Source organism: Mesorhizobium sp. M0676, from assembly GCF_040320535.1.
Classification (GTDB): Bacteria; Pseudomonadota; Alphaproteobacteria; order Rhizobiales; family Rhizobiaceae; genus Mesorhizobium.
The window spans coordinates 1-51,271 of record NZ_JAMYPU010000010.1 but is presented as its reverse complement, the minus strand read 5'-3'; the positions used below and the strand labels follow the sequence as shown (position 1 = coordinate 51,271).

General features: G+C 61.8%; 65 protein-coding genes and 2 pseudogenes (1 of these 67 cut by a window edge). 37 read left to right on the top strand and 30 right to left on the bottom strand.

Annotated elements, in window-relative coordinates:
• Positions 1–327, top strand: the 3' portion of a protein-coding gene (locus NKI35_RS13230; RefSeq protein ID WP_023753164.1) for a hypothetical protein. The gene continues 45 nt to the left of window position 1, outside the view; only the last 327 of its 372 coding nucleotides appear in the window; its start codon lies beyond the left edge, outside the window; the stop codon is at positions 325–327.
• Positions 324–731 (top strand): hypothetical protein, encoded by a 408-nt coding sequence (locus tag NKI35_RS13225; protein ID WP_023753163.1) that lies wholly within the window; start codon positions 324–326, stop codon positions 729–731. The genes NKI35_RS13230 and NKI35_RS13225 overlap by 4 nt, the downstream gene beginning before the upstream one ends.
• Here the strand turns inward: NKI35_RS13225 and NKI35_RS13220 are convergent.
• Positions 728–919 carry a YegP family protein gene (locus NKI35_RS13220; RefSeq protein ID WP_352740328.1) on the bottom strand — a complete coding sequence of 64 codons (192 nt, stop codon included), beginning with the start codon at positions 917–919 and terminating at the stop codon, positions 728–730. The two genes, NKI35_RS13225 and NKI35_RS13220, sit on opposite strands and share 4 nt — an antisense overlap.
• A 189-nt stretch (positions 920–1,108) precedes the next feature.
• Positions 1,109–2,092, bottom strand: a complete 984-nt coding sequence (locus NKI35_RS13215; RefSeq protein ID WP_352740326.1) for an IS1595 family transposase — start codon at positions 2,090–2,092, stop codon at positions 1,109–1,111.
• 413 nt (positions 2,093–2,505) lie between these two features.
• Here NKI35_RS13215 and NKI35_RS13210 point away from each other — a divergent pair, with 413 nt between their 5' ends.
• The 10 genes and pseudogenes from NKI35_RS13210 (at position 2,506) to msrA (ending at position 8,507) form a co-directional block, all read left to right on the top strand.
• Positions 2,506–2,946: a hypothetical protein gene (locus tag NKI35_RS13210; RefSeq protein WP_023753161.1), complete on the top strand. Its 441-nt coding sequence runs from the start codon at positions 2,506–2,508 to the stop codon at positions 2,944–2,946.
• Positions 2,939–3,322, top strand: a complete 384-nt coding sequence (locus tag NKI35_RS13205) for a hypothetical protein (protein WP_352740324.1) — start codon at positions 2,939–2,941, stop codon at positions 3,320–3,322. Before NKI35_RS13210 ends, NKI35_RS13205 begins: the two co-directional genes overlap by 8 nt.
• Positions 3,261–3,924, top strand: a pseudogene (locus NKI35_RS13200) (terminase large subunit domain-containing protein); the annotation flags it as partial. The gene NKI35_RS13205 and the pseudogene NKI35_RS13200, both read left to right, overlap by 62 nt.
• 262 nt (positions 3,925–4,186) lie before the next feature.
• Positions 4,187–5,815 (top strand): phage terminase large subunit family protein, encoded by a 1,629-nt coding sequence (locus NKI35_RS13195; protein WP_502897140.1) that lies wholly within the window; start codon positions 4,187–4,189, stop codon positions 5,813–5,815.
• A 373-nt stretch (positions 5,816–6,188) separates the two neighbouring features.
• Complete coding sequence (locus tag NKI35_RS13190) at positions 6,189–6,881, top strand: glycoside hydrolase family 108 protein (RefSeq protein WP_352740322.1); 693 nt, start codon at positions 6,189–6,191, stop codon at positions 6,879–6,881.
• Positions 6,878–7,081: a Pam3-gp28 family putative phage holin gene (locus NKI35_RS13185; protein WP_023705678.1), complete on the top strand. Its 204-nt coding sequence runs from the start codon at positions 6,878–6,880 to the stop codon at positions 7,079–7,081. Before NKI35_RS13190 ends, NKI35_RS13185 begins: the two co-directional genes overlap by 4 nt.
• Before the next feature lie 96 nt (positions 7,082–7,177).
• On the top strand, positions 7,178–7,417 hold the full coding sequence (locus NKI35_RS13180) for a hypothetical protein (protein ID WP_023705680.1): 240 nt from the start codon (positions 7,178–7,180) through the stop codon (positions 7,415–7,417).
• Complete coding sequence (locus NKI35_RS13175) at positions 7,402–7,593, top strand: hypothetical protein (RefSeq protein WP_023671459.1); 192 nt, start codon at positions 7,402–7,404, stop codon at positions 7,591–7,593. The genes NKI35_RS13180 and NKI35_RS13175 overlap by 16 nt, the downstream gene beginning before the upstream one ends.
• A 3-nt stretch (positions 7,594–7,596) precedes the next feature.
• Entirely contained in the window at positions 7,597–7,920 is a 324-nt protein-coding gene (locus tag NKI35_RS13170; protein ID WP_352740319.1) for a hypothetical protein, read from the top strand.
• A gap of 68 nt (positions 7,921–7,988) precedes the next feature.
• Positions 7,989–8,507, top strand: a complete 519-nt coding sequence (msrA, locus tag NKI35_RS13165; RefSeq protein WP_023671461.1) for a peptide-methionine (S)-S-oxide reductase MsrA — start codon at positions 7,989–7,991, stop codon at positions 8,505–8,507.
• A 19-nt stretch (positions 8,508–8,526) separates the two neighbouring features.
• Here the strand turns inward: msrA and NKI35_RS13160 are convergent, their stop codons facing one another.
• The gene (locus NKI35_RS13160) at positions 8,527–9,372 is read right to left on the bottom strand and encodes a glycosyltransferase family 25 protein (protein WP_050587488.1); all 846 of its coding nucleotides are present in this window, start codon (positions 9,370–9,372) and stop codon (positions 8,527–8,529) included.
• A 482-nt stretch (positions 9,373–9,854) separates the two neighbouring features.
• Between NKI35_RS13160 and NKI35_RS13155 the strand changes: the two genes are divergently transcribed.
• Together NKI35_RS13155 and waaF are read left to right on the top strand one after the other, a co-directional pair.
• Positions 9,855–10,796: a glycosyltransferase gene (locus NKI35_RS13155; protein ID WP_023808296.1), complete on the top strand. Its 942-nt coding sequence runs from the start codon at positions 9,855–9,857 to the stop codon at positions 10,794–10,796.
• Positions 10,793–11,815, top strand: coding sequence for a lipopolysaccharide heptosyltransferase II (waaF, locus tag NKI35_RS13150; protein ID WP_023671465.1), 1,023 nt, complete (start codon positions 10,793–10,795; stop codon positions 11,813–11,815). Before NKI35_RS13155 ends, waaF begins: the two co-directional genes overlap by 4 nt.
• Positions 11,816–11,898: 83 nt before the next feature.
• Here the strand turns inward: waaF and NKI35_RS13145 are convergent, their stop codons facing one another.
• The 4 genes from NKI35_RS13145 to NKI35_RS13130 all read right to left on the bottom strand — a co-directional run bounded on the left by NKI35_RS13145 (position 11,899) and on the right by NKI35_RS13130 (position 13,771).
• Positions 11,899–12,093, bottom strand: coding sequence for a hypothetical protein (locus tag NKI35_RS13145; RefSeq protein WP_023705682.1), 195 nt, complete (start codon positions 12,091–12,093; stop codon positions 11,899–11,901).
• A gap of 571 nt (positions 12,094–12,664) precedes the next feature.
• Complete coding sequence (locus NKI35_RS13140) at positions 12,665–13,135, bottom strand: GFA family protein (protein WP_023705683.1); 471 nt, start codon at positions 13,133–13,135, stop codon at positions 12,665–12,667.
• 161 nt (positions 13,136–13,296) lie between these two features.
• A complete protein-coding gene (locus NKI35_RS13135) occupies positions 13,297–13,575 on the bottom strand; it encodes a hypothetical protein (protein ID WP_023705684.1) in 279 nt (92 codons plus the stop codon).
• Between the two features lie 28 nt (positions 13,576–13,603).
• The gene (locus NKI35_RS13130; RefSeq protein WP_023705685.1) at positions 13,604–13,771 is read right to left on the bottom strand and encodes a Thivi_2564 family membrane protein; all 168 of its coding nucleotides are present in this window, start codon (positions 13,769–13,771) and stop codon (positions 13,604–13,606) included.
• Between the two features lie 675 nt (positions 13,772–14,446).
• Here NKI35_RS13130 and NKI35_RS13125 point away from each other — a divergent pair.
• Positions 14,447–14,515 (top strand): annotated as a pseudogene (locus NKI35_RS13125) (hypothetical protein); the annotation flags it as partial.
• A 60-nt stretch (positions 14,516–14,575) separates the two neighbouring features.
• A complete protein-coding gene (locus tag NKI35_RS13120; RefSeq protein WP_245261169.1) occupies positions 14,576–14,953 on the top strand; it encodes a sensor histidine kinase family protein in 378 nt (125 codons plus the stop codon).
• On the opposite strand, the gene NKI35_RS13115 is transcribed toward NKI35_RS13120, so the two are convergent.
• Positions 14,950–15,276 (bottom strand): hypothetical protein, encoded by a 327-nt coding sequence (locus tag NKI35_RS13115; RefSeq protein ID WP_023705687.1) that lies wholly within the window; start codon positions 15,274–15,276, stop codon positions 14,950–14,952. The two genes, NKI35_RS13120 and NKI35_RS13115, sit on opposite strands and share 4 nt — an antisense overlap.
• Before the next feature lie 274 nt (positions 15,277–15,550).
• On the opposite strand from NKI35_RS13115, the gene NKI35_RS13110 reads away from it, so the two are divergent.
• Together NKI35_RS13110 and NKI35_RS13105 are read left to right on the top strand one after the other, a co-directional pair.
• Positions 15,551–15,787 (top strand): hypothetical protein, encoded by a 237-nt coding sequence (locus NKI35_RS13110; RefSeq protein WP_023671471.1) that lies wholly within the window; start codon positions 15,551–15,553, stop codon positions 15,785–15,787.
• A 764-nt stretch (positions 15,788–16,551) separates the two neighbouring features.
• Positions 16,552–17,778 carry an anion transporter gene (locus NKI35_RS13105; protein ID WP_023709703.1) on the top strand — a complete coding sequence of 409 codons (1,227 nt, stop codon included), beginning with the start codon at positions 16,552–16,554 and terminating at the stop codon, positions 17,776–17,778.
• Positions 17,779–17,875: 97 nt separating this feature from the next.
• Here the strand turns inward: NKI35_RS13105 and NKI35_RS13100 are convergent, their stop codons facing one another.
• Positions 17,876–18,466 carry a TetR/AcrR family transcriptional regulator gene (locus tag NKI35_RS13100; RefSeq protein ID WP_023705688.1) on the bottom strand — a complete coding sequence of 197 codons (591 nt, stop codon included), beginning with the start codon at positions 18,464–18,466 and terminating at the stop codon, positions 17,876–17,878.
• Between the two features lie 81 nt (positions 18,467–18,547).
• On the opposite strand from NKI35_RS13100, the gene NKI35_RS13095 reads away from it, so the two are divergent.
• Positions 18,548–19,432 (top strand): crotonase/enoyl-CoA hydratase family protein, encoded by an 885-nt coding sequence (locus NKI35_RS13095; protein ID WP_023705689.1) that lies wholly within the window; start codon positions 18,548–18,550, stop codon positions 19,430–19,432.
• On the opposite strand, the gene NKI35_RS13090 is transcribed toward NKI35_RS13095, so the two are convergent.
• The 5 genes from NKI35_RS13090 to NKI35_RS13070 all read right to left on the bottom strand — a co-directional run bounded on the left by NKI35_RS13090 (position 19,408) and on the right by NKI35_RS13070 (position 23,625).
• A complete protein-coding gene (locus NKI35_RS13090) occupies positions 19,408–19,719 on the bottom strand; it encodes a cupredoxin domain-containing protein (protein ID WP_023705690.1) in 312 nt (103 codons plus the stop codon). The genes NKI35_RS13095 and NKI35_RS13090 overlap by 25 nt on opposite strands.
• 10 nt (positions 19,720–19,729) lie before the next feature.
• On the bottom strand, positions 19,730–20,254 hold the full coding sequence (locus NKI35_RS13085; RefSeq protein WP_023705691.1) for a DUF4142 domain-containing protein: 525 nt from the start codon (positions 20,252–20,254) through the stop codon (positions 19,730–19,732).
• A 114-nt stretch (positions 20,255–20,368) separates the two neighbouring features.
• Entirely contained in the window at positions 20,369–21,037 is a 669-nt protein-coding gene (locus NKI35_RS13080; protein WP_023705692.1) for an RNA polymerase sigma factor, read from the bottom strand.
• Between the two features lie 103 nt (positions 21,038–21,140).
• Complete coding sequence (locus NKI35_RS13075; RefSeq protein WP_023671478.1) at positions 21,141–22,229, bottom strand: HPP family protein; 1,089 nt, start codon at positions 22,227–22,229, stop codon at positions 21,141–21,143.
• A 226-nt stretch (positions 22,230–22,455) separates the two neighbouring features.
• The gene (locus NKI35_RS13070; protein ID WP_023705693.1) at positions 22,456–23,625 is read right to left on the bottom strand and encodes a cystathionine beta-lyase; all 1,170 of its coding nucleotides are present in this window, start codon (positions 23,623–23,625) and stop codon (positions 22,456–22,458) included.
• A gap of 458 nt (positions 23,626–24,083) precedes the next feature.
• Between NKI35_RS13070 and NKI35_RS13065 the strand changes: the two genes are divergently transcribed.
• The 5 genes from NKI35_RS13065 (at position 24,084) to NKI35_RS13045 (ending at position 29,183) form a co-directional block, all read left to right on the top strand.
• Entirely contained in the window at positions 24,084–25,112 is a 1,029-nt protein-coding gene (locus NKI35_RS13065; protein WP_023671480.1) for an amino acid ABC transporter substrate-binding protein, read from the top strand.
• 62 nt (positions 25,113–25,174) lie between these two features.
• A complete protein-coding gene (locus NKI35_RS13060) occupies positions 25,175–26,362 on the top strand; it encodes an amino acid ABC transporter permease (RefSeq protein WP_023671481.1) in 1,188 nt (395 codons plus the stop codon).
• Positions 26,363–26,366: 4 nt separating this feature from the next.
• Complete coding sequence (locus NKI35_RS13055) at positions 26,367–27,524, top strand: amino acid ABC transporter permease (RefSeq protein WP_023705694.1); 1,158 nt, start codon at positions 26,367–26,369, stop codon at positions 27,522–27,524.
• Positions 27,525–27,608: 84 nt separating this feature from the next.
• Positions 27,609–28,412 carry an amino acid ABC transporter ATP-binding protein gene (locus tag NKI35_RS13050; RefSeq protein ID WP_023671483.1) on the top strand — a complete coding sequence of 268 codons (804 nt, stop codon included), beginning with the start codon at positions 27,609–27,611 and terminating at the stop codon, positions 28,410–28,412.
• A gap of 105 nt (positions 28,413–28,517) precedes the next feature.
• Positions 28,518–29,183 carry a TIGR02117 family protein gene (locus tag NKI35_RS13045; RefSeq protein ID WP_352497266.1) on the top strand — a complete coding sequence of 222 codons (666 nt, stop codon included), beginning with the start codon at positions 28,518–28,520 and terminating at the stop codon, positions 29,181–29,183.
• Positions 29,184–29,406: 223 nt separating this feature from the next.
• Here the strand turns inward: NKI35_RS13045 and NKI35_RS13040 are convergent, their stop codons facing one another.
• Both NKI35_RS13040 and NKI35_RS13035 read right to left on the bottom strand, forming a co-directional pair.
• Entirely contained in the window at positions 29,407–30,645 is a 1,239-nt protein-coding gene (locus NKI35_RS13040) for an FAD-dependent monooxygenase (protein ID WP_352740312.1), read from the bottom strand.
• A 19-nt stretch (positions 30,646–30,664) separates the two neighbouring features.
• A complete protein-coding gene (locus NKI35_RS13035; RefSeq protein ID WP_031194066.1) occupies positions 30,665–30,910 on the bottom strand; it encodes a zinc-finger domain-containing protein in 246 nt (81 codons plus the stop codon).
• 234 nt (positions 30,911–31,144) lie between these two features.
• Here NKI35_RS13035 and NKI35_RS13030 point away from each other — a divergent pair, with 234 nt between their 5' ends.
• Both NKI35_RS13030 and ppx read left to right on the top strand, forming a co-directional pair.
• Entirely contained in the window at positions 31,145–33,340 is a 2,196-nt protein-coding gene (locus tag NKI35_RS13030; RefSeq protein ID WP_352740310.1) for an RNA degradosome polyphosphate kinase, read from the top strand.
• Entirely contained in the window at positions 33,337–34,869 is a 1,533-nt protein-coding gene (gene ppx / locus NKI35_RS13025; RefSeq protein ID WP_023705699.1) for an exopolyphosphatase, read from the top strand. The genes NKI35_RS13030 and ppx overlap by 4 nt, the downstream gene beginning before the upstream one ends.
• 263 nt (positions 34,870–35,132) lie before the next feature.
• Here ppx and NKI35_RS13020 read toward each other — a convergent pair whose 3' ends face one another.
• The 6 genes from NKI35_RS13020 to NKI35_RS12995 all read right to left on the bottom strand — a co-directional run bounded on the left by NKI35_RS13020 (position 35,133) and on the right by NKI35_RS12995 (position 41,070).
• On the bottom strand, positions 35,133–35,540 hold the full coding sequence (locus tag NKI35_RS13020; RefSeq protein ID WP_352740307.1) for a DoxX family protein: 408 nt from the start codon (positions 35,538–35,540) through the stop codon (positions 35,133–35,135).
• 138 nt (positions 35,541–35,678) lie between these two features.
• Positions 35,679–36,101, bottom strand: coding sequence for a DoxX family protein (locus NKI35_RS13015; protein ID WP_023694684.1), 423 nt, complete (start codon positions 36,099–36,101; stop codon positions 35,679–35,681).
• 254 nt (positions 36,102–36,355) lie between these two features.
• Positions 36,356–37,753 carry a class II fumarate hydratase gene (gene fumC / locus NKI35_RS13010; protein WP_023697720.1) on the bottom strand — a complete coding sequence of 466 codons (1,398 nt, stop codon included), beginning with the start codon at positions 37,751–37,753 and terminating at the stop codon, positions 36,356–36,358.
• A gap of 575 nt (positions 37,754–38,328) precedes the next feature.
• The gene (locus NKI35_RS13005; RefSeq protein ID WP_352740305.1) at positions 38,329–39,315 is read right to left on the bottom strand and encodes a glycosyltransferase family 10 domain-containing protein; all 987 of its coding nucleotides are present in this window, start codon (positions 39,313–39,315) and stop codon (positions 38,329–38,331) included.
• A 103-nt stretch (positions 39,316–39,418) separates the two neighbouring features.
• Positions 39,419–40,180: an SDR family NAD(P)-dependent oxidoreductase gene (locus tag NKI35_RS13000; protein WP_023747763.1), complete on the bottom strand. Its 762-nt coding sequence runs from the start codon at positions 40,178–40,180 to the stop codon at positions 39,419–39,421.
• A 128-nt stretch (positions 40,181–40,308) separates the two neighbouring features.
• Positions 40,309–41,070 (bottom strand): NIPSNAP family protein, encoded by a 762-nt coding sequence (locus tag NKI35_RS12995; RefSeq protein ID WP_352445852.1) that lies wholly within the window; start codon positions 41,068–41,070, stop codon positions 40,309–40,311.
• 85 nt (positions 41,071–41,155) lie between these two features.
• Between NKI35_RS12995 and NKI35_RS12990 the strand changes: the two genes are divergently transcribed.
• On the top strand, positions 41,156–41,842 hold the full coding sequence (locus NKI35_RS12990; RefSeq protein ID WP_352740303.1) for a TetR/AcrR family transcriptional regulator: 687 nt from the start codon (positions 41,156–41,158) through the stop codon (positions 41,840–41,842).
• A gap of 18 nt (positions 41,843–41,860) precedes the next feature.
• Here the strand turns inward: NKI35_RS12990 and NKI35_RS12985 are convergent, their stop codons facing one another.
• Positions 41,861–42,454: a hypothetical protein gene (locus NKI35_RS12985; protein ID WP_352740301.1), complete on the bottom strand. Its 594-nt coding sequence runs from the start codon at positions 42,452–42,454 to the stop codon at positions 41,861–41,863.
• A gap of 131 nt (positions 42,455–42,585) precedes the next feature.
• On the opposite strand from NKI35_RS12985, the gene NKI35_RS12980 reads away from it, so the two are divergent.
• The gene (locus NKI35_RS12980) at positions 42,586–43,710 is read left to right on the top strand and encodes a metallophosphoesterase (RefSeq protein ID WP_352740299.1); all 1,125 of its coding nucleotides are present in this window, start codon (positions 42,586–42,588) and stop codon (positions 43,708–43,710) included.
• 50 nt (positions 43,711–43,760) lie between these two features.
• On the opposite strand, the gene NKI35_RS12975 is transcribed toward NKI35_RS12980, so the two are convergent.
• Positions 43,761–43,940 carry a CsbD family protein gene (locus NKI35_RS12975; protein ID WP_023671498.1) on the bottom strand — a complete coding sequence of 60 codons (180 nt, stop codon included), beginning with the start codon at positions 43,938–43,940 and terminating at the stop codon, positions 43,761–43,763.
• A gap of 171 nt (positions 43,941–44,111) precedes the next feature.
• Between NKI35_RS12975 and NKI35_RS12970 the strand changes: the two genes are divergently transcribed.
• The 8 genes from NKI35_RS12970 to NKI35_RS12935 all read left to right on the top strand — a co-directional run bounded on the left by NKI35_RS12970 (position 44,112) and on the right by NKI35_RS12935 (position 47,956).
• On the top strand, positions 44,112–44,765 hold the full coding sequence (locus NKI35_RS12970) for a glutathione S-transferase family protein (RefSeq protein ID WP_023689914.1): 654 nt from the start codon (positions 44,112–44,114) through the stop codon (positions 44,763–44,765).
• Positions 44,766–44,794: 29 nt separating this feature from the next.
• A complete protein-coding gene (locus NKI35_RS12965; RefSeq protein ID WP_352460572.1) occupies positions 44,795–45,124 on the top strand; it encodes a YciI family protein in 330 nt (109 codons plus the stop codon).
• A gap of 465 nt (positions 45,125–45,589) precedes the next feature.
• Positions 45,590–45,799: a cold-shock protein gene (locus NKI35_RS12960; protein ID WP_023671502.1), complete on the top strand. Its 210-nt coding sequence runs from the start codon at positions 45,590–45,592 to the stop codon at positions 45,797–45,799.
• Positions 45,800–46,092: 293 nt separating this feature from the next.
• A complete protein-coding gene (locus NKI35_RS12955) occupies positions 46,093–46,317 on the top strand; it encodes a hypothetical protein (protein ID WP_023689917.1) in 225 nt (74 codons plus the stop codon).
• A complete protein-coding gene (locus NKI35_RS12950) occupies positions 46,317–46,724 on the top strand; it encodes a hypothetical protein (RefSeq protein ID WP_023671504.1) in 408 nt (135 codons plus the stop codon). Before NKI35_RS12955 ends, NKI35_RS12950 begins: the two co-directional genes overlap by 1 nt.
• A gap of 1 nt (position 46,725) precedes the next feature.
• Positions 46,726–46,890: a hypothetical protein gene (locus NKI35_RS12945; RefSeq protein WP_023671505.1), complete on the top strand. Its 165-nt coding sequence runs from the start codon at positions 46,726–46,728 to the stop codon at positions 46,888–46,890.
• Between the two features lie 52 nt (positions 46,891–46,942).
• Positions 46,943–47,275 (top strand): YkgJ family cysteine cluster protein, encoded by a 333-nt coding sequence (locus tag NKI35_RS12940; RefSeq protein WP_050589135.1) that lies wholly within the window; start codon positions 46,943–46,945, stop codon positions 47,273–47,275.
• Positions 47,276–47,344: 69 nt separating this feature from the next.
• Positions 47,345–47,956, top strand: a complete 612-nt coding sequence (locus tag NKI35_RS12935) for a LysE family translocator (RefSeq protein ID WP_352535735.1) — start codon at positions 47,345–47,347, stop codon at positions 47,954–47,956.
• Positions 47,957–47,979: 23 nt separating this feature from the next.
• Here the strand turns inward: NKI35_RS12935 and NKI35_RS12930 are convergent, their stop codons facing one another.
• From NKI35_RS12930 to NKI35_RS12910, 5 genes are read right to left on the bottom strand one after another with little or no spacing between them, the layout of a single operon-like run.
• Positions 47,980–48,303 (bottom strand): helix-turn-helix domain-containing protein, encoded by a 324-nt coding sequence (locus NKI35_RS12930; RefSeq protein WP_352740297.1) that lies wholly within the window; start codon positions 48,301–48,303, stop codon positions 47,980–47,982.
• Positions 48,255–48,413, bottom strand: a complete 159-nt coding sequence (locus NKI35_RS12925) for a hypothetical protein (RefSeq protein WP_352652130.1) — start codon at positions 48,411–48,413, stop codon at positions 48,255–48,257. The genes NKI35_RS12930 and NKI35_RS12925 overlap by 49 nt, the downstream gene beginning before the upstream one ends.
• A 16-nt stretch (positions 48,414–48,429) precedes the next feature.
• Positions 48,430–48,816, bottom strand: a complete 387-nt coding sequence (locus NKI35_RS12920; RefSeq protein WP_352740296.1) for a nuclear transport factor 2 family protein — start codon at positions 48,814–48,816, stop codon at positions 48,430–48,432.
• Positions 48,817–48,831: 15 nt separating this feature from the next.
• On the bottom strand, positions 48,832–49,278 hold the full coding sequence (locus tag NKI35_RS12915) for an OsmC family peroxiredoxin (RefSeq protein ID WP_352740294.1): 447 nt from the start codon (positions 49,276–49,278) through the stop codon (positions 48,832–48,834).
• 41 nt (positions 49,279–49,319) lie between these two features.
• Entirely contained in the window at positions 49,320–50,330 is a 1,011-nt protein-coding gene (locus tag NKI35_RS12910; protein WP_352740292.1) for a zinc-dependent alcohol dehydrogenase family protein, read from the bottom strand.
• Between the two features lie 101 nt (positions 50,331–50,431).
• Between NKI35_RS12910 and NKI35_RS12905 the strand changes: the two genes are divergently transcribed.
• Positions 50,432–51,040 (top strand): TetR/AcrR family transcriptional regulator, encoded by a 609-nt coding sequence (locus NKI35_RS12905; RefSeq protein ID WP_352445839.1) that lies wholly within the window; start codon positions 50,432–50,434, stop codon positions 51,038–51,040.
• Here NKI35_RS12905 and NKI35_RS12900 read toward each other — a convergent pair.
• The coding region (locus NKI35_RS12900; protein WP_352740290.1) for a hypothetical protein at positions 51,041–51,271 on the bottom strand (231 nt) is incomplete at its 5' end.

The window sequence follows — 51,271 nt, the reverse complement described above, 5'->3', positions numbered from 1 at the left end:
CCGTCCTTGGCGGCAGAAACGAGTTTCAACGCGCTGTACATACCGCCAAAAGGCGGCGCGGCCCCGAAAATTCTCGACTACGACACTGGCATGATGAGTTCTGTCTTGGGGACGTTTGAAGCGCGGCCCGCCGACTGCCCCAATGAAGCCTATTGGGTGCTTCTGAAAGACAAGAGCCTCGTCAACTGTGGCGACGGAAGCGCCTACCGCTTGGTGAAGCCTCCCGTCGCTTATTCCGGCTTTGAAGATGCGTTCAAGCTAGAAAAGATAACAGGCGACGGCACTGACGATGGTGGCCCAATGGCGCCAAAGGAGCCTGCTAAGTGACGGATATCTCCGACGAGGATTACCAGAAAAATCGCGCGAAACTTATAGAGGACGGGAAGGCTGTTACGGGCCGGATTAGCGACGCCTGCCGGTTGGTCGGCTTTGGCCTGCTGGCGGTTTTCTATGGAATTAAGACGGATGAGGGCGCTTTTGCCACCAGTATCAAGAGCGGACACGGATGTCTTTTTATGACCATAGGAGCTCTGGGCGTCCTTGCCATCGTTCTGGATTATTTACAGTACATGTTCGCCAACTGGTCCATAGAGGATGCCAAGAAGCGACCTGACCAGCTCTACGGCGAGAAGACGTTTTCCCGATTGGCAAGGACTGTCTGTTTCTACGCCAAACAATTGGTCATCCTCGCTGGATCCATTTCATTGGTTTGGTTGGTTGTGGCTTCCTAGTCAGTGTAAAAGATCTTGTCGTCCTTAGAGCCCTTCACAAGCGATATACTGTGAGTGCAATCCGATCGGTTGACGTAGCTTTCACTGCTGCGCGCAATTTCCTCGCCGTTTTTCGCGTAATAAATCCAATACCAATCCCCACTTTTGTCTTTTTTCTGCCAGTAACATGGATAGGTGACATCAGCCATGGAACGCTCTCCGCTTCGGCCGTATGGCCTTTCATTTACGCACGATGGGAAAGAATATGTATCCCACATCCTTGCACAGTCAGCGGACGCCGCCGCCGACCAATTGTCAAGTATGAGGCAGGCTATTCTAGTGGGGGAGCTTATCGAAGACGTTTCTGATTCTTGCACATCAGCTTTCGTGCCTTCTGCTTAGGCGTGACTGGCTTCACCAATCCGCCGATAGGTAAGGCGCTTGTCGCGGGCCATGCGAAGCAAATCTTCGGCGCGCTCTGCATCCGAGACTTTCAACGCCGTGCGGCGATTGTAGCGGAAATCGAACTCGGCAAGGTAGCGGTGCAAGTGGGCTTCGCCGCAATGCTGATAGACGCCGACCAAGCCGCGCTTGAACACGGAAAACACGCCTTCAATCGTATTGGAGTGGATCGTCTCTTCGCCTTCGTAGCGCACGTATTCGCCGGCGGCATGATTGGTCGTCTTATGCGAAGCGTATTCCTCGCCAGTGCGCGTGTAGAGGCGCGACGAGTCGGTATAGAGCGTTGTATCGCGAGACACGTTGCGGACCAGCACATCGCGCACGGTGGAGGCCGTGGCGTCGTTCAAATGGAACATGCGGGCTTTACCGCCGCGCTCGACCAGACCGACGACAATGCGCTTATGCGCGCCGCCGCCCTTGCCCTTCTTGGTGAAGGGGCGACCCTTGCGCTGCTCTGAAACGCGCGGCGTCTCGCGCTGGCCGATATAGGTCTCGTCGGCTTCAACGGTCTTGCCTTCGCCGCCCAGCGGACCGGCGGACTTAACGTCTTCCTTCATGGCTTCGCGAATGCGGTGCGCCATAAACCAAGCGGTCTTGTAGGTGACGCCGAGCATACGGTGTAGCTGGTGAGCGGACATGCCTTTCTTGGATGAGGCATACAGATGCGAAGCCAGCACCCACTTGTGCAGGCCGATCTTGGAACGCTCGAATACAGTGCCGACCGTGACAGAGAACGGCGCGCGGCATTCGTTGCACTTGTAGACGCCGGGGCGCGTGGACTTGCCCGCCAGTTTGGTAATGCGCTCAGGATTGGCATTGCCGCAATGAGGGCAGAACGGGCCGTGGGGCCAATGGATAGCCTCCAAATGCTCGCGGGCCTTGTCGGCGTCGTGGTAAATGGCGTTGGTCAGATCGAACATTGCGGTAACTCCTTGGATTCGTTATCGCAAAATCCGCCTGGTACGTCAAGTATATAATTAGGAATTATTTCTTATTTGCCTTGACGGGTGAGGGCAGCTTTGCTATGATTTACCCATGGTGCTGATTTGCGCCAGCGACCCGCCCACAAGGCGGGTTTTGTGTTCTGATGCCCACAACGTGCGGATATCGGATGTCGGCGGGACAGCACCCCCCCTCTGGCCTGCCGGCCATCTCCCCCTCAAGGGGGGAGATCGGACTGCCGCCTTGCTTTCGCCAATCGTCAGCGCTGCAAATTGGTCGCGACCCTGGAGCTGCCAATCTCCCCCCTTGAGGGGGAGATGTCCGGCAGGACAGAGGGGGGCGTGAAGGAACGCTATCCTCGGTTCATTCTGCCTTATCCGCGAGGCCTCCCTTGTCCAACCGCTATGCCACCATCATCACCGACGATGACGGCCGCGAGGTCGTCAGCGCCATTGGCGTGTTCGAGGGCGCTGCCCCGCAGGCGCGCATCGGCCGTATCGAGCCGGTCGTGCCGGGCGTGCTGATCGGCATGGTTCGCGGCGGTCCCGTCGATGCCATCGGCGGCTTCGGCTTTCCGCGCGGCGCGCACGACGCAAGGGCGATCGCCAGGGCAAGCCTGAAAGCCCCGTCTGCCGGAAAGCGCCACGCGCCGGCCGCTGATGCAGCCCGCAAGGCCGCCCCAAAACGGTCAAGGGCAAAATCGGCACGGCGCAAGTCTGGCAAGATCAAGTCCGGCAAGATCAAGTCCGGCAAGATCAAGCGGGCAAGGTCGGCAAAGCAGGCGAAGCAGGCAGCGACCGCCGAGCCCGCCGGGATCTCGGATCATGGCTGACCGGACGGCGCCGCGTTCTCGTCCTGGCCGCAAGGCGACTGCCGCCGCTGCCAAGCCGAAGCGGACGAAGAAGACGCTTGGCGATGATTTCCTCGACGCGGTGCGCGCCGACTTCCGCGCCCATGGCGCCGGCGTCATTGCCGCGGTCCGGGCCGACAAGCCCGACCAGTATCTGAAGATCGTGCAATCGGTGCTGCCCAAGGATCTGGCCACGGATTTGCATGTTTCATCTGACCTGGAAGCCCTGAGCGATGACGAGATCCGCCGCCGCATCCGCGGCCTCGAAGCCGTCCTCGGGCCGTTTGGCGACCAGCCTGAAGGCGCGCCGCCACTATCTGGCGCTGCTGCAGGAGCTGGACCGCAGGCGCAGGACTAACCAGCTTGCCGCCTACCGGCCTTATCCCAGGCAGGCGCAGTTTCACGCCGCCGGCGCGCAGAACCGGGAACGTCTGTTCATGGCCGGCAACCAGCTCGGCAAGACCAGGGCCGGCGGCGCCGAATGGGCCATGCATCTCACCGGCCGCTACCCCGCGTGGTGGCAGGGCAAGACCTTCGACACCCCCGTCAGGCTATGGGCTGCCGGCGTGACGGGCGAGGGCACGCGCGACAACCCGCAGCGCGTGCTGGTCGGCCCGCCGCAGCAGCAGGCGGCATGGGGCACCGGCATGATCCCGGCCAACGCCATTTTGCACACGACCATGGGCCGCGGCGCCCCGGGCGCGCTCGACAGCATCGTGGTGCGCTGGGGCGGCGGCGGCGACGTGCAGGCCGATGAATCGGTGCTTTCGTTCAAGAGCTATGAGAAGGGCCGCGAAAAGTGGCAGGGCGAAACCCTGCACGGCGTCTGGTTCGACGAGGAGCCGCCGCTCGATATCTATTCCGAAGGCCTGACCCGCACCAACGCGACGGGCGGCATCACCATCGTGACGTTCACGCCGCTGCTGGGCATGAGCGACGTGGTGCTGCGTTTTTTGTCGGGTGAGGTGCGCGCTCTTCCTCCCCTTGTGGGAGAAGGTGGATCGGCGCGATAGCGCCGAGACGGATGAGGGGTGTTCCAGCGGAGTGACGCGTCGGCGTTCCCTGGAACACCCCTCATCCGTCGCCTTCGGCGACACCTTCTCCCACAAGGGGAGAAGGGAAGACCCGCCGCGTCCGGCCCAAAAATATCGTGCGCGAACAAAGCCATATCACGGCATCCCGAATCAATCCGGCAGGCCCCATGACCCGTCACGTCACCTTCATGACCATCGATGACGCCGAACATTATTCGCCGGACGAGCGAGCCGCGATCATCGCCGCCTATCCCGAACATGAGCGCGAAGCGAGGGCCAAGGGCATTCCGGTGCTGGGCTCCGGCCGCATCTTTCCGATTGCCGAGGAGCTGATTGCCTGCGAGCCCTTCCGGCTGCCGCGCTACTGGCCGCGGATCGGCGCCCTCGATTTCGGCTGGGACCATCCGTCGGCCGCGGTCGAGCTGGCCTGGGATACGGAGGCCGATGTCGTCTATATCTCCAAGGCGGCGCGGGCCTCGCAGCAGACGCCGGCCATGCAGGTACTGGCCCTGAAGCCGTGGGGCGAGTGGCTGCCCTGGGCCTGGCCGCGCGACGGCCGCCGCGAGACGCTGGAAGGGGCGGGCACCGCACTTGCCAGACAATATTCCGCGCATGGGCTGAACATGCTGTCGGGCCACGCCCGCTTCGCCGACGGCTCGGTCTCGGTCGAGGCCGGGCTGATGGAGATGCTCGACCGCATGCAGTCCGGCCGCTTCAAGGTGTTCTCGTCGCTGCTGCCCTGGTTCGAGGAATTTCGGCTTTACCATCGCAAGGACGGCAAAGTGGTGAAACTGCGCGACGATTTGATGGCCGCGACGCGCTACCGCAAACTGACGCTCGCCTATGTCAGCGGCGCCGGCACTTTGCCGACGGTGGCCAACGGCATCTGGCTGATGTTCGACCGTACCGGCGACAGAGGCGCCGACGGGACGGGAGTAGGAGATTTTTTGGGGCCTGCGTCTTCGGCAACCGACAATATTGTCACTTTCGCGGGCACGACGGGCAAGGTGGGGAAGGATAGTGGGATCGCGGTGTCCAGCCTGGCGCCGAAGGCCAGCCCGACATTTACCGGGACGCCAACGGGGCCGACCGCAGCGCCTGGAACGAATACCACGCAATTGGCTACAACGGGGTTCGTCAAGGCTGGGTTTGATCTGAAACTTGATAGCCGACCTAACCTCGGTGTCGTCGCGCAGACGATCACCGATTGGAACAACGCCCTGGACAACGGCTGGTATATGGCCTCGGCGGCGGCTAATGCGCCAGACGGCGTAAATTGGTTCCTGGGGTTTGTGGAAGCGCACGGAAGCACTGGCTACCGGACGCAGACGGTGCATGATTTCGTCAACGACACTACGGTGGCAGACCAAAAGCTATGGCGGCGCAGGCAGGCTGGCGGTGCCTGGGGAGGATGGATCAAGCTGCAATGGTCGCAGGCCGAACAGGATGCACGCTATGTCCAGTCGTCCACGGCGTTGCTTCAGAAGTTTTATGAAAGCCCGCAACAGACCATCACATCCGGCGGGTCGCTGACGTTGGCTCATGGGCTGGGGGTGAAGCCGAAAAATTACCTTGCATTCTTACAATGCACCACTGCTGAGGGCGGCTATTCTATTGGAGACGAAGAACCTGTCTCGATTGGATCGCACGAAGCAAGCACCAATCGAGGCCTAAGTGTCGTTCCCGATGCTACAAATATGGTCGTTAGATTTGGGTCGCAGGCTTCTAGTGCCGTTCAGATTACACGCAAAGACACTGGTGGATTTCTAAATATTACCAATGCAAGCTGGCGGCTTGTCATTAGGGCATGGGCCTAGCATAAATTCGAGTGAATTCTTCAAAAGAAAGATCAAAAGGCCGCTCTCTCTTTCCGAGATATGGCGTCTGCCCAATCCACCACCGAATCTCAATAAGCCTCGGCTATTTTCGTCGTCGAAGCGCTTCTTGATCACCTTTGCCGGAATTCTTCCTAACACTGCATACGGAGGTGCATCTTCGATCACCATCGCAGCGGCGACGACGGCAATGTTGCCGTCGCTCGATTCGCCGTTCCGATCTCCTTTCCGGCCGACGCCACCAAATACCGCCCCGCCAAGGTCTCCAGCGACGTTGTCTCGATGATCGACGCCTAACCGCAAGCAGCTTCGCAAATCGACAACCTGCCTTTCGCGGGCAGAAAGGAAAACCCCAATGGACCGCAACTTCGCGCGGGCGCTTGCGCTCGTCCTCAAATCGGAAGGCGGCTGGTCCGACAACCCGGCCGATCCCGGCGGCGCAACCATGAAGGGCGTGACGCTGGCCAATTTCCGCCGCTACGTGAAGGCGGATGCGACGAAGGACGACCTTCGCCATATCACGGATGCTCAGGTGGCCACGGTCTATCGCCGCTTCTATTGGGATGCCGCTGCGGGCGCCGAGCTTCCCGGCGGTGTCGACTATGCCGTCTTCGACTTCGCCGTGAACAGTGGGCCGGGCAGGGCGGCTAAATATCTGCAGGCGGCAGTTGGCACCGCACAGGACGGCAGGATCGGCCCGGCCACGCTCAAAGCTGTGGGCGCCAGGCCACCGGGCGCAGTCATCGACGATCTTTGCGATGCCCGCCTGGCATTCCTGCGGCGGCTGCCGACCTGGCCGGTTTTCGGCAAGGGTTGGAGCGATCGCATCAGGTCGGTCCGTTCCCAGGCGCTGTTGATGTCGGCACTACAGCCCGCTCCGGCACCTTTGCCGGGCTCCCCGACCCAGCCATCAGCGCTCTCGCCGAAGCCCGGCAGTGCGATGCCGCCGGTGTCTACCGGCGGGCGCGTCAGCCCCGTCGAACGCCTGCCGTTCTGGCGTGCGCTGCTTCAAATCCTGAAATCGATTTTCGCAAGGAGTTCGACATGATCGCCGTCTTCATCCGCATCGGCTTGCGTTACGGCGCCGGTGTTCTGGTCGCGCGTGGCCTGCTCGGCGCCGACGACGCGGCGGCATTTTCTTCCGACCCCGACACTCAAGCTGGTCTGGAGATCGCCGCCGGTCTCGCCATCGCCTCGGTCACCGAGACCTGGCACTGGCTGGCCCGCAAATCCGGCTGGGAGCACTGACATGGAAGGGTTTCAACAACTGATCATCGCCTATCTCGAAGCCGCGCAACCCTATGCTATCGGCTTTGCCGCCGGGCTTGTCGCCGGGTGGCTGCTGTGAGCGCGCTCCTCGCCGTCCTGCTTGGCAACAAAGTGCTGCTGGGCTTCCTGGCATCGGCCATCGCCGCCCTTTGCTGGGGCGCTCACCAGCGGCTGGCCGGCGCCTGGGCCGAGCGCGGCAAACTGGCGGCCGCTGAGGCCGCGGCGCGCGCGGTCGCTGAGCAGGTGCAGAACGACGTCGGCGCACTGCCGGCGGACGCTGTTCGAAAGGAGCTGAAATCATGGGCAAGGGACTGATGCTTGCGCTGCTTGTGGCGCTTGCCGGGTGCACGACTGCTTCGGGCGGCTTCTGCGCGATTTCGAGCCCGCTGCGCCTGTCGGCCGAAGCCGTCGACGTCCTGTCGGACGCCGAGGCGAGAGCGCTCTTGGCGCACAACCGCAAGGGACAAAAGCTCTGCGGATGGAGGCCTTAGCCGATGCACGACCTCTTCGACATGCTCGGCATCCAGGGGCCGGTCGTCGCCGCCGGGCTAGCTGGCGGCGTGCTGCGAGCACTGTCGCGCCATCGCTACAAGCTGCGCGAGATGATTGCCTCGCCGATCTGCGGGGCGCTGGCGGCTGCGTATCTGACGCTGCCTGCCGTCGCTTGGTTCAGGGCAACCGGCATGCCTATCCCCGATCCGGCCGACGACACTACGACGCTCGCCGCCGCCTTTTTGATCGGCGTCTCGGCCATGTGGATTTCCGACATCGTCTTCGAGGTCATCGTGCGGCGGTTCGGCTCGGCCGGCAACGAGTGATGCACTTGAGATGCTGGAAGAAGCCAGCGACAATGCCTACCTAAGGAGCAATCCAATGGAGGTATGATATGGCGACGTCCACCGAACGTGCAGTCCTTGCCGGCGGCTGTTTCTGGGGCATGCAGGATTTGATCCGGCGCTATCCCGGCGTGATCTCTACCCGCGTCGGCTATAGCGGTGGCGATGTGCCCAACGCCACGTATCGCAACCACGGCAGCCATGCCGAAGCCATCGAGATCGTTTTCGATCCGGCCAGGATTAGCTTTCGCACATTGCTCGAATCCTTTTTCCAGATCCACGATCCGACCACCAGGAACCGCCAGGGCAACGATGTCGGAATGAGCTATCGCTCTGCGATCTTCTACACCAGCGACGAGCAGAAGCGCGTCGCCGAAGACACCATCGCCGATGTCGATGCCTCTGGACTGTGGCCGGGCAAGGTCGTCACCGAGCTTGCGCCGGTGGGCGATTTCTGGGAGGCGGAGCCAGAGCATCAGGACTATCTCGAGAAATACCCCAACGGCTATACCTGCCACTTTGTCAGGCCGGGCTGGAAGCTTCCGGTCCGCGAAAAGGCTGTTTCGTAACGCAGCCGCTATCGTCTGCTTATCTGGCGGTCGAACTATTCTTCCGCGCGATCGGTATGCCGGCCGCCTTGTTGAGGTGGCCGTGCTCGGGCTGCCCATAGATGAACGCGCCGTGGACGGGTTTGCCGTCGACCTCAGAGCCTGAGAACGCGACGGCCTCGATCTTCTTTGTTCCGGTCAGGCTCTGGTTTCGAAGATAGGCGAAGGTTCGCACCGCTTCTCCGACAATTCGATCGAGAAACGGTTTTGGCCGCCTCCCGGGCCGTCGCACGAGGCTTGGAAAGCGCTCTCGTCCCGAAACAAAATGGTGCTGTGCGCAAAGCGCCGGCATGATCTGATAGATTCGGTTGAGCGAGCAGGTCATGAATCCTGGGTGAAAAAGAACGAAGTCGACCTCTCCTCTCAGATGCATGGTCCTGCGCAGCAATCTTTGCGCTGCCGATCTGGAGATGACATAGCCTGCGGCGCCCGCGTGCAGGCCATAAAGTCTGGCAAGCGAAAACCCATCATCGAGAGCGACTTCCTTGCGTCCGACCCTCACTTTGGCAAAATGCGTTTCCAGCTTGATCACATCGGCATCGCGCGGCACCCATCGATCGGAAGCAAGCAGCGAGCCGGCGCCCGCGCCGAAAACGACGTCGTCCTCGAAAACCGCGCCATATTGATCCGCGCCGTTCGCAACGATCTCCCAACACGAGCGGTGGCTCAGGAAACAGCAAACCTCAGCAGCGCTTAGCGGGCTTTTGGCGACAGAGCAGCAATCGGGGCAATCGATGGCGGAGACACGCTCAAATGGTACTCCGATCCGGCCGAACTCGGACGCGACATGCGCCAGCCGATCGCGAGAACGATCAAGATTGATCACCAGACACCTCATCAGCGCCCCCTTGTCTGGTGATCAGTGAATATCACGTTCCCGTGATTGCACAAAATTTGCTTACGTGCGGGCAGTGGGTAGCGGCGTACGGTGCCGCCGGTTGGTTTTGGAGGTTGGGTGGACATTGACGGCGTCCCCCGCGTGGCGCGAGCCTTTACCGTGCGCGCCTAGACGAGTCGCCCTAGAAGCCGAAGAATTGCCGACCGATCATGTATCCGAGCGCGACGACCACAAGGGGAAACAGGGCGGGCGTCAGCCCACCAAGAGCGGAGGTCTTTGGCTGTTGCCTGGAGATGGTCCTGGGTGCATTGCCGAGATTCTTGGTCATCCGGTATAGTAGCAAGCGCTGATTAACGATTCCGTAACTCGATCGAGGCCGCCGCGGCTTTTTGCGTTTCTGGCGCGACCTTGACAATGCCCAGCCCGTGACGCAACTGGGCCGTCTTTGAGAGCATTGTGAGGCAAGGTCAATGCGGGTGACGCTCGTTTTGAAGGGCGTAATACCCTGCCGAGGTTACGGTGGGATTCAGCGTCAGGTCGAATGGCTGGCCACGGAGATGGTTCGTCTCGGACACGAAGTCGTGGTGATCGCTGGCCCTGGCTCCAGCCACCCGCTCTTCGAAGTCCGGCACGCTTCGACCGATGCCGAATGCCGGGCAGCCATTCCGCGGGACACGCAAATCGTCCACACCCATAGTTGGCCCGTCGAGGTGCCATTTCCAACGCTGAATACGCAGCGCGGCTTTATGCCGGACCAGCCCATGCCAGTTGCGAACTGGAGCTTTATCAGCGCCAATCATGCCCGCCAGCATGGGCGCGAGACATTCGTCTACAATGGCTTTCCGGTGGACGCCTATCGTTTGTCGGCTGCAAAGGGCGACCGCCTGCTATTTCTCGCCGGCATTGCACGATCAAGCAAAGGCCTCAACCGCGCCGTCGATCTCGCCAAAAAATTCGATTTCGGTCTCGATATCGCCGGTGGCTCGCGTTGGAAACTGCTGGGCCGAAGTCAGACCCGCCGCGAAGGGTTGTTTTTCAAGAGCCTTGGCAGGCGATACCGTTTCCACGGAATCGTTGACGGCGAGCCGAAGCTTCGCCTTCTCGGCGAAGCGCGAGCCTTCCTCAACCCCATCGCCTGGGAGGAGCCGTTCGGCAACGCACCGGTCGAAGCCATGTTGTGCGGCACTCCGGTGCTGACGACGACGCGAGGCGCATTGCCCGAGACGGTCGATGCCGACAGCGGGCGCTTCTTTGAGACCGATGAAGAATTTGCGGCCGCTTTCGAGGCCGTCGCCGACCTTACGCCTCAGCAATGCCGCGAATCGGCCGCGACGAGATTTCCCATCCAAAAAGCGGCGCGCGGCTATCTGGATCTCTATGCCCGCATCCTTGACGGCGAAGCGCTTCCTTGACGACCGGCGATCCAATCCTCTTCGTCGGCTTCCCCGCGGTCGGCGACTTCGTCCGTTGCCATTCCGCCATCCAGATCATTGCCGCGCGATTTCCTGATCGCCCCATAGATGTCGTCACCTCGCCCGTTGCAGCGCCGCTGGCGCGCCTGATGCCGCATGTCAGGAAGGGCTGGGCGCTTGCCAAGCGTCATCAGCGCCCCGGTTTTGGCGAGCGCAGCCGCCTGGTTGGCGAGTTGCGCAAGGAAAATTACCGTACGGCCTATCTGATGACCAGCAGCACCAAGGCGGCGCTGATGGCGTTCATGGCCGGAATAGAGGAGCGCATCGGCTATCCGCAGGAGTTGCAATTCGGCCTCCTCAATCGCTTCCCCGCCGGCTGGTTGGCCCATCTATGGGCCTTCGGACCCCGCAAGACGCGGCTGTTCGAGGAAGTCTGCTCGATTGCCTCGCTTGGCGAAAAGCCGGCTGCGGGCGCAGAGTGGCCGGCGCCCCGGCTTGTGGTCGATCCGGCCGAACTGGACGAATGGCGCCAGCACAAGAAGATCGATGCCGACCGACCGGCACTGGCGCTCTATACTGCCGACATTGAGAATTTCCGCTCATGGCCCGTCGAGCGCTTCATTTCGATCGCCAGAGACCATCATGATCGCGGCTGGGCAATCTGGATTGTAGGCGGACCGCGCGAGCACGCCGGTGCCGCAAAAATCCGCGCCGCCATTCCTGAGGCAATCGACTTCACCTCGACCCCGTCGATTGCTGACGCGATGTGCCAAATCGCTGCGTCGACCATGTTCCTCGGGGTTGATGGCGGGATTTCCCACGCCGCCGCTGCCCTGAACGTCCCATGCGCGCTCATCTACGGGCTGAATCGCCCCTATGTGCATGGGCCCGTAAACAACCATGTTCGCTTTATCGAACCGCCGCTTTCGACGCCCAGCTGGGTCAAGGACACGCGCGGCGTCAGCGAAACTCGGGTGAGGGAGGTTCTGGCTGACCTCTCAGCCGGTATTGCCAACTGACCGGTGGCCTCGCCGGCCCCAAGCGTCTGATCAAACGCTCCGTGGGGGCAACCATCGCCCCGTTTCGGGTTTACCCCTTGGCACTACCCCTTGGCCCTGCGGTTTTCGGGCTCGTGATTGCCGACCCAGTGGGCACGGATACGGTCGCTGGCTTCAAGGTAGGCCATGTCGATGAGGTAGGTCAGAAGCTTCTCGCCGTCGCCTTCGGCTTTCTGCCGAAGCTCCCGCAGTATCCCTTGCGCGAACTGCAGGTTCTCCATTTTGCTCGGCTGGTCCATCGGTGCCCCCCAATGTCTGCGCATGAACTTTGTGCTGACTATGCTTGCATGAAGATTGCCGTGAAGTGGATATTGCACGTGCGGACCGCGATCCTGCGAAGGCGCTGGCTGCATGAAAGCCGCCCCATCCGGATTCAAGATTCGCTACACTATGTGACGGAAAGAAAATAAACAAAGCGTTCTTTTGTACAAGACAGGAAGATTCCTTCAGTTCACACCACGACATACTTGGACAGCATAGTTGACGTAACGATATTGCGTGGTCTTAAGCTCTCGTTTCCAAACAAAACGTAGCATCGTTGCAACCACAAGACGAATTCCAGCTGACCGGGGACGCTCCGTAGTCAATCGCCGGTTACAAACGGCATGGGTCTCAGCCCAGGGCTTTGGCCAATCCATCGTTCCACGGCAGCGCAGGCCGGATGATCTACCGCCCGCCTTGGCTTGACGCCAAGGCGGGCTTTTTTGCGTTTGGCTTCTACCGGGTGAAATGTTGTCGGACCCGGTCCTGTCGGCATCGGGCGGTTTCGAGAATGAATTTCGTGCCTGCCGGCTGTCTGCGCCGCTCGCGCTAGGCCGACTTGCGTTGCGGCAAGCTAGACGGCGTCTCGACACCGTCAGAAATCGGTTCGGCTGTCCGGTTTGTCGGCTCGTCATCGACTCGGTCGTGCTCGAATTGCCGGGCGGCAGGCAAGCGTTGCAACCAGTGCTCACGGCGATTGACCCAGAGTTCATAGCTGGGCTCCAGCCCTTCGGTGGGCACCTCATCGAGGCTGCCAATCGTCACTTCCACCTCATTCTCACGAACCAAAGGGACCCGGCCGCCGCAGGTGGGACAAAAACTTCTGTCGCCGTAGCTGCTGACGATACCCGTCGTTTCGAACGCCTCGAGCGGCCACACTGCAAACGCCGAAAAAGCCGACCCGCTAGCCTTGCGGCAGTCCTTGCAATGGCAAAGGCCAATCCGAAAGGGATCTCCCGTCACCGAAAACTGGATGCCGCCGCACAGGCAGCTGCCGCTCCGCCTTGTATCATTGGGCATGACCGCTCCTCCATCTGGTTGGGCATCACACCGCTACATCTTGCAGCGCCATGCGCACAATCAATTCACCCGCAGCGCAAGGGTTCCATGTCGCCTCGCGCAATGCATCGTCTGAACCCGGGAGCGCCATGGCAACGACCGCCGCAAGGCTGCTGGATATGTCAGTTCGGGAAATCGAACACCGGTTCCCGGCACCAATAGACACGGCACTGGCCATCACGTGTCGGAACGGAGGCAGCGACCGGCACCTCCGGCCAGTCGCACTCGTTGCCGTATTGGCGGACATAGCGATCGTAAGTATTCCGGCCGGTCGTCAACACCGCCGAGTGATGGCTCTGGATCAGGCGCTGCGTCTCCTCGCAGGTCATCGAACGCGTGTCGGGTCGGGCGTAGGCCGTGCTTGTTGCTGCAAACAACGCCGTTCCAATGATCCATGCCATTGTTTGGGATATCATGGCGATCCTTATCCTAAAATGCGGCCAGGTATTTCAACAGCGAAATGATGCCGATAATGATGACAACGATCTGCGCGATCTGCCTCGTGCGGCCATCGAGTGGCAGACGCTGGATGAGATAGAGCACCAGGATGATCACCAGGAAAGTGATCAGAATGCCGATAAGTACCGATGAAGCCATGTCCCTCACTCCGTCTGGCTACGTCTGAGAAGAGTACGCAGCGGCAAACGCTCTGGCCATAGATTGGTTCCTGTCGATGCGAAGCCGCCGGCGCAACGTAAAGGCTGCGAAACAGCGTTCCGCGGCCTTTGAAGCTGGATGCCGATCAGGTCTGTTTGCCGTAATGGTTGTCGTTTGCCATCGGCGACACGGTTTCCAGGCGACTTGTTGCTGGGTCAGGCTGGGCTAACGGGAGAACCGCCCCGGGCTGACGAGGTTCCGACAAAAACGGCCGCATCACGTTCTACAACGAGGCCGCTGCCGACATTTGGGGGCATCGTCCGGTCTTGGCCGAGACCTGTGGTGCGGCTCGTGGAAACTCCGTCACCTCGATGGTCGGCCGATGGCGCATGCTGAGTGCCCGATGGCCGTTTCCATGGTTGAAGGACACGATATCACGTGGGACCAGGCCATTGCAGGCAGAGCGGCCGGACGGCGAACTTATTCCGTTTATAGCCCACCCACGCCTGCTCCGCGACGGATCGGGCGAAATTGTCGGCGCCATCAACAGCTGCTTGATCTGCGCACGCAAACGCAAGCCGACGAAGCCCGCATCCGGTCATCATTTCGATGATCTATGAGACGAGCAAATCGGCGGGCAGTCCGGCGACATTCCTCGAACAGGTGCGATAGCGCATCTCGGCGCTTTCGCAATCACACGATCTCCTGGTCGACGCCGAATGGCGCGGCGCCAGCATCGGCGACCTGCTCAAGGCGCAACTCAAAGCTTTCGCGGCGCAGGACCGTTTGTCGGTGGCCGGGCCTGTGATCACGCTTCGCCCGAATGCCGTGCAGTATCTCGGCATCGCTTTCCACGAACTGGCCACCAATTCCGCAAAGCATAGAGCACTTTCACGTCACGGCGGACGAGTCGAAATCGAATGGGATACGGCGCCGGCAACCGACGGCACCGATACCTTTAGCTTGATCTGGCGTGAATTGGGTGGGCCGAACCTGAGTGGGACGACGCGCCGCGGTTTTGGCTCCGTCGTGCTCAAGCGGGTTGCGCCACAAGCGCTTAGCGGCACCGGACAACTAAAATTTGGGGAACAAGGCGTTGTCTGGACGCTCAAGGCGCCGCTGCGCTCGGTCCAAATCTCTCTCGCGGATTTTTGTCGATTGAAAGAGCGGGTCGCGCCTTAGGACAATCCCAATAGGTGACCGGTTTGGCCGCCTGTGGTGTCGGAATTGCCGATGCCAGGCAGTTCGTGCTTATCGTCGGCAAGCGAAGTCAATCTCCCCGCCTCGACGGAGGTCAGTCCGTCCAACTCCATCACCGCGCCGTAGAGTTGGGCCGTCTGCATCACAAGCCGCTCGACATCTTCAAGGGCGACGTTCTCGTCCAGGTTACGCAATCGTATGTCCTCGGCAACCACCGCAATATTGACCATTCCGCGCGAGCGCAGCGCGCCCAGGACCCGTGAATTGAGATCCTCCCGTAGCCGAGCCGAATATCCGTAGCGCATGGAAACCTTCCTTTCAGGAGCCGGTTGTCCCGTCGTGGTCAAGATGCGCCAACGACCTTCAGATGGCAAGAAGAATATAAAGTATTCTCAAGTAAATCAAGTAGTTAGCAGACTGCGCGGGTTGTGCTATCGGCGTGTCTTCCTCATCGTTGGTCTTGTATGTGAGTCACCCATCAGCCTCTCTTGACGCGCTGCACGGGGACCCCTAGCTATACTGCAATTGAGACACATACTAACTCACCATATTTTTTGGTCTTGACGGTTGGAGGCGCGAATGGCCGAGCTGGAACGACCCGAGCGACTGCAGATCATGCTGACAGCCGAGGAATTGGCTGCCTTGGAAAACTGGCGCTTCGAAAAGCGCATGCCAAGCCGGTCCGCGGCGGTGCGGGAACTGCTGCGGCGCGGCCTGGATGCGGATGGATTCCTGACTGCGGGACAAGGAACTAAGTCTCAGGACTTTGGAATTCTGGGCAGCAGTGTGACTGGCGACGGCCAGTCGGGCGAGTAATTCGACGGCGGTTAGCCAACAATCGCTTTTCTGGAAGTGCCGCTACCAATTTATTGCGGTGGCGGAAACGCAAAGCGGGTCGGCTCTCGGCAGGGTACTGGTCTCAGCAGGGTACTCTTGGCGTATGGTTGCAAAGCCCGCTCCGGTTCGCCGGAGCGGGCTTTTTGCGTTTTCCCGACAGGAAATAGTCGCGATCGCTTCAGACACGCTCAAGGTTCTCTTCGCACTCCATGCACGCGACGCTGTGACCGGGGCAACTGAGCCGGTGTGTTCCTCCGGGGCAGCAATGGCCGTTCGAGCTGGCCCACCGGGCACAGACAAACACCTTGCGGGTTCCGTGGCATTGTGGACATTCCATCGGACGCGCCAGCAGAGCCTCGTTCTCCGAGACACGGCATTCCCTCTCAAGAACCTGGACCATCTGAAACCCCAAGGACGAAATATGCTAAGCTATCCATACCCGGAAAGCCTAAATTAGAATTTAATTACATACGCCACGAGAGCCTTCCGAGGGGAAGTTCGCGGATGGCAATCTCAGGCCACCGGCAGTCCGCCGCGCGTGTCTCATTCCCAATCTCGGCCGTCTCAAGATCAAGCTCCGGTTGCTCCCGGCATCGGTCAACCCGCGATTTTGCCCACCGATTTTCGCATTCGGATCGTTATAGGCTTTCGCTTTGCTGGAGCGGCGTTAAAGCTGCCCGGCAAATGCCCGAGCGGGAACAGTCCGTTCCTGCGTCGGTTCGTTTGGACAAGGATGTCTGCCAATGACATTGATGGGCGCAGCGGCACTTTTGATCCTTGTCCTGACTTATGCCGGCGTCGCAATCGGGCGTATTCCAGGCCTCCGTCTCGACCGGGCAGGGATCGCCTTGCTGGGGGGGGCGGCGATGATCGCCATCGGCGCACTCAGTATGGAAGATGCCTATCGCGCCATCAATTTCGACACCATTACGCTGCTGCTCGGCATGATGATCGTGGTGGCGCATCTGAAGGTGTCCGGCGCCTTCCGGGCGCTTGGCGCCTACGCTATCGAGCATGCGCACGCGCCTTTCGTGCTGCTGGTGATGGTGACGCTGTTGACCGGCGTGTTGTCGGCGTTCCTGGTCAACGACGCCATCTGCCTGGTCATGGCGCCGATCGTCGTCCACGTCACCCGTGTCATCAATCGCAATCCCATTCCCTATCTGATCGCCACCGCCACCGCGTCCAACTGCGGCAGCGTCGCCACCATCACCGGCAACCCGCAGAACATGGTCATCGGCGCGCTGTCGGGAATTTCCTACCCAGCTTTTTCGGCCGCCCTGGCGCCGGTTGCCCTCTTCGGCCTCGTCGCGGTCGTCGTCATCGTGCGCATCGTCTACCGCGCCGAATTCGCCCGCACCGCCGATCTCAACCCGGAAGTCTATCGCGGCCGCATGCTGCCGGGACAGGTGCTGAAGGCGGTGGTTGTCTGCATTGGCCTGGCCATCGCCTTCTTCGCCGGCGTACCGGTTGCCAAGGCAGCGCTCATCGGCGGCGCCATCCTGCTGCTCACCCGCGCCATCAAGCCGGCACGCATTTACCGCGAGATCGACGGCCCGCTGCTGTTCATGTTCGCCGGCCTGTTCATCGTTGTCGCCGGCGCCGAAAAGACGCTGCTGACGCCCGACATCATCGCCTCGGCCAAGAACCTCGGGCTGGACGACGTCTGGCGTCTATCGGGCTTCACCGCGGTGCTCTCCAACATCATGAGCAATGTTCCGGCCGTGCTGGCGCTGCGGCCATTCATACCCGGCCTTGAAAACCCCGGGCGTGCCTGGCTGGTGGTGGCGATGAGCTCGACGCTGGCCGGCAACTTCACCTTGCTTGGCTCGGTCGCCAACCTGATCGTCGCCGAACAGGCGCGGGCGGCCGGCACGCAGCTGTCCTTCTCAGCCTTCTTCAAGGTCGGCCTGCCACTGACGCTGCTCACCCTTGCCGTCGGCACGGCATGGCTGGCGGCTGGATTCTAGAGCAACTCCACGAAAAATGTGAAGCGGTTCTCCGTCCGGAATTGCGTCAAAACAAAGAGATAGCGTGTTTCGCCGTCTCCACTAAACGGTGAACGCTCTAGCGGATAGTCGCCGATCCTGACCTTGCCCGAACCAGCGTTGCAGCGGCCTGTCCGGCGGCCTCGACATAGTCGGGGTTGCGGTGGATCAGCATGATCGAGAACGCGCCGTCCATCAAAAGCACGATTTCGCGCGCCAGGGTCTGCGGCTCGTCGACGCCGTGGCCTGTGAGTTCGCCGGCCAGCCAGGTCTCGAAATTCTGCTTATGCCGCGCCCCCGCTTTAACGGCCGGGTGTCCGGGCATGGAAGCGAGTTCGGCTGCCGTGCGCAGAAAGCCGCAGCCTCTCCATTTCGGGTGCTTCGCCACGCGCGCCAGATTGGTAAAAATCGCCTCGACCTTGCGCTCGACATCGCCTTCGGTCATCTCGAACCAGCCGGCCATCTGCTTGAGGTTCGGCTGGTCGCGACCGTCGAGATAGGCCGCGATCAAATCGTCCTTGCTCTTGAAATGATAGTAGAGCGTGCGCTTGGTCAGCCCGGCTTTTTCCGCCACTGCATCGACGCTGACTCGGCCGATCCCCTCGGCATAGAACAGCTTCGTTGCGGCATCGACAATGCGTTTGCGGGTAGGGCTTGGTGCTTCGCTCATACGCAAGTATACCGACTAGTGAATATACATACAACCGAAAGCCTGATCCTCTCCGTCGACAAACACAGGGAAGGAGAAGACATGACCGAGCTTGTGCTCACCGAGGCCCGCAACGGGATCGCCATCCTCACACTTAATCGGCCGGAAAAGCTCAACGCCTTGAACTATGCGCTGATTGATCGCCTGCTTGCGCTCCTCGATGCCGCCGAGACCGACGATGCCATCCGCGCCGTCATCCTCACTGGAGCAGGAGAGCGCGCCTTCTCCGCCGGCGGCGACATCCATGAATTCTCAGGCAGCGTGGACATCGGCGTCGACGTTGCCCTGCGCGACTTCGTCATGCGCGGACAGCGCCTGACCGCAAGGCTGGAGGCATTCCGCAAGCCCGTCATCGCCGCCGTCAACGGCATCGCCTTCGGCGGCGGCTGCGAGATCACCGAAGCCGTGCCGCTCGCTATCGCCAGCGACCGCGCCTTGTTCGCCAAGCCTGAGATCAACCTTGCAATGCCGCCCGCTTTCGGCGGCACGCAGCGGCTTCCGAGACTGGCAGGGCGCAAGCGGGCGCTCGAGCTGCTGTTGACCGGCGATTGGTTCCCGCCGCCGCGCGCCGTCGAACTCGGCCTCGTCAACCAGGTGGTGCCGCATGAGGAGCTGATGCCCGCCGCAATTGATCTCGCCCGGCGCATGACCAGACATTCTCCTGCAGCAATTGCCTCGATCCTCACAGCAGTGGCGCGGGGCCTGAACCAGAGCATCGCGGAAGGCTTGGCTGTCGAGGCCGAGCAGTTCGCCCGCATGGCTCCGACCGCTGATCTGCGCGAAGGGCTGGATGCCTGGATCGCACGGCGCCAGCCGGGCTGTGACGGCTCGTGGACACACATCACCCGGCCGGATGAAGCCAGGCGAGCCTCAACGCAGCAGGACGGGCTTGCGGACCGGGATCAAGGCGCCGTCACGGCCAGATGACCTTTCATGTTGGGGTGGAAGCGGCAGAAATATTCGACCGCTTCCGCCTTCCGCAGGGGCAGGCTCGCTGTTGTCTTCGGCGGGATCATCACTTCCCAGCCACCCTTGACGGTAGCCGTATGTGCGAACACGTCCTTGTTCACCCACTTGATCGTGTCGCCGACCTTCGCGTCGACGGTGGCCGGCGAAAAGACAAGTTTGTCGATGGTGACCTGGATGGTTTCGGCCTGCACGGGTGAGGTCCCGAAGACCAGCGCCAGTGCAATCCACAGCTGCCGTTTCGACATGGCCTGATCCTTACTTCAGCATACCTGCAACATGCTCGGCGTGCTGTTCATGGCCCTGGAAAATCTTCAGGCCGGTCTCCAGCAGGCTCTTCAACTCGGTATTACTGGCCGATGGGATCAAAAGGGTTTCAAGCGCGCCGTCGACCTGTTTGTGGTAGGCGATCTCGTTGTCGACATAGGCTTTGTCAAAGGCTGCGCCGTCGAGTTTGGCGAGCTTCGCCCGCTCCTCGGCCGCAGCCTTGGTCAGCGCCTGGCTGGTTGCGTTGTCTTCCGGCGTCACCTTCAGCTTCTTTACCAGTTCCAGTGCCTGCGCGTTGACCGCTTCGTGGTCGCGCACCATGTCGTTGGCGAAATCCACGACCTCCTTGGTCTTCGATTTCTTGATCGCCTGCTTGGCGGCTTCCACATCGATGACGCCTGCCGTGTAGGCGATGTGGGCGATCTGCGGGTCCGTCGGCTTGTCGGCGGCTTGCGCGAGCGGGGCAGCGCCAAGCAGCAGCAAGGCAGCGAGGGCGGCGGTGTGTCGGGTAACCATGGCATCTCCTTCGCCCGGACGCAGGATCGCGCCGGGCCGTGTTTTTCAGTTGACGGTCATTGGATGCGCAGCGGCGGCAAACGTTCCCGGGGAAATCGGCCAAATCAGCGATGATCAGCTCTCCAGGCCGAGCCGCTGCATGACGGCGCTGGTCAGCCTGTCGCAGCGCCGGCCGGCAAACGGGAAGGCGTCGAGCAGCACCGGCCCGATCTGGTCGTCGAGTGCCTTGCGTACCAGGGCGCGGGCGCGGTGTAGCCTTGTCTTGACGGTTTCCGGCCGCACGCCAAGCAGCTCGGCGGTCTCCTCGATACTGAGCCCCTCGATAACCCGCGCCACGAACACCGTCCGATAAACATCGGGTAGGCTGTCGGTCGCCCGTTCCACCAACTCGAGGATCTGCCGCTGCGCCATCGTCCGCTCCGGATCGTCGCTGGGATTGAGGGGGAACTGGATGATTTCGGCTTGCGGGTTTTTCGCCACCGTCCGCCGCCTTTTGCGCAGACGACCGAGCGCCTCGTTGATGACGATGCGCGACAGCCAGGTGGCCAATGAGGACTCCCCGCGAAAGGCATCGAGATGGGCAAAGGCTCTGACATAGGCCTCCTGGACGATGTCCTCGGCTTCAGCATCGTTGCGCACCACCCCGCGAGCGATGCGATAGAGCCGCTGATTATGGGTCTTCATGATGATGCGGAAGGCGTTGCCTTCGCGTGCCAGCGCGCGGCGCACGAGAAGCATCTCGCTTGAGGCAGCAGTGGGCATTGGTAGAGACATAGCAGGCATGGCCAGTTCCTCGATCCAATCCCCGTTCGAAACCTCGATCAAGACATTGGATGACATCGCCGGCAAAAGGTTCCCGGCCATTTTCGCCCGGCTCCGACGGCGCCTAGAATACTGCTTCCGCCAGCGGCTTGTCAGCAGCCTGCGCTCGTGCCGTTGCCGCAAGCAGATCGGTCTGCGTGATCAGGCCAAGGATGCGGCTGTCCCCGTCCACGATGATGACTGCATGGGTGCGGCCGTCGGTGAGCACCGGTAGCAGGGCCATGGCGGGCGTACCGGCGGCGGCGGTCGACGCTGTCGACGTAACGCTTCCGACGGCTTCGTCGGCTCGCGCCAATTCCCTCAATCCAACGGTGCCGACCAGTCTGGCGTCCTTGTCTACAACCGGCAGCGTGCGGATATTGTGGTCGAGCAGCAGATGACGCGCCCGATCGGCGGACGCGTGTTCATCGACCGAAATCACGTCGCACGACATGATGTCCTCGCACAACATGGTTCGGTGTGCGCGCATCGTCGCTTGCAGTTCGACCTGTCGCAGCAGTTGTTCGAGATCGTTGCGGTCGATGTCGAAGGTCTCGTCGAGCGCAGCCAGCGCGGCATCGATGTCCTCGGCCCGGAAGCCGATGCGCTCCTGAGCCGGCGGATCGATGGTTCCGTGCGTGCTTTTCGGGGCAGGGGCCGGCACATGCGGGTAGCTGCGTCGCGACAGCCTGTGGAAAGCATAGCCGAGCGCGACCAGCATCATGGAGTTCAGCGCCACCGGCACGAACGGAAACAGGAAGCCGGCACCGATCACGGCCGGCCCGCCGAGCACGGCGGTCAGTGCGGCGGCTCCGCCCGGCGGATGCAGGCAGCGTGAGAACGACATGGCGGCGATCGCCATCGCCACGGCAATGCCCGTTGCGAGAACGGGCTGATGGACGAAATGGGCCACGATCACGCCGACCAGCGCCGATATTGTATTGCCGCCGATGATCGACCATGGCTGCGCCAGCGGGCTTGCAGGCACCGCAAACAGCAGCACCGCCGAAGCCCCCATCGGCGCCACCAGCAGCGGCACATGCGGGCCGTTGCCAAGCACCAGCGCGCCGATCGCGCCGGTCAGCGCAATGCCGATCATCGCCCCGATGCAGGCGATGAGGCGCTCGCGCAGCGTCGCGCCGGCGAGAATGGGGACAAAGAGACGAAAGGCCATGGTAAGCTCAGTCCGGCTGGAATTGTGGGCGCAGCGCCTGCAATGGCGTTGGGCCGACGATTTTGAAAGTCAAACCGATCCGAAAAAGCGCGCGTTGGGGAAATAACATTGCGCTTGGTCTACCCATGAGCGGCTTTGCGACGTCGATCGTCCTACGAAAGTCGCTCGCCAATCCTTTCAACGGGTTAAGCGGGCTAGCGGAATCAGCTTCGCAAGTTTGCTGGTGTCATGCCGCAGCGGCCGCTTCCAGCCCGCGCAGGATATCGGCCTTGAGGTCCTCGACATCCTCGAGCCCGATCTGCAGCCGGATCAGCGGGCCGTCATAGGGGCCCTTGGCGACGGTACGGTCGCCGAGGAAGACCGGCACGGCAAGGCTCTCATAGCCGCCCCAGGAATAGCCGAGACCGAAGATTTTCAAGGCATCGAGGAAGGCATGCTGCTGTCTCTGGCCGCCGCCTTTGAGCACGATGGAAAAGATGCCGCTCGAGCCGGAAAAATCACGCTTCCACACCGCGTGGTCGGGGTGGCTGGGGAGCGCCGGGTGCAGCACGCGGGCCACGCCGGGCTGGCCTTCAAGCCAGACGGCAATGGCAAGCGCGCTCTTTTGATGGTGATCCAGCCGAACGCCCATCGTGCGCAGGCCGCGCAGGACTTGATAGACGTCGTCGGGGCCGGCGCAGCAGCCCATCGTGTAGAACGTCTCGCAAAGCTGCTTCCAGCAGTTGGCATTGGCAGACACTGTGCCCAGCAGCACGTCCGAATGCCCGGCCGGATATTTCGTCGCCGCATGGATCGAGATATCGACGCCGTGGTCGAGCGGATGGAAGTAGAGCGGCGTTGCCCAGGTGTTGTCCATCATGACGATGGCGCCCGTTTCATGCGCCGCCTTGGCGATCGCCGGAACGTCCTGCACCTCGAAGGTGTTGGAGGCCGGTGATTCCGTAAACACGACTTTGGTGTTCGGCTTGATCAAGCTGGCGATGCCGGCGCCGGCATGCGGATCGTAATACTCGACCTCGACACCCAGCCGCTTCAGCATCGTGTCGGCGAAATTGCGGGTCGGATGGTAAACGGAATCGACAATCAGGATGTGATCGCCTGCCGAGAGAAACGCCAGCAACGGAACGGTCACCGCCGCCAGGCCCGACGGCACGATTATGGTGCCGGCGGAGCCTTCCAGCGCGTCGATCGCATGCGCCAACGCATCGGTGGTCGGCGTGCCGCGTGTGCCATAGGTGTATTTCTGGCTGCGCGCCGCCATCGCCGACGCATTGGGATAGAGCACGGTCGAGGCATGCACGATCGGCGGATTGACGAAGCCGAAATAGTCGTGCGGATTGTTGCCCGAATGGGCAAGCCGCGTGTTGATACCCATCTCGTTGCCGTCAGTCGCCATTGCTCTTCGCCTCGTGGTGAACGCGCTAGCCATAGAGCGGCGGCATTGGCCGTGCAACAGCGGGCGCCCGCCAGGTGGTGCCCTTTGCATAGGCCAATTCCCTTATGAATAGTCTGGAATGCGTAGCAATCCAGAGCCGCGGATTTCATGAGTGGATGTGGATTAGCGTCGACGGACTTTGCCGTTTTTGTTTGCGGGGCTTGCTGCTTTCCTGATGGTGTTGTCCGCAATTCAGGCATTTGCGGCAATTGGTTTTCAAAGCTGTCGTGAAACGGTCATTTCCCTTGACCTCACAGAGATAATCGCCTTCGATGCAGTTCGTGAATGGGAGGGGCCGGGCGTCGGTTACGACGCGAGGTTCCGGAATGAGCCGGATGGGAGCCGGGTTCACGCGGGAAAAGATCAGGATTTGCCTGAGGATCAGGGTTTACCTGAAAACAGAAAAGGGTCTGTGGGTTATGAAACATATTGCAATTGGCATTCTCGGTGCCGCTGCGCTTGGATGGATGGCTTCGGCCGCGTCGGCGACAACGCTCGATACCGTCAAGGCGAAGGGCTTCATCCAGTGCGGTGTCTCGACGGGCCTGGCCGGCTTCTCGGCGCCTGACGACAAAGGCGATTGGAAAGGCATCGACGCGGATTTCTGCCGCGCTGTCGCTGGTGCAGTCTTCGGCGATGCCTCCAAGGTCAAGTTCACGCCGCTCAGCGCCAAGGAGCGCTTCACCGCGTTGCAGTCGGGCGAGATCGATCTCCTGTCGCGCAACACCACATGGACCATCAATCGCGATACCGCGCTTGGCCTGAACTTCATCGGCGTCACCTATTATGACGGCCAGGGTTTCATGATCAACGCCAAGAAACTGCCTGGCGTCAATTCGGCGCTGCAGCTTTCAGGTGCGGCAGTCTGCGTGCAGAGCGGCACCACCACCGAGCTCAACCTCGCCGATTACTTCAAGGCGAACAAGATGGAGTACAACCCGGTCGTCTTCGAAAAGCTGGAAGAGGTCAACGCTGCCTATGACGCCGGCCGCTGCGACGTCTACACCACCGACCAATCCGGCCTCTATGGCATCCGCCTGACGCTGAGTGCGCCGGCCGACCATGTCGTGCTGCCCGAGATCATCTCCAAAGAGCCGCTCGGCCCCGCCGTACGCCAGGGGGACGACCAGTGGTACCACATCGTCAAGTGGACCTACTTCGCCCTGTTGCAGGCAGAGGAACTGGGCATCACCCAGGCCAATGTCGAAGAGATGAAGACCTCGGATAATCCGGAGATCAAGCGCGTGCTCGGTCAGGAAGCCGAAACCAAGATCGGAACCGACCTTGGCGTGAGCAATGACTGGGTCGTCAACATCGTCAAGGCAGTCGGCAATTACGGCGAGATGTTCGAGCGCAATGTCGGCACCGGCAGCCCGCTGAAGATCGCGCGCGGCATCAATGCGCTGTGGACCAAGGGCGGCCTGCAATACGCACCGCCGATCCGCTGATCGAAATGTGATCCGGAAGGCAGATCATCTGCCTTCCGGTTTCTCTTTCCAGGGGATGAGCAATGGCATCGCAGGAAGTTCTTCGCGAGGAGCCGAGCCGCGGTTCCTTCATCAACGATCCGAAAGTCCGCGGGTTTTTCTTCCAGGCGGTGGTTGTCATCTTGCTGGTGGCGGGCGTCTGGTGGATCGTCCACAACGTCATCGTCAACCTGCAGCGCCTGCATATTACTTCCGGTTTTGGCTTCCTGAACAACCGAGCAGGCTTTGACATTCCAGTCAGGCCCATCGCTTATGATTCTGATTCGACCTATGGCCAGGCCATTGTCGTCGGGCTTATCAACACCATTATCGTCGCCGTTGCCGGCATTATCACCGCGACCATCATTGGCTTCATTGTCGGCGTCGGCCGGTTATCGCGCAACTGGCTGGTTCGCAAGATTTGCACGGTCTATGTCGAGGTGTTCCGCAACATTCCGCCCCTGCTGGTGATCTTCTTCTGGTATTCAGGCGTGCTCGCGGTACTGCCGGCGCCTCGCGACAGTTTCAATTTGCCGTTCGGCTCTTTCCTCAACCAACGCGGTTTCTATTTTCCGCGCGCTATCTGGGGCGACGGCTCCTGGCTGATGTTTGTCGCCTTGCTTGTCGGCATCGCCATGGCTTTTTTTGTCGCGCGCACGGCACGCCAGCGGCAAATGGCAACGGGCCAGCAGTTTCCCGTATTCTGGACTTCGGCGGCGCTGATCGTCGGCCTTCCGCTCCTGGCCTATGCGCTGAGCGGCTTTCCCTTGAGCTTCGACTTTCCAAAACAATCGACCTTCAACCTGACCGGAGGCTTTCAGATCGGGCCGGAGTTCCTGTCTCTCTATTTGGCGCTGTCCTGTTACACGGCCTCCTTCATCGCCGAGATCGTGCGCGCCGGCATTCTCGGCGTCAGCAAGGGTCAGACCGAAGCGGCTGGCGCCCTGGGGCTGCGGCCGGGATCTATCCTGCGGCTTGTCGTCGTTCCCCAAGCCATGCGGATTGTCATCCCGCCGCTGACCAGCCAGTATCTCAACCTGACCAAGAACTCGTCGCTGGCCATCGCCATCGGTTATCCCGACCTGACGGCGATCGCGGGCACAGTGCTGAATCAGACCGGTCAAGCGGTCGAGGGTGTGCTGATCATGATGGTCGTCTATCTCATCATCAGCCTGGTGACGTCGGCGGTGATGAATGTGGTTAACGCCAGGATGGCGCTGGTGGAGAGGTAAGACCATGCAGGAACATGATACCTCCTGGGTGCGGACCGAAATGGCACTCGCTCAACAAGCCCCGGCCGGCGTGCGGGGGCCTTTGGCCTGGGTTCGCAAGAACCTGATCGGTTCGGTGGGCGACGTCATCCTGACTGTAGTGGCTATTGCGCTGGTGGTGATGATCGTGCCGCCCATCGTCAACTGGGCCTTCATCAACGCCCAGTGGACGGGGCCGGACCGGACTGTATGCGCCACGGTGGCGCAAGGCGGAATCCAGCCGGACGGCTGGTCAGGCGCCTGCTGGGCCTTCGTCAACGCGAAGTTCGGCCAGTTGATGCTTGGCCGCTATCCCCTGGAAGAGCGCTGGCGGCCGATCCTGGTCGCCGTCCTGTTCGTGGCGCTGCTGGTGCCGTTGCTGATGCCACGTGTGCCGCGCAAGGGGTTGAACGCCATTCTTCTATTCCTGGCACTGCCGATCATCGCGTTCGTGCTCCTGGTCGGCGGCATCTTCGGCCTGCCGCATGTGGAGACCCAGCTATGGGGCGGGCTGCTGGTGACGCTGAGCCTGTCCTTTGTCGGCATTGCCGTGTCGCTGCCGATGGGCATCGTGCTGGCGCTCGGCCGGCGCTCCAAGATGCCGATCGTCAAGACACTGTGCGTGGTCTTCATCGAGTTCGTTCGCGGCATCCCGCTGATCACCGTTCTGTTCTTTGCCAGCGTCATGCTGCCGCTGTTTCTGCCCGCCGGGGTTTCGTTCGACAAATATCTCAGGGCGCTGATCGGCGTCTCGCTGTTTGCCGCGGCCTATATGGCGGAAGTGGTGCGCGGCGGCCTGCAGGCGATCCCCAAGGGCCAGTATGAGGGTGCGGATTCGCTTGGCCTGGGCTACTGGCAGAAGATGGTGCTGATCGTGCTGCCGCAGGCACTGAAGCTGGTCATCCCCGGCATCGTCAATACCTTCATCGGTATGTTCAAGGACACAAGCCTCGTCATCATCATCTCGATGTTTGACCTGCTTGGCGTCGTCAAGCAGAACTTCTCGGACGCCAATTGGGCGACGCCACAGACCGCGAGATCCGGTCTCATCTTTGCAGCCTTCGTCTTCTGGCTGTTCTGCTTCGGCATGTCGCGGTATTCGATGTACACGGAACGCCGGCTCGACACCGGCCACAAACGTTGATGCATGTCGCCCAAAAGTGTTTAGCGGTTTTGGGACAACGACATGCATCATAGCTAAAAGACAGAACAAAAAGGGGAACCTGCCATGGTCATAGAAAACGCCGTCAGCGCCGAAGAGATCAAGGTCGATGCCAAGAAGATGCACATTTCGACCACCGATGTCGCAATCGACATCATCGGCATGCACAAATGGTATGGCGAGTTCCATGTGCTGAAGGACATCAACCTCAAGGTGATGCGCGGCGAGCGCATCGTCATCTGCGGTCCTTCGGGCTCGGGCAAGTCGACCATGATCCGCTGCATCAACCGGCTGGAAGAGCACCAGAAGGGCAAGATCATCGTCGACGGCAAGGAACTCACCAACGATCTCAAGAAGATCGACGAGGTGCGCCGCGAGGTCGGCATGGTGTTCCAGCACTTCAACCTGTTCCCGCATCTGACCATCCTGGAGAACTGCACATTGGCACCGATCTGGGTGCGCAAGACGCCGAAGAAGCAGGCCGAGGAAATCGCGATGCACTTCCTCAAGCGCGTCAAGATCCCCGAACAGGCCAACAAATATCCGGGCCAGCTGTCGGGCGGCCAGCAGCAGCGCGTCGCGATCGCGCGTTCGCTGTGCATGAACCCGCGCATCATGCTGTTCGATGAGCCGACCTCGGCGCTCGATCCAGAAATGATCAAGGAAGTGCTGGAGACGATGGTGGGCCTGGCCGAGGAAGGCATGACCATGCTGTGCGTCACCCACGAAATGGGCTTTGCCCGCAAAGTCGCCAACCGGGTGATCTTCATGGATCAGGGCCAGATCGTCGAGCAGAACACGCCGGCCGAGTTCTTCGACCATCCGCGCCACGAGCGCACCAAGCTGTTTCTGTCGCAGATCCTGCACTGAGCATTTTCATGCGAAGCAAAAGAGCCCGGCCGTAATGCGGCCGGGCTCTTTTGCTATCTGGGGTCGGGATTGATCTTCTCCATTGAAACACAAAGCCGCCGCCGCATGAGAAAAGCCCTGCGTTTCGTGGCCATGCTGATTATCGTGGTCGCGCTCGCTGCCACGCTCGGCACGCTGGTGCCGCGTCCGCTGTGGCCGGCGTCAGCGGCGGGTGAGGGCACGCGCCATATTCTGGTGCTGGAGAATCCGATCCACACCGACATCGCCATTCCCGTCGATGACGAGGTGCGCCGGCGCTTCCATTTCCTGGTCGCTGCCGGCATCCCTGTCGACGCCCCGGAAGTGCGCTACATCGTCTTTGGCTGGGGCGGCCGGGCCTTCTATCTGGAGACGCCGAGCTGGTCGCAGCTGAAGACAGTGCCCGTCCTCAAGGCGCTGACACTGGACGCCTCGGTCATGCATGTCGATATCGCCGGGGCCATCGCCGAGCCGCACCCTGCTGTCACCGGTTTCGACATCGATGAGGAACGTTTTGCAGCGCTGCTCGACTATATCGACGCGAGTTTCCAGCAAGGGCCGCATGGTCCGGTCGTCATCGAGAACGCCGCCTATTCCAGCTTCGACCGCTTCTTCGAGGCGAACGGCCATTTCAACGCGCTTGTCGGCTGTAACACCTGGACAGCCGCCGGCCTGCGCACCGCCGGCCTGCGCACCGGCTGGTGGAACCCGCTGCCGGCCTCGCTGGGCTTGTCGATGCGGTTTTATAACTAGCAGTCCTTCATCGCACCGCGACAGTGTTGGATCTTTTGAAGCCAGCGGGACAGCACCCCCCTCTGGCCTGCCGGCCATCTCCCCCGCAAGGGGGGAGATCAGCCGTTTTGCCCGCGGCGCTCCTGCTGCAACGCCGGCGATTTTGGCGACGGCGACGGCGACATCCAATCTCCCCCCTTGCGGGGGAGATGTCCGGCAGGACAGAGGGGGGTGGGAAGGATCGCTACGTCGACGATCTAGACTGCCGAGTGTCCGCTCGCCATCCATAGAGCCAGTCGAGGTCGGCGGCGAGCTTGTCGGGCGAGCGCATGGCCAGGAACAGATTGCGGGCGATCGCCACCGGGCCGGCAGCATGCCAGGCGAGGCGGTTTACGGCCCCACGACGCGCGGCCTTGGCGACACGCGGCCGCCGAAGATTTTCCCAGATTTGAAAACTTCTGGGCAGATCGCCAGGGAAATCGGCGATAGCGTCGGCAAGCGTGATGGCATCTTCGATCGCCATCGCGGCGCCCTGTGCGGCAAACGGCGTCATCGCATGCGCAGCGTCGCCGATCAGCGCGATGCCCTGCGGGCTCGTCCACCGCTTCTGTTCGACGGTGTGGATCGGAAAGGCCGTCCACGGGCCGGCCAGTGCCACAAGCTTCGTCAGGCCCGGCGCGGTGCCGCGCAGGGCAGCCGTGAGGATCGCGGGATCGGCATGGCCTGACCAACCTTCCGCCATGCGCTCGCCCTTGGTGAAGGCGGCGAGATTGAAGGCCCGGCCTTTGCTGACGGGATAGGCTACCATGTGGAAGCCTGGATGCAGGAACGTGGTGACGCAGTCGGCGGCGCCGATCGCGACAAAGGCTTCGCCGGCGGCGCTCTCGGCCGCGATCGTGACTCGCCAGGCGAGTTCGCCCGAAAAACGGCTTTTGACGAAGTCCTCGCCTGCGAGTTGCGCCCTGACCGCCGACCAGACGCCGTCGGCGCCGACCAGCAGTTTGCCGCGTGCCTCGATCTCGCGGCCGTCCACTTCGGCGGTCACGGCGACATATTGCGCGTCTTTCGCGATGCCGGTCACGCGGGCGCCGGTGATGAGCTCAATTTGCGGTCGTTCAGCCATTTGCGCCAACAGCGCTGCCTGCAGATCGGCGCGGTGAGCAACGAGATAAGGCGACTGCCAGCGCGCTTCGGCGGCGTGCCCGAGCGGTACCCGCGCCAGTTCGCGCAGACTCCGGGCGTCCTTGAGCACGACCGCATCCGGCCGCAACGCTGCGGGCAGCAGTCGGTCGAGCACGCCGAGTTTTCCAAGAATGCGTGTTGCGTTGGGCGAAAGCTGGATGCCGGCGCCGGCCGCTTCTAGGTGCTGTGCCTGTTCGATAAGCTTTACCGGATAACCCCGTCCGGCGAAGGCAAGGGCAGCGGTCAGCCCGGCGATGCCGGCCCCGGCGATTATGACCTGCCGGGACCTGATGTCCTCCATCGGGCTTGTCGCGGAAGGATCAGGCGGCCTGGTCGATATAAAGGCAACCACCCGGCAGCGTTTCAGTCGCCCTCAGCTTCGCCGAATAGCGGTAGAGCGTCGAGCAATAGGGGCAGACCTTTTCATCGTCGTCGCCCATGTCGAGGAACACATGCGGGTGGTCGAAGGGCGGGTTGGCGCCGGTGCACATGAATTCCTTGACGCCGATGTCGATTGCCGGATGGCCCGCATCGTTCTGGAAATGGGGAATGGAACCGCCTGCCATCATCGTCTCCTTGATCTCGTCGAAAAGCATCTGGAACATAACAGGCCTGTTTGCAAGATCGATGAAATGAAACTGTCGCAAAAGCCTGTCAGAGGATACGGTGAGCCGGTTAAGTGCATGTCCCTGAAATCGGAACGGTTTTCGCCGAAGGGTCATGCGCCACAAAAGCGTGTTAGAGGCATGGCACGTCCAGCGGCGCTCCAAGGGACGGTTGGCGGGGGAAGAGCAGGAACCATGAACGAACTGAAGCCGGTGCAGAGCGAATTCATCAATGTCGAGGTGGCGAGCCCCGAGGGCGGCAACCCCGATCGGTTCGTCAACCGTGAGTTCTCCTGGCTGCAGTTTAACCGGCGTGTGCTCGAGGAATCGCAGAACGAGCACCATCCGCTGCTCGAACGCGTCCGTTTCCTGTCGATTTCGGCCGCCAATCTCGATGAATTCTTCATGGTCCGCGTCGCCGGCCTTGCGGGCCAGGTGCGCGAAGGCATTGCGCTCAAGAGCCCCGACGGCCGCACGCCGGAGCAGCAGCTGGAACAATTGCTGCGCGAGGTCGAGCGGCTGCAGGAGGACCAGCAGAATAGCCTTTCGGCGCTGATGTTGCTGCTCAACAAGGAAGGCATTGAGAGCATCACCCGCGATGCACTGACCAAGGATGAAAAAGTCTGGCTGGAAGACCATTTCCAGGACCAGGTTTTCCCGGTGCTGACTCCACTGTCGATCGACCCGGCGCATCCGTTTCCGTTCATTCCCAATCTCGGCTTCTCGATGGCGCTGCAATTGCGCCATCGCAAGAATGGCGAGGAGATGAGCGCGCTTCTGCGCCTGCCGGTGGCGCTGAAGCGCTTCATCCGTCTGCCCGACCGCAAGCAGCACGTTCGCTTCATTCCGTTGGAGGAGGCTGTCGGCCTCTATATCGGCAAGCTGTTCCCCGGCTATGAGGTCAAGGGTTCCGGCACCTTCCGCATCATCCGGGACAGCGATATCGAGGTCGAGGAAGAGTCGGAAGATCTCGTGCGCCTGTTCGAGACGGCGCTGAAGCGGCGCCGCCGCGGTTCGGTCATCCGCATCGAATTCGACAAGTCGATGCCCGGCGAATTGCGCGAGTTCGTCGCCGGCGAGCTTGGCGTCTCTTCGAGCCGCATCAGCGTTCTGACCGGCCCGCTGGCGCTCAGCCAGATTTCCGAGATCGTCGCCGTGCCACGCGACGACCTGAAGTTCACCCCCTACAATCCACGCTTTCCCGAGCGCATCCGCGAGCATGGCGGCGACTGTTTCGCGGCCATCCGCGAGAAGGACATCGTCGTCCACCACCCCTATGAATCCTTCGACGTGGTGGTCCAATTCCTGCGCCAGGCGATGGCCGACCCCGAGGTGGTGGCGATCAAGCAGACGCTCTACCGCACCTCCAACGACAGCCCGATCGTGCGCGCCTTGGTCGACGCGGCCGAGGCCGGCAAGTCGGTAACCGCCCTGGTCGAGCTCAAGGCGCGCTTCGACGAGGAAGCCAACATCCGCTGGGCGCGCGACCTCGAACGCGCCGGCGTTCAGGTCGTGTTCGGCTTCCTCGAACTCAAAACCCATGCGAAAATGTCGCTAGTAGTGCGGCGCGAGGACGGCAAGCTGCGCAACTATGTGCATCTCGGCACCGGCAACTACCATCCGGTGACCGCGCGCATCTACACCGACCTGTCCTTCTTCACCACCGATCCGACGATCGCGCGCGATGTCGCCCAGCTGTTCAACTTCATCACCGGCTATGCCGAGCCGACCGATGAGATGCGGATCGCCATCTCGCCGTTTACGCTGCGCAGCCGTATCCTCAAGCACATTGCCGACGAGGTCGCCTACGCGCTGGCTGGCCGTCCGGCGCGCATCTGGATGAAGATGAACGCGCTCGTCGATCCCAACATCATCGACGCGCTCTATGACGCCAGCCATGCCGGCGTCGAGATCGATCTCGTCGTGCGCGGCATCTGCTGCCTGCGGCCGCAGGTGCCCGGCCTGTCGGAAAACATCAGGGTCAAGTCGATCGTCGGCCGCTTCCTCGAACACAGCCGCATCTACTGCTTCGGCAACGGCCATGGCCTGCCGTCGGACGAGGCGATCGTCTACATCGCCTCGGCCGACTTGATGCCACGCAATCTCGACCGCCGCGTCGAGACCATGGTGCCGATCACCAATCCGACGGTGCATGAACAGATCCTTGGCCAGATCATGCTGGGCAACATCATGGACAACCAGCAAAGTTTCGACGTATTGGCTGACGGAACCTCCCGGCGCGTCGTGCTGGATGAGGGTGAGGAACCGTTCAACGCGCAGGAATATTTCATGACCAATCCGAGCCTGTCGGGACGGGGTGACGCGCTGAAGTCGCATGCGCCCAAGCGCATCGCGCAGTTCAAGCGTCGCAAGAAGAACAGCGGCTCATGATTTCAACGTCCCAAGGCCGGCTGCAGGATCGCCGGCCGCTGTCCATCATCGACATCGGCTCGAACTCGATCCGCCTTGTCGTCTATGAAGGGTTGGCGCGCTCGCCGACCTTGCTGTTCAACGAAAAGATGCTGGCCGGCCTCGGCCGCGGCATCGTTTCGACCGGCAAGCTCGACCCCGAGGCGGTGACGCGCTCGATGGAGGAGTTCCGCCGTTTCCGCGCGCTCTCCGACCAGGCGGGTGCGGAGCACATGTTTGTGCTGGCAACGGCCGCGGCCCGCGAAGCGATCAACGGCCCCGATTTCATCCACCGCGCCCAGGATGTGCTCAAGACAGAGATCCGCGTGCTCACTGGCCGGCAGGAGGCGCATTATTCGGCGCTTGGCGTCATTTCGGGCTTCCACCCCGCCAATGGCATTGCCGGCGATCTTGGCGGCGGCAGCCTGGAGCTTATCGACATCAATGGCGAGGCGATCGGCGACGGCATCACGCTGCCGCTGGGTGGCCTGCGGCTGCAGGACATGGCCAGGAATTCGCTCGCCCAGGCGGCAAAGATCACCCGCGACGAACTGGCGCGCGCCAAATTGTTGAAGGGCGGGCAGGGACGGCCCTTCTACGCCGTTGGCGGCACCTGGCGAAACCTTGCCCGGCTGCACATGGAAATGACCAACTACCCGCTTGGCGTCATGCACCACTATGAGATCGGTGTCGACAGCGCCGCCAATTTCCTGAAGCAGGTGGCGAAAGGCGAGATCGAGAAGGTCAAGGGCATCGAAGGCGTGTCGAAGAACCGCCGTTCGCTGCTGCCCTATGGCGCGGTCGTGCTGCAGGAGATCATGGCGGCGATGCAGCCGTCGAAGATCATCGTCTCGGCATTGGGCGTGCGCGAAGGGTTTCTCTATTCGCTGCTCGACCCTGCCGAGCAGAAGGCCGATCCGCTGGTCTCCGCTTCGGAGGAACTGGCGCGGCTGCGGTCGCGCTCGGTCACCCATGCGCATGAGCTTGTCGAATGGACGGACAAGACCTTTGCCGCCTTCGGCATCGACGAGACGGAGGATGAGGCGCGCTATCGCCACGCTGCCTGTCTGCTGGCCGATATAGGCTGGCGCGCACACCCGGAATATCGCGGCAAGCAGTCGCTCAACATCATTGCCCACGCCTCCTTCATTGGCGTCGATCACCCCGGCCGTGCCTTCCTGGCGCTGGTCGGCCTGTTCCGCCACGAAGGCGTGTTCAACGATGCGGCGCCGGAAATCCGCGGCCTGGCGACGCCGCGCTATCTCGAGCGCGCCCGCATCCTGGCGGCGGTGCTGCGCGTCGTCTATCTGCTGACGGCGGCCATGCCCGGCGTCATGCCGCGGCTGAAATGGGAAAACCGCGGCAATGGCACGTTGGCGCTGGTGCTGCCGGCCTCACTTTCCGATCTTTACGGCGAACGCCCGGCCGGACGGCTGGCGCAACTGGCGCGGATCACCAACCGCCGGCTGGTGCTGGCGGTCGAGGGTGGGCAGAGCGTGTCGGTGAAGTAGGCGCGGCCTGACAGCAAAACCATGTCGTCGTCGGCCTCGCGTTCGAGGACCGGCTTTCTCAATCCGTCGCTGCTTCGCACCGCCACCTTCCCCCTCCGGAGGGAAAGGAAGGGAGCCTCGTTGGAAAGCGTTGGCGGCAATAGGCTCGAGCCCTTCCTCTACTCCGTCGATCGGGGGAGAGGTGGCTCGGCGAAGCCGAGACGGAGTGGGGGGTCGACCTGGCACGGGCGTCGATGGTTCAACCGGGACGATATTTGACGATATCAGACCGCGGCGCGGCGCCCCTCGATCGACCAGGCCCCGGCGCCGGCCATGGCTAGCGCCAGGAATCCACCGGCGATGGCAATGTCCTTCATCAGCATCTGCTGGTGCAGGAAGGTGAGCATCGGGTCATCGCCGCCCTGGCCGTAGTGGCCGATGGAGCCTGCAACGACGCAGAAAGCGGCAAGAAGTATCGCAACGACCGGCGTCTGAAAGCCGACCAGTACCAAGAGACCGGCAATCAACTCGAACAGCCCGGTGCCCCAGGCAGCAAGCGTCGGCAATGGCATGCCGAGGCCGGCGAAATAGCCGGTCGTCCCGGCAATGTCGGCGAGCGCGTGGTAGCCGGAGGGAACGAGCAGGGCGGCGAGCAGCAGCCGGGAAATCAGAAGCAATGCATCGCGGGGCATGGTCATCTCCGTTGTCTGTCCGCCGGCTGTTTCGAGACCGACCCTAGCAGGGATGGGACGAGCGTGCGCTTGGGCAGACAACGAAAAAGCGGCGTGGAAAATTCCACGCCGCTTTTTTCAGGCTTGGGAAGGGAAAGCTCAGCCGCGCTTGGCGTCGATCGAGTAGGCGCCAGGGCCCGAGGAAGCCAGCAGCAGGAAACCGCCGGTGATGGCGACGTTCTTCAGGAAATGGATCATCTGGTTCTGGTCGGCCCAGCCGGTATGGGCGACAAAGGCCGAGGCGATGGTGAAGACCGCGAGCACCCAGGCGGCGATGCGGGTCTGAAAGCCAACGAGCACGGCAAGGCCGCCGAGCAATTCGATCAGGCCGACGACAATGGCCGTTACGGTCGGCACCGGCAGGCCCATGGCGCCGAAATAGCCGGCGGTGCCGGAAATGGCGGTGAGCTTGCCGAAGCCGGAAAGCAGGAAGATGGCGGCGAGCAGGATGCGGCCGAGCAGGATGGTGGTGGAGCTGTTGGACGCGATGCCGGCGCCGGCAGCGGAAGTGTTGATGGACATGGTGGCTCTCCGAAAAGGGTTGATGTCCCGTCAGATAGACCAAGCCGACTGTTCACCAAAGCCGCCAGTCCGGCGACACATTGTTCACAGGACGTACATTTCGGGATCGTTCGACCGACGCAAAATTCTTGTCGCGGCCAGCAGCGGCGGGAGCAAATTGTCCCGCCACAAATTCGGATTTCTAGTTGACGCAACCCCCAAGAAGAGGGCTGCGCGCTTCCCGAGGAAACGCAAGGCACTTTCCCTGGAATCGCTTAACCCGGATGCGTCATGTCCTCCGGCCGCACCAGCCGGTCGTAGTCTGCCTCGCTGACCAGCCCAGTGGCCAGTGCTTCCTCGCGCAAGGTGGTGCCCTTCTTGTGCGCGGTCTTGGCGATCTTGGCGGCATTGTCGTACCCGATCGTCGGCGCCAGCGCGGTCACCAGCATCAGCGAGCGGTCGAGCGCGGCTTTGATGTTGTCTTCGCGAGCCTCGATGCCGACGACGCAATTGTCGGTGAAGGAGATCGAGGCGTCGGCCAACAACTGCACCGACTGCAGGAAGTTGTAGGCCATCAGCGGGTTGTAGACGTTGAGCTCGAAATGGCCCTGGCTGCCGGCGAAGGTCAGCGAGGCGTTGTTGCCGAACACCTGCACGCAGACCTGCGTCAGAGCCTCGCATTGGGTCGGGTTGACCTTGCCCGGCATGATCGAGGAACCCGGCTCGTTTTCCGGCAGCGACAGTTCGCCGAGGCCCGAGCGCGGGCCGGAGCCGAGGAAGCGGATGTCGTTGGCGATCTTGAAGAGGGCGGCGGCCGCCGCGTTGATGGCGCCATGCGAGAACACCATGGAATCATGCGCGGCGAGCGCCTCGAACTTGTTCGGCGCGGTGACGAAGGCGATGCCGGTGATTTCGGCGATGCGCGCCGCCACCGTTTCGGCAAAGCCCACCGGCGCGTTGAGGCCGGTGCCGACGGCGGTGCCGCCCTGCGCCAGTTCCTGCAGGCCGGGCAGCGTCATCTCGATGCGCTTGATCGAAGAGGCCACCTGCGCGGCGTAGCCGGAAAATTCCTGGCCCAGCGTGAGGGGTGTCGCGTCCTGCGTATGGGTGCGGCCGATCTTGATGATGTGGGCGAAGGCCTTCGTCTTGACCTCGAGCGCAGCGTGGAGATGCTTCAGCGCCGGCAGCAGATCGTGCACGATGCGCTCGGCGCACGCGATGTGCATGGCTGTCGGGTAGGTGTCGTTCGACGACTGGCTCATATTGACGTGGTCGTTAGGGTGCACCGGCTTCTTCGAGCCCATGACGCCGCCCAGAAGTTCGATCGCCCGGTTGGAGATCACCTCGTTGGCGTTCATGTTGGACTGCGTGCCCGAGCCGGTCTGCCAGACGACCAGCGGGAAATGATCGTTCAGCTTGCCGTCGATCACCTCTTGCGCCGCCTCGATGATCGCCTTGCCGACTGCCGGATCGAGCCGCTTCAACTCCATATTGGCTTCCGCCGCCGCTCGCTTGACGATGCCGAGCGCACGCACGATCGAGGCCGGCTGCTTTTCCCAGCCTATCCTGAAATTGCCGAGGGAACGCTGCGCCTGCGCGCCCCAGTAACGGTCGGCTGCAACCTCGATGGGGCCGAACGTGTCGGTTTCGGTTCTGGTCCTGGCAGCGGTCACTTGTCTCTCCGACGATCGAATTCGGCAACGGCGTATCGCGTTGCACAATGGCCTTCAAGCAGAGATTGCGGCCGGCAGGCAGTAAATCGGTTGAAGCGGTAGCGCCGGCCTTCGGGATCCTGCACCCTCCACTTTCTTGTGAAGGAAATTGCTCCTCAGTGCGGCTTGATCCCATAAAGTGGACGGAAACTTGCGGATTTAGCTCGATGAGATCATGTCGAGCTGGCGGATTGCTCTACGCAAACTTCCCCCAGGATCAGCAATGCGCAATTCACGTCTACCTACGAGCGACTCTGCCACACAAACTACCATCCGTGCCGGCGTCTCACTGGCAATAGCAGCGATGAGGTAGCTTATGCACTTGTCCTTCTGTTCAGTTTCCGTCCAAAATCCGGCATCGCATCCGGATCGAGCTTCGGATCGCGAAGCCGAGAATTTCAAGTCCACCCTGGGAGCGCCTCCACATAGCCTCGGAGATTTCCAAGATGCATGGCGGCAAGGTCGAAGCCGTCTCGACGTCGCAAGAGACGCTCTTTGTTCTCCGTATTTTGCTGAGCGCGCCTGATCGCGGACCGTCAGCTCGGAACCTTTTTCCTCCAACGGCGCAGCTTTGTCCTGAGATAGGATCTATAGCCGAACGGAAGTGTTCGCCGTCCGGAAGGCTTGCTTGTCCGCGCCTCCAGACGCTGGCGCACGACGCTCATCAGTCTGCAGAACGCGGGTGTTTCCAATGATTGCACCCGTTTGACGAGGTTGTCGGGCAATGGCTTTGAGCGCCAGTCGAAATGAGCCTCGTAGTCTTGCGGCGTTGCGATCAGGTGCTGGAGATAGGCTGCAAGATCGCTGGCGCTGGCGAAGGCACTGGCGTCAATAAAGGAGTGCTCCGGAACGAACTCGTCCACATTGGGAGCGCCAAGGTAGATCGGCACCGTGCCCGCCATGAACGCGTCATAGATTTTCTCGGTGACATAGTCGGCCTCGATCGAGTTCTCCATGGCCAGGCAGAATTTGTGCCGCGCAATGGTTTCGATCTTGGTCTTCGAGCCCAGATCGGGGCCAGAGACCGATCGGTTGTTGCGATATCGGCCATAAGAATCGATCTTGATGTGGCGCGCCAGTTCGTTCGCCAAATCGACTCGGCCGCTATAATTCAGGCCTGCCGACTGGAAGAGTGCGACCGGCGCTTCTTCCGTTTTCGGCACGATTGGTCTGGCCAGCGCATCTTTCCACCACACCGCACGCGGAAGGTAGGGTACCCAGACATCAGACCGGGATTCATGCGTCATGATGATATCGAAGTGCCGCATGATTTTGGGGTCGGCAAGTCGCTTGTAGTTTTGGCCGCATTCCATCGACCAGGCGACCCAATATTGACCAGGGTATTTGTAGGCATCGCCAACTTCGCGAAAGTTCGGAATATGGAAGACGACTGCCGCGGCCTCGGAAATCCGTCGTTTGTCCAGTGTCCACCGCCCGGGAATTTCGCACTGTATCGACGCGATATCGACGGGTTTGCTGAAGAACGTTGTGTAGAAGAGGATCAGTGGATCGATAGACGGCATGGCACCACGAATGTCTGAAGCATTGCTCAATCTGCAGACAGACGCGGTATCGGAAGTTTGGTCAAGTGCTCCGCTTGTTCGAGGCAGAGGGCCGTCCAAACGGTCACCCCGCCGTATACCCGCCATCAATCGCGAAAATGCCGCCGCTGGTCCACGCCGCCTCATCGCTGGCGAGATAGACGGCGATGCCGGCAAGATCGCTGGTCTGGCCGATGCGGCCGAGCGGGTAGCTGCGCTCGACATAGGCTTTCAGCTCGGCCTGCGCTGCCGCCGGCAGGTTTTCGATCGACTTGCGCCGCATGGCGGTCTCGACCGTGCCGGGCGCAATCGCATTGACCCTGATGCCGCGCGGACCAAGCTCGAAGGCCAGCGACTTGGTCAGCGAATTCAGCGCGCCCTTGGACAAGGAATACAGGCTCGATGGCCGCTTCGGGATCATCTTGTTGGCGAAGTAGGACGAGATGTTGATGACCGAAGCGCCGGCGCCGAAATGCGGCAGCAGGCGCTGGGTAAGGAAGAACGCCGCCGTCACATTGAGCGCGAAGGATTGCTGGAATTGGTGCTCGGTGACGGTCTCGAAAGGCACCAGATAAGCGACGCCGGCATTGTTGACGAGGATGTCGAGTGGGCCGGTTGCTTTCGCGCGATCGACCACGGCATCGATGCCGGAAGAGGTCGAGAGATCGGCCGACTGGGTGCCGACGTTGCCCTCCGCCGCAAGTGTCTCGCGGGCGGTCTCGAGCTTGCTGGTGTCGCGACCGACGATCAGCACGTCGGCGCCCTCGCGCAAGAAAGCTTCCGATATCGCCAGGCCGATGCCGTCAGAGCCGCCGGTCACCAGTGCTCGTTTGCCAGAAAGTCTCATTGAAGGCCAAGTCGCATCGAATGCTCTCGCTGTTGCCCGCGTCACGAAGGCAATGCCGATCGGCGAGGGCGGTCAAGCCGCCGGCCTATCGCTCAGTATGAACTTCGGTTGGCCGCGTGCCGATCCGGTTACCGCAGCAGCGACTGCGACGTCGGCGTCAGGCGCAAGGTTTCGGTCCGCCAGGTCACATCGGCCGCTTGCCATTGGGGCGAAGCGGCAACTGCGGCTTCGTAACTGGCATGCGCCTCGGGACTGTTGAAACCCGTCACCGCGATAAAGACGTTTTCGCTCAAGCGCACCGGCAGGCGGGGAAAGCTGTTTTCGGCGTGCTCGGTGATGAAGGCGCCAAGCAACCGTCCGCCGGCGCCGATAAGGACCGGAACGGCATCCGTTTCGAAATTGCCGGCGAAATCGGCTTCGGCGCCAGACCGCAGATGATGAATCTGGATGACAACAACACCGGTCAAGCCATCGTCTGCGCTCGGCTTTCCATCCGCCGGCATGGCGCCTCGCTGCGCGCCTGACAGATCGAAGCCGGCGCCTGGCCATGCCGCCTTCAAGAGCAGCACATCGTCAGAATCGATCATCGTCGCATTGGCGGCGTCGCGGTGCGCCGTCCACACCGGCCCGTCATAGAAGGCGGTGAGCGCCTGCTTCCGCGCTTCCATGCCATCGAAGCCGCGCAGCCAGACGAACATGTCGGGGCGGTCGAGGTCGCGGAACTGTCCGATGATGGTCATGCCGGCGTGTTCCTGGCCTTCGATGAACCGACTGTCGAAGATGTCGATCAGCGTCTCGCGCCGGCCCGGCTTCAGCGTGTACTGCCGCAACTCGACGACAGGCGAAGCGAGCAGGCTTGCCGTCGCAGGCGCATTCAGGGGTACGGTCATTGTGTCGTCTCCAAAAAACAGGATGATCATCCGGTTTATAAAACAGACCGGTTGTCCTGTTTTGTCAATCTGCTATCGTTGGCAAATGTCAGCAGAGATTGCTCGGGCTCCGAAAGGGCCGCCGCGAAAACGCACCAACGATCCCGAAGGGCTGCGCAACAAGGTGCTCGATGTCGCGGAAGCGTCGTTCCAGGCGCGTGGCTATCATGCATCCGCTCTTGGCGAGTTGATGACGACCGCAGGCGTCAGCGGCGGCGCGCTGCATCATCATTTCCCGACCAAGAAGGCGCTCGCTCTGGCGGTGATCGAGGAGCGCGTGGCAGCGGCCCTCGATGAAACCTGGATCAACCCTGTACGGGCGGCAGGCTCGGCGCGCGAAGGCGTGCGCGCGGTGTTCGAGGCGGTGGCGACCGAGCTTGAGCAGCAAGGCTTCGTGCGCGGCTGTCCGCTCAACAATCTGGCGCATGAACTGTCGCTCGCTGACCCGGATTTCCGCGCCGCTCTGGACGATATCTTTGCCGGATGGCGTCAGGCGGTTGCCGACAAGGTGCGAGCCGACCAGCAGTCGGGCAGGGAGCAGGGCACCGACCCCGAGCGCTTTGCGGCACTCGCCATCGCCGCCTATTCCGGCGCCATGTCGATGGCCAAGACGGCACAGGATGCCAGCGTGCTGCGCGATTGCCTGGCCGAACTTCAGGGCAGCTCAACGCCGCCATTCCCGAGCAGAGCGAAGCGGCGTCGCAGGATCCTGCTGCGGCCGGGAAAACCTTGAGGCCGGAACTGCGCTGTTCTAGTCGGAAAGCGGCTTGATCGTCTCGTAACCGTTCACCGATTCCGCGCTGGTCCCTTCGTCGTAGCGCCGGGCGAGGGACGCTTGCAGATCGGGCGCATAAAGCGCGGTAAATGTGTCCAGCGTTTCGCCGGCGCCGTTCTTGAAGGTCTCCGTGACGGCCAGCACGTTGTATTTGCAGCCGCCGACGTTAAACGTCTCCTTGCCCTTGACGACCAGGCTCAGCGTCTTGGTGCTCTTCGGCTGCTTGTTCGGCGACAGCTCGACGAATTCGATCGTGCTCTTGGCTCCCGTCTTCAGCGGAAACAGTTTTCGCAGATCGGAAAACGGGATCGTCGCCACCCGTCCGGTATCGCTGTCGCGAAACACTTCGACCAGGCCTGCGAACAGGAACTGTGTCTGCGGCGATTGCGATTCGTAGGTGTTGGCAACGGAGACCATGCCGCCGGCCACCGGCCGAAACTCGCTGCGGACGCCGGGCATTTCCAGAACGAAGCCGGCCTTGGCCGATTTTGCGTCGACACAATCGGCGGCATGCACCGCAGCCGCCGGCAGCAACCCAGCCAGCACCACGCCTATCGAAACGGCTCTCATGAAATCCTCCCCTCTGCTTGTATTTGCTGCGCGCCAGCATGACCCAAGAAATGCCAGAGCCTCAGTGCCGTGTCGACCTGCCATTCCTGGCAACTGGACGGTGGGGCGCCGGCTGTGCTGAATTTCAGGTCATGAATCGCAAGCTCGTCCTCTCCCGTCGCAATTTCCTCGCACAGGCAGCCGGCCTTGCCATGGCTGGCATGCTGCCGCGCGCCGCGCTTGGCCAGACCGGCAAGCGCATCCAGCCCATCGACGCCACCTTTCTGTTCATCGCCGATGTCCATGCCTGCCGCATGTCGAGCGGCCTCAGCCCCAACTGCCTGGAGGAAGGCAAGACCGATCCCGCGCTGTTGCGCAATGTCGCTGTCCTCAATGGCTTGGCCGGCCGGCAATGGCCAGTCGAGATCGATGGCGTTGCAACCCGCCTGCGTTCGGCCGGCGGCCGCATCGATGCGCCGCTCGGCCTCGTTGTCGGCGGCGACATCACCGACGATGGCGGCGGCCAGATCACCGAGCCCAGCGAAGGCACGCAACTGTTGCAGTTCAGCCAGCGCTATCAACAAGGCGTCGGCCCGGACCGCGTGCACATGCCGGTCTATGTCGGCCTCGGCAACCACGATCTCGACCAGAACGGCTCGCCGCCCCATGTCGACTGGTATCGGCGTGAACTGCGCGACTATGTCGAGGTCAACCACCGCCCCGGCGTGTTCTTCAAGCCGCCGGTGCCGGCCACCGAATACGATGTCGACACCGACTGCTATTCCTGGGACTGGGGCGGCCTGCATCTCGTCCAGACCCACCGCTTTGCCGGCGACACCGGCCATGGCGCGGTGAGCAGCCTGCCGTGGCTGAAGCAGGATCTGGCGACCTACGCGGCGGATGGCCGTCCCGTCATCCTGTTCCAGCACTATGGCTGGGACACTTTCTCGGTCGAGCGCTGGGACCCGGCCAAGCGCACCTATGACGATGACGGCGCAGGCGCGCCGCACTGGTGGAGCGAGGCCGACCGCCAGGCGCTGCTGGCGGCGCTGAAGGGCTACAATGTCATCGCCATCTTCCATGGCCATCAGCACGAAGTGCCTATGATCTACAAAAGCGATGGCCTCGACCTGTTCAAGCCGAAGGCTGCCTATATGGGTGGCTTCGCGCTGGTGAGGGTAACCGGGGACGGCATGGACGTGGTGCTAGGCGAGGCGGCGGGCGACCGGGGCGGGGTCAAGTTCACCAGCGCCTTCAGCAAGAGCCTCAGCCTCTGACAAGAAAAAGGCGGTCTTGAGCCGCCTTCCTCATTGCCTGCAAGATCGAATCAGAGCGCCTTTTTGATCTTGTCCTTCACGTCGCCATAGACCTTCTGCACCTTGCCGGCGGTCTTGTCGGCCGTGCCTTCGGCCTGGGTCTGCCTGTTGCCGGTCGCCTTGCCGCCGGCCTCCTTGACCGAGCCCTTGACCTGCTTGGCCACGCCGGCAACCTGATCCTTGTTCACCATCTTTGCATCTCCTGGGATTCCGGGGATTCATTCGCAGGAGGCAAACGGACCGGCTTGGCTTAGGTTCCCTGGGCGGCGATCATCGTCGCATATGGTCGCTTATATGGTCGCCGAAACGCTTTGCCGCGTCGTATCGTGTGACTAGTGTGACGAAATTTTGGGGAGACCGCCTTGGCTGAATTTACGCTCATCATCGCCAACAAGTGCTTTTCGTCCTGGTCGCTGAGGCCATGGGTGGCGATGAAGCATCTGGATATCCCTTTCGAGGAAGGTTTCGTGCGCCTGCGCACGCCCGAAACCTTTGCCGCTCTGGCGAAAGTCTCGCCCACCGGCCTTGTGCCAGTGTTGAATCACAATGGCAGGATTGTCTGGGAAACCCTTGCCATCCTTGAATATCTCGCCGACCTGTTTCCGGAGAAAAAGCTTTGGCCTCAGGATATCGGCGCCCGAGCGCTGGCCCGCTCGGTGGCGACCGAGATGCATTCCGGCTTTCGCGAGGTGCGCTATGGCTGGCCGATGAATTTGCGCCGGCCGAAGGGCCACAAGCCGCTCGACGCCGAAGGCGAAATGCAGCGCGCGCGCATCGAAACGATCTGGCGCCAGTGCCGGGAACAATACGGCAAGGGCGGCCCCTTCCTGTTCGGTCATTTCACCGCGGCCGATGCCATGTATGCACCTGTCGTCACCCGCTTCGACACCTATGGCGGCAAGCTCGCGCCCGACACGCGCGCCTACGTCGACGCCGTGTTGGCAACGCCGGCGATGCGGCACTGGTATGCGGAAGCAGCGAAGGAGACTTGGCCGGAACCCGGCCCGGACGAATAGGACCACTAATGACATACGGTGAGTGACCGATGGCCAGCAATGATGGACCGCGTGAGACTACCGCGCCAACAATCTTCCACTGCCGGCTGATCCCGCCTCGGCCGGACTTCGCCTTCACCCTGACGGAGGAGGAGAGGGAGTTGATGGGCCGGCATGCCGACTATCTGCGCGGCAAGCTTGCCGAGGGCACCATGATCCTGGCCGGGCCGGTCGCCGACCCGGCCGGCCCTTGGGGTCTGCTGATCCTGCGTGTCAGCAGCGAAGCCGAGGCAAGAGCGGTCACCGACGGCGATCCGGTGTCGAGCTCCGGCCGCGGTTTCCGCTACGAGATCCTGCCGCTGATCAGCGCGATCCTGTAGGCCGCCGGCGTGAGTTTAAGGAAAAGTGTGAAACGGTTTTCCCTTGGGAATTGCGTCAGACAACGGCACATACAAGAACGCCTCTCGCACCGTTTAATGTGCGGGAGGCGTTCTTTTGCCAGCATTACCGAGATTGTTCTCTGAATTGCTGACACCACGGAAATGCGCCGGCTTGCGATTGGTTCCGGGGCGTGGAATATTTTGGAACGCCTTGAGCTCCGCCACCTCGTCAGTTGAGGCTTATGCCTCAGGCATCCTCAGGTTGAATTTTGGCTCCGGCCAAACCAGAAATTGACTCGGCGCTAAAAGAAGTCTATAAGAAACATGTCGATATTTGTTTGACCGACTTTTGTTATCCGCGCATGATGCGCGCCTTTGACGAACTTCCCCATCAAAAATCGAGACAAAACGCTGTTGTGCAGTCGCACGATGGTGAACGAATATTTGCCAGGGAAAGGGTTCTTCATGGCCACCGGCACAGTGAAATGGTTCAACGCCACCAAAGGTTTTGGTTTTATTCAGCCTGACGACGGCTCCGCCGACGTTTTTGTCCACATCTCGGCCGTAGAGCGCGCCGGCATGCGTGACATCGTCGAGGGCCAGAAGCTCGGCTACGAGATGACCCGCGACAACAAGTCAGGCAAGATGTCCGCCGACCAGTTGAAGGCGGCCTGATAAGGAATTCGGCCTTCCGGTGACCACGGATGTACTGGCACCGATGAAAGGCTGAAAGGAGCGCCTTGCGCATCCAACTGGATGCGCGGCGCTTTCATGGAAGGTCAGGCGGTGCCTGGCCTTTTTCATTTCGTGCGTCGTGCCGCTAAAAGTGCGCCGCACGCCGGCCGGAACGTGCTAAGGGACGCTCCAGCAATCTGAACCGCCCATACTGCCCCGCTGCCGTATTGCTTTGGTCGAAATCGAAGACCGCTCTCGCTCTATCGGCACCAGGCTCCCGACAGGAGAAAGTTTTGACCACTCAATCCAAGACCGCCGACCAGGCCGGCTCGCTGTTCAGCAAGACGCAAACCCAGTCGATGTCACTCAACCGCATCCTGTCCGAGCGTGATGCCGTCAGCGAGGCGCGCGAAGCCAAGACCGCGCGCTTGCGCGAACTGCGCAAGGAAAAGGAAGCCGACGACATGGCAGCGGCCGCAGTCCTTGCGGCGCTGCCGAAGCGGGCAGGCAAACGCTGATGGCCACCAAGCGCGTACCGCCGACGCCGATCGATGCCGATGCGACCATCGCGTCCATGGTCCCGGGCCTGGACAAGCCGGTCGAATATGTCCGCCGTGTGCTGGAAAAGCTCGAGCGCTGCAAGCGCGCGCATGGCGATGCCCAGGTGCGCGTCGGCGTGCGCGGCCGTGCCGAAGCTCCGAACTATCTGGTCGAATATGTCCGCGAGGACAAAAAGACCCAGGAGCGCGTGACCTACCAGGATGCCGCCTATAGCGGCAGCACGCATCGCGAACTGGCGGCGCACCACATTGCCGAGGCGAGGAACTGGTCGCCCGAGGAAATGAACATCACGGCGGTCTCGGCGCTGATCGGCCGCTTGCGCAATCCGCGCGCACCATCATCCCGCTTTTCCGACGAGGACTGACATGGCCATAAAGTTTTCCACCAAGGACCAGCCGGCAGCGCCGGCTGCTGCCACTGCAAAGCAGGCCAAGCCCGCTGCCGCGCCGAAGGCCGCCGAACCGTCGGCGACCGATCTGTTCGAGGCGCCAGCCGCCACGCCCAAGGGCAAGGCAGGCAAGAAGAAATAGCGCCTTGCCGCACCGAGTCGATCGCAATCTCGCAGGACCTGGGCTGGTCGCGTTGGCCGCCAGGGATATCCGGTCGTCAAAACAGGACGACCAGCCGGTTTTCGATTGCCAGAGCTGCGGCGCCTGCTGCTCCTACTCGGCCGAATGGCCGCGCTTCTCGACCGAGGACGATGCGCAACTTGACCGGATTCCGGAAAAGTTCGTGTCCGCCGACCTGTCCGGGATGCGCTGCGAGGGCGTGCGCTGTTCGGCGCTTACGGGCGAGATCGGCAAGCACACGGCCTGCGGCATCTACGAGATCCGCCCGGACGTCTGCCACACCTGCATGCCTGGCGGCGACGATTGCCTGATGGCGCGCAAGGCGCACGGGATGCCAACGATCTAGCCGACGCCCACCTTGCCTGATCCCACATCCCCCGATAGCTTCCACCACGGGCAGGGCGTTGGAGGAACCATGAGCATCGAATTCCTGTTGACGTCGCTGATCGTCGTGGCTTCGCCCGGCACCGGCGTTCTCTACACGCTAAGCGCCGGGCTTTCGCGAGGCGCGCGCGCCTCGATCACTGCTGCATTCGGCTGCACGCTTGGCATCATCCCGCATATGGCCGCCGCCATCACCGGCCTGGCGGCGCTGCTGCACACAAGTGCTGTCGCCTTCGAGACGCTGAAATATCTCGGCGTCGCCTATCTCCTCTACATGGCCTGGAACACGCTGAAGGAGAAGGGCGGCCTGAGCGTCGATGAAAACGCGGCACCCCGCTCGGCAGCCAAGGTCATCACCTCCGGTATCCTGATCAACATCCTGAACCCGAAGCTGTCGATCTTCTTCTTTGCCTTCCTGCCGCAATTCGTCAGCACGACCGAACCGAACGCATTTGCCAGGATGCTCGAACTCTCGAGCGTCTTCATGCTGCTGACCTTCGTCGTCTTCGTCGCTTACGGCATCTTTGCGGCCTCGATCCGCAGCCATGTCGTGTCGCGGCCGATGGTGCTGACCTGGATGCGCCGCACCTTCGCCGGCGCCTTTGTCATGCTCGGCGCCAAGCTGGCGCTGGCTGATCGATAGAACAGGAGCTGCCAGGCCTCGGCCTACTCTTCGTCGGTTCCGGATCCGGTCCGGATGCCTAGACGCCAGGCCGAGGGCGGAAGGCCGATCATCTTCTTGAAGGCGCGGCTGAACGCTGCCTCGGATTCGTAGCCGGCGCTGAGCAGCTCCGAGGCGATCTGCATGCGCCATTTGGCGAGATAACGCATTGGCGGCATGCCGACCAGCATGGTGAAGCGTTCGGCGAGCACGCTGCGCGACAGCGCGGAGTCCTCCGCCAGCGCCTCCACCGTCCAGTTATGCGCCGGCCGGTCGTGGATCAGCGCCAGTGCCCTCGCCAGGTGCGGATCGCGCAGCCAGCCAGCCATCCCGTGGTTTGTGGCGGCAGCGATTCCAAGTAACGGCGCAACACGTCGACAAACATCAGTTCGCTCAGTTTGGTGAGCACCGTTTCACTGCCTGCGCGCTTTTGCGCCACCTCCGTGACAACGCTTCTATCCCTTGACGTAACCCATCGCCTCGACGATCAGCCCGTCCGCGACACGCATCAGGTTGACGCCGCGGATGGAGTTGCCGTCGGCCATGAAGTAGCGCCAGCGGATCGTCGCCCGTTCGCCGGCGACGAATGTCTCCTCAAGATCGAAGCGCGTGCCAGGCTGGGTGGCGATCGCCGACCATAGGGCAACGCATGCCTCTTTGCCGGCATGGCGGGCGCCGTCCGGCGCCGGCACGGTGTTTTCGATAACGCAATCCTGCGCCACCAACTCGGCAAGCGCGGACGGATCGTGCAGCTGGAACACATCGTTGAAGCGATGCATGATCTCGGCCGTCTGCCGGGACAAATCATTCCCGGCCGCGTCCATGATAAGCTCCTGTTTCATCATATTCTCCCGGTTTCATTGATCTTTGACGGCTTTGACCAGCACGGCCTTTAGGGTGATCTGAGGCACGCCGGCCAAGGCGCGCGAGACGAGGCAAGTCGCCTTGGCCGACTGCGCCAGGCGTTCGAACTCGTCTTCGGCGAGATCCGTGACCTCCGCCTCCGTTTCGAGCTCGATGCGGGTGATCGTCGGCCCGGCGGCGGTCGCGCCGAGATGCACCTTGGCGACGGTGCGGATGGTGCGGGCGACGTGGCCTTCCTGGCCGAGGATGAAGGTCAGCGCCATCGAGAAGCAGCCGGCATGTGCTGCCCCGATCAGCTCTTCGGGATTGGTGCCGGGACCGTTGTCGAACCGCGACGGAAAGGAATAGGCGCCTTCGAAGACGCCGCTGCCAAGCCGCAGACGGCCGCCGCCTTCCTTCAGCGTGCCTTGCCATTCTGCGGAAGCTTCACGGATGGTCATGGTCGTTCTCCTGGTTCGTGGTTGAAAAGCGGGCAATTGGGTCAGGCGCAGTCGATGACAACCTTCCCGAACACGTCGCCCTGCTGGAAGTGGCGGTACGCTTCGGGGGCTTCGGCAAAGGGGAAGACCCTGTCGATAACGGGCTTGAGGCGATGCTGCGACACGGCGCGCAGCATGGCCTCGAGATTGCTGCGGCTGCCGACGAACAGGCGGCTGATGGTGGCGAGGCTGCGCTGATAAAGCGCTGCCGGCATCTCGATCGATCTGCCACTGGCGTCCTGCAGCGTCAGCAGCACGATGTGTCCATAAAGCGTGCTGGCAATCAGCGACTGCGCGAAGGTGGCCGGGCCGCCGGTTTCGACGACGAGGTCGATGCCGCCTGTCTGCTCGCGCGCCCAGCCGCCCCATTCCGGTATGTCGGTGCTGGAGACAACGAGGTCGGCGCCCAGCGCCCGCAGCCTGTCGGCCTTCTCCGCGCGCGATGTGATGGCGACAACCCGGCAGCCGAGCAACTTGGCGAACTGCAGAGCAAACAGCGAAACGCCACCCGAACCGATGGTGAGAACCCATTGACCAGGCTTCGGAATCCGGGTCCCGGTCACCGCGTTCCAGGCCGTCACACCGGCGCAGGTCAGCGTCGCCGCTTCGTGCCAGCTCAGATGATCGGGCAGTCGCGCCGCCCATTGTTCGTCGAGCACGGCAAACTCAGTCAGCATGCCGTCCAGCGTACAGCCGAGCTGGTCGATCAGACCGGCATTGATGCGGCCATCGATCCAGCGGGCGAAGTAGCTGCCGGTGACGCGGTCGCCGACGGCAAAACGGGTGACGGCATCGCCGATTGCGACGGCGTCACCGGCGCCGTCGCTCAGCGGCACGATGCCTTGCCGCGGCGGCAACGGATAGGTGCCGCCAAGGATCATCGTGTCGCGCCGATTGAGCGAGGCGGCGCGGACTCGCACCACGATCTCATGCGGTTTCGGTTCCGTCCGCGCCTCGTCGCGCATCGCCAGGGATTCGGTTCCACCAAACCCTTCAAGACGGTAGCTGCGCATGTCATTCTCCTTATAATCTATAGACTGATCTACATATTATATGGACCGATTGTCATATTCTTGGCAAGGCCTATAATGCCTCACTGCTGACAGAGGTTGACATGGCCAACGACACCCGCACCCGCATACTCGAGACCACAGGCCTGTTGCTCAGGCAGCGCGGCTATCACGGCACCTCGCTCAACGACATTCTGGGCGCCAGCGGGGCGCCGCGCGGCTCGCTCTATTTTCATTTCCCAGGCGGCAAGGACCAACTGGTCATCGAGGTGACGCGCAACAGCGTTGCCGACGTCACGAAAAGGCTGGGCGAAGCACTGGCAGCCGAGAGCGATCCTGCAGTGGCCGTCCATCACATCTACCAGTCGGTCGGGCGCATGCTGGAGGACAATGATTTTTCGCTGGGTTGCCCCATCGCGCCGGTGGTGCTGGATTCACCCACCGATGTGCCGGAACTGGCGGAACTCTGCCGATCGGCTTTCGAGCAATGGATCGGCTTGCTGCGACAGGCCTTCGTCAGGGCAGGGGTGCCCGAACGCCGCGCGCACGCTTTGGCGCTGCTGATCGAATCCTCGCTGGAAGGGCTGATGGTGATTGCGCGGGCCACCCGCGACCGTGCACCGGTGCTGGTGGTGGCCGATGAGGTGGCTGCATTCGTCGAGCAGGCGGTGCTTGCGGGCAAGGTTGCGCGGCAGGCGGAGAGCGCGGCCTAACTAACTGGTCTCTAAAACAAAAAGGGCGCCTCTCGGCGCCCTTTCCTTATGCATAAGCCAGGTTGGCTGGATTAGAAATCCATGCCGCCACTCAAGCCCGCTTGCGGGCTTGAGCAACTTTAGCTCATGGGCGGCTTTATGGATTCTTAGAAATCCATGCCGCCACTCAAGCCCGCTTGCGGGCTTGAGCAACTTTAGCTCATGGGCGGCTTTATGGATTCTTAGAAATCC

Excerpts from the sequence above, each read along its gene's own strand:
- NKI35_RS13220 (WP_352740328.1), bottom strand. The coding sequence starts at position 919 with ATGGCTGATGTCACCTATCCATGTTACTGGCAGAAAAAAGACAAAAGT.
- NKI35_RS13215 (WP_352740326.1), bottom strand. The coding sequence starts at position 2,092 with ATGTTCGATCTGACCAACGCCATTTACCACGACGCCGACAAGGCCCGC.
- NKI35_RS13205 (WP_352740324.1), top strand. The coding sequence starts at position 2,939 with ATGGCTGACCGGACGGCGCCGCGTTCTCGTCCTGGCCGCAAGGCGACT.
- NKI35_RS13195 (WP_502897140.1), top strand. The coding sequence starts at position 4,187 with ATGACCATCGATGACGCCGAACATTATTCGCCGGACGAGCGAGCCGCG.
- NKI35_RS13190 (WP_352740322.1), top strand. The coding sequence starts at position 6,189 with ATGGACCGCAACTTCGCGCGGGCGCTTGCGCTCGTCCTCAAATCGGAA.
- NKI35_RS13185 (WP_023705678.1), top strand. The coding sequence starts at position 6,878 with ATGATCGCCGTCTTCATCCGCATCGGCTTGCGTTACGGCGCCGGTGTT.
- NKI35_RS13175 (WP_023671459.1), top strand. The coding sequence starts at position 7,402 with ATGGGCAAGGGACTGATGCTTGCGCTGCTTGTGGCGCTTGCCGGGTGC.
- NKI35_RS13170 (WP_352740319.1), top strand. The coding sequence starts at position 7,597 with ATGCACGACCTCTTCGACATGCTCGGCATCCAGGGGCCGGTCGTCGCC.
- msrA (WP_023671461.1), top strand. The coding sequence starts at position 7,989 with ATGGCGACGTCCACCGAACGTGCAGTCCTTGCCGGCGGCTGTTTCTGG.
- NKI35_RS13155 (WP_023808296.1), top strand. The coding sequence starts at position 9,855 with ATGCGGGTGACGCTCGTTTTGAAGGGCGTAATACCCTGCCGAGGTTAC.
- NKI35_RS13145 (WP_023705682.1), bottom strand. The coding sequence starts at position 12,093 with ATGGACCAGCCGAGCAAAATGGAGAACCTGCAGTTCGCGCAAGGGATA.
- NKI35_RS13140 (WP_023705683.1), bottom strand. The coding sequence starts at position 13,135 with ATGCCCAATGATACAAGGCGGAGCGGCAGCTGCCTGTGCGGCGGCATC.
- NKI35_RS13135 (WP_023705684.1), bottom strand. The coding sequence starts at position 13,575 with ATGGCATGGATCATTGGAACGGCGTTGTTTGCAGCAACAAGCACGGCC.
- NKI35_RS13130 (WP_023705685.1), bottom strand. The coding sequence starts at position 13,771 with ATGGCTTCATCGGTACTTATCGGCATTCTGATCACTTTCCTGGTGATC.
- NKI35_RS13115 (WP_023705687.1), bottom strand. The coding sequence starts at position 15,276 with ATGCGCTACGGATATTCGGCTCGGCTACGGGAGGATCTCAATTCACGG.
- NKI35_RS13110 (WP_023671471.1), top strand. The coding sequence starts at position 15,551 with ATGGCCGAGCTGGAACGACCCGAGCGACTGCAGATCATGCTGACAGCC.
- NKI35_RS13105 (WP_023709703.1), top strand. The coding sequence starts at position 16,552 with ATGACATTGATGGGCGCAGCGGCACTTTTGATCCTTGTCCTGACTTAT.
- NKI35_RS13100 (WP_023705688.1), bottom strand. The coding sequence starts at position 18,466 with ATGAGCGAAGCACCAAGCCCTACCCGCAAACGCATTGTCGATGCCGCA.
- NKI35_RS13095 (WP_023705689.1), top strand. The coding sequence starts at position 18,548 with ATGACCGAGCTTGTGCTCACCGAGGCCCGCAACGGGATCGCCATCCTC.
- NKI35_RS13090 (WP_023705690.1), bottom strand. The coding sequence starts at position 19,719 with ATGTCGAAACGGCAGCTGTGGATTGCACTGGCGCTGGTCTTCGGGACC.
- NKI35_RS13085 (WP_023705691.1), bottom strand. The coding sequence starts at position 20,254 with ATGGTTACCCGACACACCGCCGCCCTCGCTGCCTTGCTGCTGCTTGGC.
- NKI35_RS13080 (WP_023705692.1), bottom strand. The coding sequence starts at position 21,037 with ATGCCTGCTATGTCTCTACCAATGCCCACTGCTGCCTCAAGCGAGATG.
- NKI35_RS13075 (WP_023671478.1), bottom strand. The coding sequence starts at position 22,229 with ATGGCCTTTCGTCTCTTTGTCCCCATTCTCGCCGGCGCGACGCTGCGC.
- NKI35_RS13070 (WP_023705693.1), bottom strand. The coding sequence starts at position 23,625 with ATGGCGACTGACGGCAACGAGATGGGTATCAACACGCGGCTTGCCCAT.
- NKI35_RS13065 (WP_023671480.1), top strand. The coding sequence starts at position 24,084 with ATGAAACATATTGCAATTGGCATTCTCGGTGCCGCTGCGCTTGGATGG.
- NKI35_RS13060 (WP_023671481.1), top strand. The coding sequence starts at position 25,175 with ATGGCATCGCAGGAAGTTCTTCGCGAGGAGCCGAGCCGCGGTTCCTTC.
- NKI35_RS13055 (WP_023705694.1), top strand. The coding sequence starts at position 26,367 with ATGCAGGAACATGATACCTCCTGGGTGCGGACCGAAATGGCACTCGCT.
- NKI35_RS13050 (WP_023671483.1), top strand. The coding sequence starts at position 27,609 with ATGGTCATAGAAAACGCCGTCAGCGCCGAAGAGATCAAGGTCGATGCC.
- NKI35_RS13045 (WP_352497266.1), top strand. The coding sequence starts at position 28,518 with ATGAGAAAAGCCCTGCGTTTCGTGGCCATGCTGATTATCGTGGTCGCG.
- NKI35_RS13040 (WP_352740312.1), bottom strand. The coding sequence starts at position 30,645 with ATGGAGGACATCAGGTCCCGGCAGGTCATAATCGCCGGGGCCGGCATC.
- NKI35_RS13035 (WP_031194066.1), bottom strand. The coding sequence starts at position 30,910 with ATGGCAGGCGGTTCCATTCCCCATTTCCAGAACGATGCGGGCCATCCG.
- NKI35_RS13030 (WP_352740310.1), top strand. The coding sequence starts at position 31,145 with ATGAACGAACTGAAGCCGGTGCAGAGCGAATTCATCAATGTCGAGGTG.
- ppx (WP_023705699.1), top strand. The coding sequence starts at position 33,337 with ATGATTTCAACGTCCCAAGGCCGGCTGCAGGATCGCCGGCCGCTGTCC.
- NKI35_RS13020 (WP_352740307.1), bottom strand. The coding sequence starts at position 35,540 with ATGCCCCGCGATGCATTGCTTCTGATTTCCCGGCTGCTGCTCGCCGCC.
- NKI35_RS13015 (WP_023694684.1), bottom strand. The coding sequence starts at position 36,101 with ATGTCCATCAACACTTCCGCTGCCGGCGCCGGCATCGCGTCCAACAGC.
- NKI35_RS13005 (WP_352740305.1), bottom strand. The coding sequence starts at position 39,315 with ATGCCGTCTATCGATCCACTGATCCTCTTCTACACAACGTTCTTCAGC.
- NKI35_RS13000 (WP_023747763.1), bottom strand. The coding sequence starts at position 40,180 with ATGAGACTTTCTGGCAAACGAGCACTGGTGACCGGCGGCTCTGACGGC.
- NKI35_RS12995 (WP_352445852.1), bottom strand. The coding sequence starts at position 41,070 with ATGACCGTACCCCTGAATGCGCCTGCGACGGCAAGCCTGCTCGCTTCG.
- NKI35_RS12990 (WP_352740303.1), top strand. The coding sequence starts at position 41,156 with ATGTCAGCAGAGATTGCTCGGGCTCCGAAAGGGCCGCCGCGAAAACGC.
- NKI35_RS12985 (WP_352740301.1), bottom strand. The coding sequence starts at position 42,454 with ATGAGAGCCGTTTCGATAGGCGTGGTGCTGGCTGGGTTGCTGCCGGCG.
- NKI35_RS12980 (WP_352740299.1), top strand. The coding sequence starts at position 42,586 with ATGAATCGCAAGCTCGTCCTCTCCCGTCGCAATTTCCTCGCACAGGCA.
- NKI35_RS12975 (WP_023671498.1), bottom strand. The coding sequence starts at position 43,940 with ATGGTGAACAAGGATCAGGTTGCCGGCGTGGCCAAGCAGGTCAAGGGC.
- NKI35_RS12965 (WP_352460572.1), top strand. The coding sequence starts at position 44,795 with ATGGCCAGCAATGATGGACCGCGTGAGACTACCGCGCCAACAATCTTC.
- NKI35_RS12960 (WP_023671502.1), top strand. The coding sequence starts at position 45,590 with ATGGCCACCGGCACAGTGAAATGGTTCAACGCCACCAAAGGTTTTGGT.
- NKI35_RS12950 (WP_023671504.1), top strand. The coding sequence starts at position 46,317 with ATGGCCACCAAGCGCGTACCGCCGACGCCGATCGATGCCGATGCGACC.
- NKI35_RS12945 (WP_023671505.1), top strand. The coding sequence starts at position 46,726 with ATGGCCATAAAGTTTTCCACCAAGGACCAGCCGGCAGCGCCGGCTGCT.
- NKI35_RS12935 (WP_352535735.1), top strand. The coding sequence starts at position 47,345 with ATGAGCATCGAATTCCTGTTGACGTCGCTGATCGTCGTGGCTTCGCCC.
- NKI35_RS12930 (WP_352740297.1), bottom strand. The coding sequence starts at position 48,303 with ATGGCTGGCTGGCTGCGCGATCCGCACCTGGCGAGGGCACTGGCGCTG.
- NKI35_RS12920 (WP_352740296.1), bottom strand. The coding sequence starts at position 48,816 with ATGAAACAGGAGCTTATCATGGACGCGGCCGGGAATGATTTGTCCCGG.
- NKI35_RS12915 (WP_352740294.1), bottom strand. The coding sequence starts at position 49,278 with ATGACCATCCGTGAAGCTTCCGCAGAATGGCAAGGCACGCTGAAGGAA.
- NKI35_RS12910 (WP_352740292.1), bottom strand. The coding sequence starts at position 50,330 with ATGCGCAGCTACCGTCTTGAAGGGTTTGGTGGAACCGAATCCCTGGCG.
- NKI35_RS12905 (WP_352445839.1), top strand. The coding sequence starts at position 50,432 with ATGGCCAACGACACCCGCACCCGCATACTCGAGACCACAGGCCTGTTG.